Source organism: Amycolatopsis nivea, from assembly GCF_004522235.1.
GTDB lineage: Bacteria > Actinomycetota > Actinomycetes > Mycobacteriales > Pseudonocardiaceae > Amycolatopsis > Amycolatopsis nivea.
In genome coordinates, this window is record NZ_SDLT01000054.1 from 1 (window position 1) to 48991 (window position 48991).

Genomic DNA, 48991 nt, shown 5'->3' on the forward strand with positions numbered 1-48991 from the left:
TGCGTCAGATGCACCCAATGCCACATTGGGGCGCTAGCCCCACACTGCGAGAAACCGCCGCCGGTGCACTCAACTGTCGGTGCACCCACACCAGCCCCGCACCCCGATACGAAGCTCTCCTGCGGTCGGGGGTGGCTTGTCAAGGCATCTTTCCCGCCTTGACAAGCCATCCCAGACCGTCAGCACAATCAAGCTTCGGGGTGCCCCACCGCACTCCCCAAGGCAATGTCGCCGCCAGGCGACGAGCCGCCCAACGACCAGCGAGTCTCCCCCATAATCCGACCACCCCCGGGGTAACCTCCCCCTTTGTGCGGTCAACCCTCGAACGCCCCTCCGAACGCGTCTGCAACGCGTTCGGCAGCGACGCCGACGCCATCACCCTCCTCCCGGACTCCGAAACCTGGCACGCCGGCGACGTGGTCTTCAAACGCGTCACCGACCGCTCCCAAGCCCTCTGGACCGCCCGAGCCCTGGACTTCGCCGAGGACCCCGGCCTCCGCATCGCCAAACCGGTCCGCTCACGAGACGGCCGCTGGATCGTCGGGGACTGGTCAGCCTGGCGCTACCTCCCCGGCACCGCCGAACACCGCTGTGACGAAGCGGTTCTCGCCGCGGTACGCCTCCACCGGACAACCGCAGACCTCCCCAGGCCGGACTTCCTCTCCGCCCGCGACGACATCGACGCGGTTGCCGACCGGATCGCCTGGGAAGAACTAGACCGCCCTCTGTCGGAGGAAAAAGGCGGCCGCTGGTTCGAAATCCTCGCCCCGGCCCGCCGTCCGATCAAGCTTCCGCACCAGGTCGCGCACGGCGAACTCCTGGCGGGCCTGCTCTTCGACGGTGACGAAGCTCCCGGCGTGGTCGATTTCGTCCCGTACTACCGCCCAGGCGAATGGGGTGCCGCGATCGCCGCGGTCGACTCGCTGGTCTGGGGCGGCGCGACCGGAGCTCTCCTGGAGCGCTGGGCCCACCTCCCCGAATGGCCCCAGCTCCTGCTGCGCGCCATCCTCTTCCGCCTCGCCTCGCACGCACTCGACCCCAGGTCCACCAACGCCGCGTTGGACGGCCTGCGCGCGGCGGCCCGCGAGGTCAGCGCGATCCTCTGACTCACTGCGCGCCTCCGCCATGACGGCGGGCAATGTCAACTGCCCGAAACATTCCGGCACGTCGAGGTAACACAGCGTCCTTACCGTCGGGTCATCGCCGACCCGAGGAGCGCCTGTGCCGCACGTCGACACACATTGCCCGTACTGCGCCCTGCAGTGCGGGATGCGCCTGGATGAGACCCGGGTCACCCCAAGGAACTTTCCGGTCAACGCGGGCGGCCTGTGCCAGAAAGGCTGGACCGCCGGCGCTCTGCTGGAATCCGGCGCACGCCTGACCTCGCCGCTGCTCCGCCGAGACGGCGAACTCCAACCGGTTTCCTGGGACGAGGCACTGGATTTCGTCGCGGACCGACTGCTTGCCTCGCGCCGGGAACACGGTGCGGATTCGGTCGCCGTGTTCGGCGGCGGCGGGCTTACGAACGAAAAGGCTTACCTGCTCGGGAAATTCGCCCGGATCGCGCTCGGAACGTCGCAAATCGACTACAACGGCCGATTCTGCATGTCCTCCGCCGCCGCGGCCGGGATGCGCGCGTTCGGTGTGGACCGCGGGCTCCCGTTCCCGGTAACCGATCTCGCGAACGCGGACGTCGTTCTGCTCGCCGGGGCGAACCCGGCCGAGACGATGCCGCCGTTCATGCAGCATCTGGAGAGCGCGGAACTGATCGTCATCGACCCGCGCCGCACGCCGACCGCCGAGCGTGCTGCCCTGCACCTCGCCCCGGCGCCAGGAACGGATCTTGCGCTGGCGTTGGGAATTCTCCACGCGGTCGTCGCCGAAGGACACCTGGACAAGTCCTATGTGGATCTTCGGACGTCCGGGTTCGACGAAATGTGGCGCATCGCCGCGACCTGGTGGCCGGAGCGGGTCGAGCGGGTCACCGGGGTCTCGGCCGCGGACCAGCGGCAGGCCGCGGAAATGCTCGCGCGGGCTGGCAACGCGTATGTGCTTACTGGGCGCGGGACCGAACAGCACGCGTCCGGAACCGCGACGGTCGGCGGGTGGATCAATCTCGCCCTCGCACTGGGCTTGCCCGGGCGTGCTGGATCTGGCTTCGGGTGTCTGACCGGACAAGGCAACGGCCAGGGCGGGCGCGAGCACGGGCAGAAAGCGGATCAACTGCCGGGCTATCGCAAGATCGACGACCCGGCGGCGCGTGCGCATGTTGCCCAGGTTTGGGGCGTACCAGCGGAAAGCTTGCCGGGACCGGGGCGTTCCGCGGTCGAGCTGCTCGACGCGTTGGGCGATTCAATCAAGGCCCTGCTGGTGTTCGGAAGCAATCCGGTGGTGTCGGCTCCGCGCTCGTCCCGGGTGCAGGAACGGTTGGCCGGACTGGATCTTCTCGTGGTGGCGGACTTTGTCCTCTCGGAAACCGCGGAGCTGGCCGACGTGGTGTTCCCGGTCCCGCAGTGGGCCGAAGAGGAGGGCACGTTGACCAACCTCGAAGGCCGAGTCCTCTTGCGACAAAGGTCGATTGAGCCGCCGGACGGAGTACGCAGCGATCTGTCGCTGTTGCGGGATCTCGCAGTCCGAATTGGACAGCCTGCGGAAAGGTTTCCGGACGACGCGGTGGAAGTCTTCGAGGAGCTGCGAGTCGCGTCGAAGGGTGGAGCTGCGGACTACTCCGGGGTGACTTACCAACGGCTGCGTTCCGGGGAAGCATTGCACTGGCCGGTGCTGGACGAGACCCACCCGGGCACGCCGCGAATGTTCCTCGACGGATTCGCGCACCCAGACGGCCGGGCACGGTTCGCCGAGGTTGACCACAGTGGACCCGCGGAACTGCCGGACGAGATTTTTCCGTTGCAGGCAACGACTGGACGAGTGTTGCAGCACTACCAATCCGGTGCGCAGACTCGCCGGATCGCGGAGTTGACGGCGGTCGTGCCGGAGGCGTTGGTCGAGGTGCACCCGGATACCGCAGCGCGGTCCGGGTTGGCCGACGGAGACCACGCGGTGGTGCGGTCGCGGCGCGGGGAGACCGTCGCGCTGGTGCGGTGTGTGCCGTCGATGCGGGCGGACCTCGTCTTCCTGCCGTTCCATTTTCCCGGTGCGGCGCGGGCGAATCTGGTGACCAACCCGGCGCTGGACCCGGTGAGCCGGATGCCGGAGTTCAAGGTGTGCGCGGTGTCGTTGGCGAGGGCGGAAGCATGAGCGCGCGGAACGTCGTCGTCATCGGATACGGGATGGCCGGGGCACGGCTCGCGGACGAGATCCGGCGACGCGATCCGGAAGGCGACCGGGTACGGCTGACCGTGCTCGGTGAGGAGTCACATCCGGCCTACAACCGGGTGCTGCTGTCCACTGTGGTCGCTGGCGGGATGAGCCCGGACACGGTGCGGCTGCACGATTCCGAGTGGGCCGCGCAGACGCGAGTCGATTTGCGGCTCGGAACGCGGGTGACGCGGATCGACCCGATGCGCCGGGTCGTATGCACTGAAGACGAGGATTTCCCTTACGACGCGGTCGTCCTCGCGACCGGAGCCGCGCCGTGGCTGCCGCCGGTGGAAGGGCTCGAACTCGGACCGGAGGTCGTGGCGTTCCGCACGCTGGACGACTGCGCGCGCATCGTGGACGCCGCACGGCCAGGCGCGCCGGTCGCGGTGCTCGGCGGCGGTTTGCTTGGCTTGGAAGCCGCGCGAGGGCTGGCCGGACGCGGAGCGAACGTCACGGTGGTGCATCCGCAGCCGCATGTGCTGGAACGGCAGCTGGATTCCGGCGCCGGCCGGGTGCTGGCGCGGCGGTTGGCGGAGCTGGGCGTCACGTTCCGCTTCGAGGTGACGGCCGCCCGGCACCTGCCCGGAGACGGTCTCAAACTCGATGACGGCAGCTTCGTTCCCGCTGACCTGGTGGTCGTCGCGGCGGGAGTGCGCCCGGAGACGTCGCTCGCCGAAGCCGCCGGGCTCGCGGTGGACCGCGGAATCCTGGTGGACGATCTGCTCCGGACCAGCGACGGCCGGATCCACGCGCTGGGCGACTGCGCTCGACATCCGGGTGCGCCGCCGGGATTGGTGCAGCCCGCGTGGGAACAGGCCGCGGTGCTCGCGGACCTGCTCACCGGCTCGGACGCCACGGCGCGCTATCGCGGCACCCGCACGGTGACCCGGCTCAAAGCCCGCGACATCGATCTCGCCGCGCTCGGCGAAACGCAGGTGACCAGCGAGGACGCCGCCGCCGAGGTCGTGACCTTCGACGATCCGTCCGGCGGCAGGTACGGCAAGCTCGTCGTCCGCGGCGACCGCGTGACCGGTGCGATCCTGCTGGGCCTGCCGGACGCGGCGGCGACCGTGACGCAGTTGCACGACCGGGGCACGCCGGTCCCCGAAGACCGGCTCGCGGTGCTGCTCGGCCGTGCGCTGCCCGCGGGTGCGCCAACGGCGGCGAGCCCGGCGGATCTTCCTTCGTCCACAGTGATCTGCCGCTGCAACGCGGTGACCAAAGGCCGGCTGATCGAAGCCTGGCGGGGTGGCGCCACCGACGCTGCCGCACTCGCCCGCACCACCCGCGCCACCACGGGATGCGGCAGCTGCCGCGACACGGTCGGCGCGGTCGCGGACTGGCTGGCCGCGCAATGACCGCCCCCCGTAACGAGGAGGACGCCATGACCCGCCGTTGGATCGAGCACTGGGATCCCGAGGACGACGAGTTCTGGGAATCGACCGGCAAGCGCGTCGCCCGGCGCAATCTGTGGTTTTCCGTGTTCTCCGAGCACATCGGCTTCTCGATCTGGACACTGTGGTCGGTCGTGGTGCTGTTCATGGGCCCGGCCTACGGGTTCAGCGCGGCGGACAAATTCCTGCTCGTCTCCACCCCGACGGTGGTCGGCGCGATCATGCGGATCCCGTACACCTTCGCGGTCGCGCGCTTCGGCGGTCGCAATTGGACAGTCATCAGCGCGGTGCTGCTGCTCATTCCGACGGTGCTAACCGCCATCGTGCTGCACCCGGGTACCTCGCTGGGCACCTTCGTGCTGATGGCCGCGCTCGGCGGCGTCGGCGGCGGCAACTTCGCTTCGTCGATGACGAACATCAACACCTTCTATCCCGAACGGCACAAGGGCTGGGCACTCGGGTTGAACGCCGGCGGCGGAAACCTCGGCGTCGCGGTGATTCAGCTCGTCGGACTTCTCGTCATCGGCACCGCGGGTGCGACCGCGCCGCGACTGGTGCTCTACATCTACCTTCCCCTGATCGTCATCGCCGCCACCTGCGCCGCGTTGTTCATGGACAACTTGGCCAGCGTTCGCGGTGACACCAAAGCCATGCGCGAGGTAGTCCATTATGGACACACCTGGGTGATGTCGCTGCTGTACGTCGGCACGTTCGGTTCGTTCATCGGCTACAGCTTCGCCTTCGGTTTGGTGCTGCAGAACCAGTTCGGCCGGACACCGTTGCAGGCGGCCGCGGTGACGTTCCTCGGTCCGCTGCTGGGTTCGCTGTCGAGGCCGATCGGCGGATGGCTGTCGGACCGCGTCGGCGGCGGCCGCGTCACCTTCGCGACGTTCGGCGCGATGGCGTTGGCGACGGTGGTGCTGGTGCTGGCTTCCTCAGCGGACTCGCTGGCGACATTTACGGCCGCGTTCATCGTTTTGTTCGTGCTCACCGGAATCGGCAACGGATCGACGTACAAGATGATCCCGGCGATCTTCCAGGTCAAGGCGCGCGCAGCGATTCAGGCTGGTGCGGACGAGGCGACGGAATTGCGCAACGCGCGTCGGCTGTCCGGTGCGTTGATCGGATTGGCCGGTGCGATCGGTGCGCTGGGCGGGTTGTTCATCAACCTCGCGTTCCGGCAGTCGTTCGCCGACGCGCACAGCGGCGTTCCGGCGTTCGTCGGTTTCTTGGTCTTCTACGCGGTGTGCGTGGGTGTGACGTGGTTCGGCTACCTGCGCAAGCCGGCGGTGCGCGCGCAGGTGGCGTTGGCAGGAGCGGAGGTCTGAAATGCCTACAGTGGTGGTTGCCGGGCACGGCATGGTCGCGCACCGGTTCGTGGAGGCACTTCGTGCGGCCGACAAGGCGGGCGAGTGGCGGGTAGTCGTCTTCGGCGAGGAGAACCGTCCCGCTTACGACCGGGTCGCGCTTACCTCCTATGTGGACAGTTGGGATCCGGCGGCGTTGGCGTTGCCGGGCTCGGACTACGCGGACGATGACACGGTCGATCTTTGGCTTGGCGAAGTGGTCGTGTCGGTGGATCGCGAAGCCAAGACGGTGACGACGGCTTCCGGACAGGTCGAGTCGTACGACTCGCTGGTGCTGGCGACCGGTTCGCGTCCGTTCGTGCCGCCGGTGCCGGGGCGGGATCTGCCGGGCGTGTTCGTGTACCGGACGATCGAAGACCTCGACGCGATTCGGGCCGCCGCAGAACGGCAGGGTCGCGGCCGTCGTGCAGCGATGGTGATCGGTGGCGGTCTCCTCGGTCTGGAGGCAGCGAAGGCATTGCGGGACATGGGATTGTCGCCGCACGTGGTGGAGATGGCACCGCGGCTGATGCCGTTGCAGGTCGACGATGGCGGTGGCGGCCTGTTGCGTCGGCTCATCACGAACCTTGACGTGACTGTCCACACCGGAACCTCGACGGATGCGATCGAGGCGGACGGTACGCGGTTGCTGGCTCGGTTGGGCAACGGCACGGAGCTGGACGTCGACCTGGTGGTCTTCTCCGCCGGTGTCCGTCCTCGGGACGACTTGGCCCGAGAGTCCGGTTTGGACGTTGGCGAGCGCGGCGGTGTGCTGGTCGACGCGACATGCCGGACCAGCGATTCGTCGGTGTACGCGATCGGCGAGTGCGCGGCGGTCGAGGGCCGGGTGTACGGCATCGTCGCGCCGGGGTACGCGATGGCGGAGGTGGTCGCGGCGCAGCTCACCGGCACGACGGCGAGCTTCCCCGAACCGGACACCGCGACGAAGCTGAAGCTGATGGGCGTGGACGTCGCCAGCTTCGGCGACGCGCACGCCGTCACCGAAGGAGCGCTGGAAGTCGCGGTGAACGACGCCGTGGCCGGGACGTACAAGAAGCTCGTGGTGACCGACGACGGCCGGACGCTGCTCGGCGGGGTCCTGGTCGGCGACGCGGCGGAGTACAACACGCTGCGGGCGTTGGTCGGCCGTCCGCTGCCCGCCGACCCGGGCGCGTTGCTCGCCCCGGCCGGCGGCGGTGCGGCGGTCGGCGTGGACGCGTTGCCGGACGAGGCGCAGGTCTGTTCGTGCAACGGGGTTTCCAAGGGCGCGCTGACCCGGGCGATCACTGAGGACGGTTGTGATTCGGTCGGGAAGCTGAAGGCGTGCACGCGCGCGGGAACGTCGTGCGGCTCGTGCGTGCCGATGCTGGCGAAGCTGCTGAACGCGTGCGGTGTCGAGCAGTCGAAGGCATTGTGCGAACACTTCACGCAGTCTCGTGCGGAGCTGTTCGAGATCATCCGCGCGACGCAAATGACGACGTTCAGCGAGGTAGTGAGCCGGTACGGCACCGGGACGGGGTGCGCGGTGTGCAAGCCCGCAGTCGCTTCGATCCTGGCGACGCTGGGCAACGGGCACATTCTCGGCGGCGAGCAGGCGGCGCTGCAGGACACGAACGACCGGTTCCTGGCGAACATGCAGCGCAACGGCAGCTATTCGGTGGTGCCGCGGATTCCCGGCGGCGAGATCACGCCGGAGAAACTGATGGTGATCGCTCAGGTCGCGCAGGATTTCGGGCTGTACACGAAGATCACTGGCGGACAGCGGATCGACCTGTTCGGGGCCACTGTGGACCAGCTGCCGGACATCTGGCGGCGACTGGTCGACGCGGGCTTCGAGTCCGGGCACGCGTACGGAAAGTCTTTGCGGACGGTCAAATCCTGTGTCGGATCGACCTGGTGCCGTTACGGGGTGCAGGACAGCGTGGGGCTGGCGATCGATCTGGAGCTGCGGTATCGCGGACTGCGGTCGCCGCACAAGATCAAGGCCGGAGTATCGGGTTGTGCGCGTGAATGCGCCGAAGCGCGCGGCAAGGACTTCGGCGTGATCGCCACCGAACACGGATGGAACCTTTACGTCGGCGGCAATGGCGGAGCGACGCCGCGACACGCGGAACTGCTGGTGTCTGATGTGGACACCGAAACGTTGGTGCGCACGATTGACCGGTTCCTGATGTTCTACGTGCGCACGGCGGATCGGTTGCAGCGCACGGCACCGTGGATCGAAGAGCTCGACGGCGGGCTCGACCACCTGCGTGCGGTGATCGTGGACGACAGCCTCGGCATCTGCGAGGACCTGGACGCGGCGATGGCGAAACACATCGAGGGTTACACCGACGAATGGCGAGGAGTGTTGGAGGATCCGGACAAGCTGGCGCGGTTCAGTTCGTTCGTGAACGCGCCGGGGACGCCGGACCCGTCGATCTCGTTCCGTGCGGAGCGGGAGCAGAAGATCCCGGTGCTGCTGGGAGTTCCGGAGGTGCGGCGATGACCATGACTTCATCCTGGACCGCGGTGTGCGCGGCGGCGGAGATTCCGGAGTTCTCCGGAGCGGCGGCGCTGATCGACGGCCACCAGGTCGCGGTGTTCCATGCCGGCGACGGCTGGTACGCACTGTCCAATTGGGACCCGTGCAGCGGCGCGGCGGTGCTGTCGCGCGGGATCGTCGGCGACGCCGGGGGAGAGCCGGTGGTCGCGTCGCCGGTCTACAAGGAACGGTTCTCGCTTCGCAGCGGCGCGTGTCTCGACGCGGAAGGCGTTTCGGTGCCGGTGTATCCGGTTCGCGTACGGGACGGGGTGATCGAGGTGGGCTCGCCGTGACGGACGTCCGGCCGTTGGCCGGGTTCACGGTGGGAATCACGGCAGCGCGCCGAGCTGAAGAGCTGGGCGCGCTGCTCGTGCGCCAGGGTGCGGCCGTCCGGTACGGACCGGCGATCCGGATCGTGCCGCTGGCCGACGACACCGAACTGCACGCGGCGACGATGCGGTTGCTGGAGTCCTCAGTGGACATCGTGGTGGCGACGACCGGGATCGGCTTCCGCGGCTGGATCGAGGCCGCGGAAGGCTGGGGTCTCGGCGAAAAGGTGCTGGAGCATCTATCGAGCGCCTCGTTGCTCACTCGCGGTCCGAAGGCGGCCGGAGCGGTGCGGACGGCCGGGTTGGCGGAGGACTACTCGCCCGCGTCGGAGAGCAGTGCGGAGCTGTTGCAGTACCTCACGCAGTCCGGAGTGGACGGACGACGGATCGCGCTGCAGTTGCACGGCGAGCCATTGCCGTACTTCGCGGAGACTCTTCGGCAGGCGGGGGCCGAGGTGATCGAGATCCCGGTGTACCGCTGGGTGGCTCCGGCCGATCCGGGACCGTTGGACCGGCTGTTGGACGCGGTCCTGGAAGGCACGATCGACGCGTTGCCGTTCACGAGTGCGCCCGCTGCCGCGTCCACTGTCGCGATGGCGCGGCGGACCGGTCGGCTTGCCGCGTTGATCGAGGTGTTGAGCACCCGCGTGGTCGTGGCGTGCGTGGGCCCGATCGCGGCCGCGCCGCTCGCTTCGCTCGGCATTCCGACCGTCCAACCGAGACGGTCGCGGATCGGAGCGCTGGCGAGAACGGTCGCGGACGCCTTGGTCACCGCCTCGCCGACGCTGTATGCCGCCGGACATGTGTTGCAGATCCGCGGGACTGGCGCGCTGGTGGACGGCGAATGGCGCGAGATCGCTCCGGCCCCGATGGCGCTTCTGCGTGCGCTCGCGCGACAGCCCGGCCGGGTGGTCGCGCGCCGGGAGTTGTCCGCTGAGCTTCCGTCCGGCGGCGAGGCGCACGCGGTGGAGACGGCGATCGGCCGGTTGCGGACGTCTCTCGGCGGTGCCGGTGTGGTGCAGACGGTGGTCAAGCGGGGGTATCGGCTGGCAGTGAATCCCGGCGACACCCCAGCGTCGATCGGCTAGCCTCGGCACGGTGCGGATGGTCCCGATTCCGCCCGGAACGGTGACGCTCACCGACCGGCGGACAGAACGCAGTTGGACAGTCGACGTGCCCGCTTTCGAGCTTGGCGCGTTCCCGGTCACCCGGGCGCAATACGACGGCGGCGATGGTCTCCCCGCTGTCGAGGTGTCCTGGCTGGACGCGGTGCGGTTCTGCAACACACTGTCCGAACGGGACGGACTGGCACCGGCGTATCGCCTTGACGGCGGAGAAGTGGCGTGGGATCGGTCCGCGTCCGGCTACCGGCTGCCTACTGAAGCCGAATGGGAACACGCGTGCCGCGCGGGAACTGAGGGACCGAGGTACGGCGACCTGGACGAGATCGCTTGGTACGAAGGCAACTCCGGCGGTCGGCTGCATCTGCCTGGCGAGAAACGTCCGAACGCGTGGGGTGTTCACGATTTTCTTGGCAACACGTGGGACTGGTGCTGGGATCTCTACGATCCGGCGGTCTACGGCGAGTACCGGGTGCTCAAGGGCGGCGGCTGGGCGGACGAGCACTGGAGCGTCCGGGTGTCGGTGCGTCGGCGGAGCCACCCGACGTTCCGGGTGGACGACGTCGGCTTTCGCGTCGCGCGGTCCAGTTAGGACTGCGCGGAGTCCCACCAGGACAGAATGCGGGTGCCGTACAACGTGAGCCACTTCGAAGGTTCACCGGCCGGGACGTCGACCTCGAACCACATGTCCCCGGGCAATCGGCCGTCCTGCAGCCAAGTTCCGTCTGGTTGCCGGGCGGCGCGAACCCGTTCCACGGCGTCGGCGAGGCGCGGGTCGGGCGGAATGTCGTCCACGACGGCGGCTTCGCGGAAGTATTCGAGGGCGTTGATCGCGCTGTAGTGCCACCGCGTCGGGTACGCGAAGTGGTCGACCCAGGGAGCCACCTGTTCGCCGGTCGAAAGCCGATAGAGCAGACGACGCTTCAGCAGGTACTCCTCACCGGCGCGGCGGGCGGCGTGCGTCTCGTCGGTACCGCCGGTCGCGATGTCGTAGGCGAGCAAGCCTTTCACCGCGTTCAGCGTCGAGTGGAAGGACGAGCGCTTCGAGTCCTCGACCCATTCGCAGTTCCAGCCGCCGTCGGCCATCTGGTGCTCGGTGAACCAGTGGGCGAGCCCGGAGACGTCGACGCCGAGCCAGCCGCCGTTCGCGATCGTCCAGGCGTTGATGCAGACGTCGACCTCGCCGCCCCAGTACGGTAAATCGTCGTATTCCCACCGGGAATTCTCCGCGAGCAATTCTGCGGTGCGATTGGCGCGCAAGACCGCGGGATCCATTCCCCATTCCCGCAGCATGTTGAGCGACCAGGTGGTGGCTGTCCACGGCTGCCCGGTATCGGGACCGGGCGTGAATTGCGCCGGGAAGTAAGCACCGCCCGCCCACTGACCGTCCGGGTCCTGCCGGGCGAGGAGCTGCGCGCCGAAGCCCTCGGTCGCGATCTTGTGCCGGGTGGCCGTCCAGACCTCGGGCGGCGCGTCCGCCAAGTCCCGTTCGACCTGCCAGCGCAGCGTCGGGTCTGAGTCGAGCAGCCATTTCAGCACGTCAGAAACTGTAGCCCGCCGGTCAAGCCCAGGTCACGGAAAAGTCCTGGTAGCCCCGCGCGGTCGCGGCCCGGGCCGCCTCGTCCTCGGCCGCCGCGCGGTCCGGGCGGCGGAGCGGATCGAATTCGGCCAGCGTGAAAGTCAGCCGTTTGCCGGAGGCCTTCATCCGCCAAGTGCCCAGAATCTCGCCGTCGACCAAAAGAGCACCCGGGCTGCCGAGAATTTTCCACACCTCTTTCGCCCGCGCTTTGTCCGGCACGAGGACGGCTTTGTCGCGGCCCTGCGTGTACGGATCGAGCGGCGGCAACAGGCGTACTCCGGCAGGCGACGGCGGGTTCTCCAGCGCGGCCAGCCGGTCATTCGGGATGAAGGCCCGGCGGCTGTCCACTTTGACCTCGGTGACCGCGGCAGGCCACGTTTCGTTGATGCACGTCTTCGCGGTGCCGACGAAACCGGCCGCGTCGCCCGGCGTCGCGGGTCCGTTGAAGCGCAAATACTGCTCAAGCACCCGCGAAACCGCCGCCGGAACCGGGCGCGTGGACATCCGTCCGCGACCCTCCAGCGGCGCGAGCGTCGCCGGACTCTGCCCGGCTTCGAGCCGCGTGCCGCCGTGGAGCGCAGCGACACGCATGAGCTGTTCGTGCACGTGAGTGGCGTTGCAGCCACGACACCACCGGCTGAACGAGGGCGGCAACAGCTTCGTGATTTCCCCGCTCACCGCTCCCTTGGTCATCGGCTTGGTAACCACTTTGCGGATCGCCCGCGCGGTGGTGAACACAATGTCCACTGAGGACTCCGCTGCCGCCTGGATGTCCTTCTTCTGCCACAACATCCGTGCCAGCGCGTCCGGATCGTCGATGGGCACCAAGGCGGCTGCCAGCTCCGGCAGATCCGCGCGCCGGTGGAAATGCGGCGCGCCCCGGTGCGACCACACCAGGGCGAGCCGCTGATCGTCCACAAGAGACTCCGGCGTGACCGGATCAGGCATCCGGGCCGCCAGCGAGAGCAAAGCGGTGTCGCGCATGCTGTCCTGCAGGCCCAGGTCCAGCAGCGGCAGGTCGTACGGATCGGCGACGGAGCGGTGCAGCCCCTGCTCGGCGATCCGGTACGCTAGCGCCTGTTCGCGCGACACCTCCAGCATCCCGGCCTCCTTCAGAGCGTGTAATCGAAGGTGTACGACACCGTCGGCTCGCCCAGGACGCCGTGCACTGTCCCGGAGCCGCCGATGCCGGCCAGCTCGCCGGTCCCGGAGCCCGGCACGACCTCGAATTTCGAGCTGATGCTCTTCGGGTCGAAGCTCCACTCCTGGCGCACGACGAACGTGCCGCGGCGGCCGTCGACAGTGCCCTCGAACCGGTCGTAGCCCGGCGACGTGGTCGCGCCGCCGTCGTAGCCCTCGCCCGGGTAGTACAGCAGGTAATCGCCCGTGGCCGCACCCTGAATCACACCCGAGTAGTCCATCGCGGCGTGCACGTACGCGACGCGCGGGCCGCCCTCCTCGCCGCTCGCCACGTGCTCTTCCCACTTCGTCATGCCAAACGTGTTCATGCCGCTTACTCAATCACCTATACCTGCCATCTTGTGTCAGGTATTTCAGCCATACTTGCCACATGCGTGCCGGCCGTTTGCTCACCGTGCTTCTCCTGCTGCAGAACCGCGGCCGGATGACCGCCGAGGAACTGGCCGCTGAGCTGGAGGTTTCGGTCCGGACCGTATACCGGGACATCGAGGCGCTGTCGGCCTCGGGCGTGCCGGTCTACGCCGACCGCGGCCGCAGCGGCGGCTACCAGCTCGTCGACGGCTATCGGACCCGGCTGACCGGCCTCAACGAGGACGAAGCCCAGTCGCTGGCGCTGGCCGGGCTCCCGGTGGCGGCCGCGGAGCTGGGGCTCGGCACGGTGCTCGCGGCGGCGCAGCTGAAGCTGTACGCCGCGTTGCCGCACGAGCTGCGCAGCCGCGCCGGCCGCGTCGCCGAACGCTTCTACCTCGACGTTCCCGGCTGGCATCGCGGCATCGAAAGCCTGCCGACCCTGTCCGCGGTCGCCGACGCGGTGTGGGCCGGGCGACGGGTCCGCGTCCGGTACGAACGATGGGGCCAGCGCGAGGTCGAGCGGGTGCTGGAGCCGCTCGGGCTGATCCTCAAAGCAGGCAACTGGTACCTCGCCGCCCGGTGCGAGGGGACCGATCGCACCTACCGGATTTCGCGCATCCACGAGCTGACCGACCTCGGCGAGGAGTTCGAGCGACCGGCGGAATTCGACCTCGCTCGTTACTGGCAGGAGTGGTCCGAGCAGTTCGAACGCCGGATGTACCCCCGAAAGGCGACAGTCCGCCTCTCGCCGAGGGCCCAAGCTCTCGTACCGTTCTACGCGGGCAGCGTCGGTGCAAGGGCGCTCCGCGAGGCAACCGCCGCCGGAGCGGAACCGGACAGCGACGGATGGTTGACAATCGACCTGCCGGTCGAACCGGGAGAAGCCGCGATCGGCGAACTGCTGCGGTTCGGGCCGCATCTGGAGGTGCTCGCGCCGGAGGGTCTGCGGACGGAACTGGCGGCGGCGATCCGGGAGATGGGGCAGGCGTATGAGTGAGTGCGGCGGGGCTCGGCTGGCTGCCCGCCTTCGCCGGAGACGGGACGAGCGGATGAGCGAGCTGATCGGGTTTTCGCAAGAGACGGGGCAAGCGAATGGGTGAGCTGGACGGCGTGCGGATCGGTGTCACGGCCGAGCGGCGGGCGGACGACCTGATCGGCGCGTTGCTCCGGCACGGCGCGGAAGTGCGGCACGCGCCGACGATCACGATCGTCCCGTTGGCCGACGATCCGGAACTGCGTCGCGGCACCGAAGCCGTGCTCGCCGCGCCGGTCGACCTCACCGCGGTCACCACCGGGGCCGGGTTCCGCGGCTGGCTCGACGCGGCCGAGGGCTGGGGGCTTCGCGAGGCGCTGCTGGACGCACTGGCCGGGTCGCGCATCTTCGCGCGCGGGCCGAAAGCGGTCGGTGCGGTGCGGGGCGTCGGCCTGCGCGAGGAGTACTCCGCGCCCGGCGAGACCAACGACGAGCTGTTTGGCGCGCTCACCGAAGCCGGTGTCGAGGGCGCGCGCGTCGCGCTGCAACTGCACGGGGCACCGCTGCCGGAGTTCACCGATCCGCTCGCCGCGGCCGGGGCGTCGGTGCTCGCTGTGCAGCCTTACCGCTGGCACACCCCGCCGGATGCGGAGCCGGTGTTCTCGTTGATCCGCGAAGTGCTGTCCGGAGAACTGGCCGCGTTGGTGTTCACCAGCGCCCCGGCCGCGACGAATTTCCTGACCCTCGCCGACGAATCCGGCCACGGCGCCGAGCTGCGCGAGACCCTGCGCAGTGGCACGGTCGTCTGCGCGTGCGTTGGTCCGGTGACTGCAGCGCCGTTGGAGGCAGCCGGGATCAGCACGTTACAGCCGGAGCGTCAGCGGCTCGGCGCGTTGGTGAAGCTGGTGGTCGCGAAGCTCGGTTAGGACGCTTCGGCCTGCTGTCGTCCCGCAGCCTCTTCGCTGAGACCTTGTCGCCAGTAGCCGGTGAAGCAGATGGCGGTCTTGTCGAAGCCGCGCTCGCGGACAAGGTGTCGCCGAACGAGCTTCACGACGCCTGCTTCGCCGGAGACCCACGCGTACGGCGTGCCGTTGGGCAGCTCAGCCGCGCGTACGGCGTCTACGAGCGCTTCGCCGTGCGTACGCGCACCGCGGACTACCCAGTGCACCTCGACGACACCGTTGGTCTCGAAGGTCTGTCGCTCCGCGCGGTCCGGAATCTCGACGTACACCGACGCGCGCGCCGACTGCGGCAACCGCTCGAGGATCCCGCCGATCGCCGGCAGCGCGGTTTCGTCGCCGACCAGCAGCTGCCACGTCGTCCCGTCCGGCACGTCGTACAGCCCGTGCGGCCCGAGGAACGCCACCCGGCCGCCGACCTCCGCCTGCCCGGCCCACGTGGACGCCGGGCCGCCGCTCTCCTCGTGCAGCACGAAGTCGACGTCCACCTCGCCGGTCTCCGGACGCGCCGCGCGCACCGTGTACGTCCGCATCGGCGGCCGGACGTCGTCGGGCATCGCGAGGTACCGGCGATACCAGGAGAGGACGTCGTCCTCGCCCACCTCGGCGGGCGGCAGGTGCGGCTCCTCGTCGCCGGGGAGGGGGAAGAACACCTTCACGTACGCGTCCGGCGCCGCCGGGCCCGCCGCCGCGAGCCCCGGGCAGTCGAAGGTGACCCGCGCCATATGCGGAGTGACCCGCCGGACCGCGGTGACCCTGCCGGCGTGGTAAGTCAGGACGCTCATGAGGTGAGGCTAACCTAAAACGGGTGGAGCGGGCTATGGCCGAGGAGGATGGCGGACGCCACGGTTTGCCGGGTTCGGTGGCGTCGGTCGGGGTGCGGTCGTGGTCGGCGGGGCCAGGGTGCGGTGAGGCCAGACCGCTTTCCGGATTGGGAGGCGGCGTCGCTCAAGGGCACCGGGGCCGGGGTGCGAACCGTGGCGCGACGGCCCCGGTCAAGTTCGGCCCGGACCACACGGCGGGTTTCGGCAGAGGTCCGTGAAGGGCTCCTTGGGGGAATCAGAGTCCCTCGGGGAGTCCTTCACGGTCGTCAGTATCGCGGATGCCGCAGCGTCACCAGAAAGCTAAAGCCGTCTCTAGAACAAGCCGACCGGCTCGTCATCCCCGGGCTCGTCACCGTCCGGGCGCCAGCGGTACTTCCGCAGGTCCACCTTGTCGCCGTCCGCGAGGACGCCCTCGGCGCGCAGTCGCTCCAGCTGTTCGTGCAGCAGATGCGGCGCGGGGGTCCCGTTCGCGCGGAGGATGCGGTGCCAGGGCAGGTCGTGGCCGTCCTCGGCGAGGGCGCGGCCGACCATGCGCGGAGAGGGAGCGCCGGAGAGCGCTGCGACGTCGCCGTACGTCGCGACTGTCCCCGCGGGTACGTCGGCGATGACTGCGCGTATCCGCTCGTGCAGTTCGTCGTTCATGACCCGGGGAATGATAGTCCCGCCGAGGGGTGTGCCGGTGCGCCACCCGGGTGAGCGGGCATGGTTCCATCGCTGATGTGCACGTGCGGAGAGCAGGGACTGGGCAGGCGCGGCTGGTGCGCCCGCCGGTCCCCGCCGCACCCACGTTCACCTGGGACGAGGACGCTCGACGGCTGCTGTCGGCGCCCGCGGGATTCCGCCGCGTGCTCGGCGGGCCGGGCACCGGGAAGACGGCGCTGCTCGCCACCGCTGCCGCGCGCCGGATCGCTGAGGGGGCGGATCCGGAGAGCGTGCTGCTGCTCACGACGTCCCGCCGGGCCGCCGACGCGCTGCGCGCCGACCTCACACGGCGGCTCACGTCGGACCCGGATCAGGAGTCTCCGCTGCCGCGCACGGTGAGCGAACCGCTTGTGCGCACAGTGCATTCGTACGCGTTTTCCTTGCTGCGCCTGGAAGCTCGCGCCGAGGAACTGCCGCCGCCGCGGTTGCTGGCCGGGGCGGAGCAGGACGTCGTCGTGCGCGAACTGCTGGAGGGCGACCTGGAGGAGGGCGCGACCGACTGGCCGGAGCAACTGCGTCCGGCGCTGACCGTTCCCGGGTTCGCCGAGGAACTGCGCGACCTGCTGATGCGGGCGGCCGAACGCGGGCTCGGGCCGGAGGATCTGACTGAACTCGGGCATCGCCAGGACCGCGAGGAGTGGGTCGCGGCGGGGCAGTTCTGGGCGCAGTACGAGGAGGTCACCCAGCTGCAGGGGGCGGGCGGCAACGCGCTCGGCCTGCCTGCCGCGCCCGCGCTGGACGCCGCGGAGCTGGTGACGTCGGCGTTGCTCGCGCTGGAGGACGACGAGGAATTGCGCGAACGCGAGCGCGGCCGCGTCCGGCATTTGTTCGTGGACGACGCGCATCACCTGGATCCGTTGCAGGTTCAGCTGATCCGCACGATCGGGCACACCGCGGAGGAGTTCGTGGTGGCCGGCGATCCGGATCAGTCGGTGTTCTCCTTCCGCGGCGCGGACCCGAAACTGTTCGCCGATTCCGACAATGACGGCGACCGGACGGTCATGCTGACCACCTCGCACCGGCTCGCTCCGACGGTCCGGGCGGCGGTCGCGAAGCTCGGTGCGACGTTGCCCGGTGCCTCGCCGCATCGGAAGTTGGTTACCCCGCAAGGGAAACGCGGCGGCAAGGTGCGGGTGCGGCTGATGCCGACTCCGGCGGCGGAGGCCAGCTGGATCGCCGACCAGCTTCGGCGGGCGCATCTCGTTGACGGAGTTCCGTGGTCGGAGATGGCGGTGCTGGTCCGGTCTCCGGCGCGAACTTTCCTTGTGCTGCAACGTGCCTTGCGTGCGGCTGGGGTGCCGATCGGTTCGGCCACTGAGGAATTGCCGTTGGCGAAGCACTCCGCGGTACGGCCGTTGCTGGCGGTGTTGCGGATCGCGGCGGAGCCGGAATTGCTGGACGTCGACATCGCGGAAATGTTGCTGTCCTCGTCGCTCGGCGGGGCGGATCCGTTGGCGTTGCGACGGTTGCGGCGCGGTCTTCGTCGGCTGGAGTTGGCTGGCGGCGGGCAGCGGTCGAGTGATGAATTGCTCGTGGAAGCGTTGCGGGGCGGGGACATTCTCGTCGGCCTCGCTGACAACGAGGCGTTGCCGGTTCGCCGGGTCGGCAAGCTGCTGAGCGTCACGCACCAGGCGGTGAGCCGCGGCGAAAGCGTCGAGCAGGTGCTGTGGGAGCTGTGGCAGGCGAGCGGGCTGCAGGAACGGTTGCTGCGTCTGGTGGATCGCGGCGGCTCGCTCGGTGCGCAGGCTGATCGCGACTTGGACGCCGTGGTGGCGTTGTTCGATGCGGCGGGTCGGTATGCCGATCGGTTGCCCAAGGCGAGCGTCGCGGCGTTCGCGGATTACCTGTCGTCGCAGAACATCGCGGGGGACACGCTCGCACCGGCGGCGATTCCGGGCGAAGGGGTTTCCCTGCTGACAGCGCACGCTTCGGCGGGTCGCGAGTGGACAGTGGTCGCGGTCGCCGGGGTGCAGGAGGGCGCGTGGCCGGATATGCGGCTGCGTGGCTCGTTGCTGGGCGTCGAGCGGCTGGTCGACCTGCTGTCCGGAGTGGACGAACACGACAAGGTGTCCGCTATCGCGCCGATCCTTGCCGAGGAGCGGCGGCTGTTCTACCTCGCGGCGAGCCGCGCGCGCCGGACGCTGCTGGTGACCGCGGTCGCCGGGGAAGACGAGCAGCCGTCCCGGTTCCTCGACGACCTTGAGGAGAACGGCGCCGACGACGGCATGCTCGACTCCCGGATGAAACCGCCGGGCCGGTCGCTCGTGCTGGCCGAATTGGTGGGCGAGCTGCGCGAGGTCGTGTGTGACGACAAGACGGATCCAGAACGCCGGAAGCGGGCGGCGAAACAACTCGCCCGGCTGGCTGCGGCCGGGGTTCCGGGGGCGCATCCGGACACTTGGTACGGCTTGATGGAAGCGTCCACTGAGGACCCGGTGCACGGGCCCGGCGACCTGATGCGGATCTCACCGTCCACTGTGGAGATCCTGGTGAAGTGTCCGCTTCGCTGGCTGATCGAGCGGCACGGCGGCAGCGATCCGGCGCAACTGGCGGCGGTGACCGGAACTCTGGTGCACGGTTTGGCGCAGGCGATCGCGGGCGGCAGCACGGAGGAGCAGATCCAGGCCGCGCTGGACGAAGCGTGGGTGCGCGTCGACGCCGGCGCGCCGTGGTTCTCCCGTCGTGAACGGTCGCGGGTGGAGCAAATGCTGCGCAACTTCGTGTCGTGGCTGGAAAAGTCGCGGCAGGAGCTGATCGAGGCCGGGGTCGAGCAGGACATCGAGGTCGAGTTGCCGATGGGCGACGAAGAAGTGCGCGTGCTGCTGCGCGGACGCGTCGACCGGGTCGAGATGGACAAGGACGGCCGTCCGGTGATCGTGGACATCAAGACCGGCAAGGTCCCGGTGTCCGGCGCGGACGCGGAGAAGCACCCGCAGCTCGCGGCGTACCAGCTGGCGGTGCTGCTGGGCGCGGTCGAGGGCAAGACGACGCCCGGCGGCGCGAAGCTCGTGTATGTCGCGAAGGGGAACAACAAAACCGGGGCCACCCAACGGGATCAGCCGCCGATGGACGAGGACAACGGGCGCGAGTGGCTGGAGCTGGTGCGCTCGGCCGCGGCCGCCGCGGTCGGTCCGGACTACCAGGCGCACGAGAACGCCGACTGCGACCGGTGCCCGGCGCGCGGTTGCTGCCCGTTGCGTCCGGAAGGCCGTCAGGTGACCGGACCGTGAGCCCGGTGGTGATCGCCAATCCCGTCGGGCCCGCGGAAATCGCCGACGCACTGGGGTTGCACCGGCCGACGCCCGAGCAGGCGACCGTGATCGCGTCGCCGGTCGAGCCGTCGCTGGTCGTCGCGGGCGCGGGTGCGGGGAAGACCGAAACCATGGCCGCGCGCGTGGTGTGGTTGGTGGCTAACGGAATCGTGAGCCCGGAACGCGTGCTCGGGCTGACCTTCACTCGGAAAGCCGCGCGTCAGCTCGGGGAGCGAGTGCGGGCGCGGTTGCGGCGGCTCGCCGGTTCGGGGCTGCTGGAGCGGATCGATCCGTCGGGCGCGTTGCGGGCCACTGTGGTCGCCGGTGAGCCGACGGTGCTGACCTATCACGCGTATGCCGGGCGTTTGCTTTCGGAGCACGGGTTGCGGCTTCCGGTGCAGCCTGGTGTCCGGTTGCTGTCGGAGACTTCGTCGTGGCAGCTGGCGCATCGAGTGGTGTCCACTTGGGACAATGACCTGGACACCGACCGCGTGCCGCCGACGGTCACCGCGCAGCTGCTCGCTTTGGCCGGGGAACTTGGCGAGCATCTGATCTCGACGGAAAAGCTCGGGCAATACACCGAGTGGCTGTGCGAGGTCATCGAGAATGCGCCACGCGCGAAAGGCCAGCGCGCGTCGCTGCCGGTGAAGCTGCAGGAAGTGCTGGCAGCGCAACGGTTCCGGCTGGCACTGCTGCCGTTGGTCGAGGATTATCATCGCCGCAAACGGGCGGAAGGCGCGCTCGACTTCGCGGATCAGATGTCTCTCGCGGCGCAGCTCGCCGACGGATATCCGGCGGTGGTGGCGGGGGAGCGCGAGCGGTACGGGGCGGTGCTGCTGGACGAATACCAGGACACCGGGCACGCGCAACGAGTGTTGCTGCGGTCGTTGTTCGGCGGCGTTGAGCATTCGCCGATGCCGGTGACCGCGGTCGGCGACCCGGCACAGGCGATTTACGGCTGGCGCGGCGCGAGCGCGGCGAACCTGCCCCGGTTCACCACGGACTTCCCGCGCCGTGGCGAGGAACGGCTCGAAACCGCGCACGAATTCGGGCTGCTCACCAGTTTCCGCAATCCGCCGGAAATCCTGGAACTGGCCAACGCGATCTCGGAACCGTTGCGGCAGCGCGGACTTGGCGTGGAACGGCTGCGCGCGCGGGACGGTGCCGGTCCGGCGGACATCGCGGTCGCGCTGTTGCCGGATGTGCGCGCGGAACGCGAGTGGGTCGCTGACGCGATGGCCCAGCGTTGGCATGCGGAGAAAGAAGAATCCGGGAAGCCGCCGACCGCCGCGGTGCTGGTGCGCCGCCGCGCGGACATGGCACCGATCGCGGCGGAAATGCGGATGCGCGGGCTGCCGGTGGAGGTCGTGGGCCTCGGCGGGTTGCTGGACGAACCTGAGGTCGCCGACCTCGTGTCAACCCTGCGGGTGCTCGCCGATCCGCTGGCCGGCAGCGCGGCCGCTCGATTGCTGACCGGTGCGCGCTGGCGGATCGCGGCGGCGGACGTCGCGGCGTTGTGGCGGCGGGCCAACGAACTCACCTCACCCGAGCCTCGGGCGAAGGAGGGTGAAGAACCGGAACTGGTCGCCGAACGCGCGGAACAGGCCGGGCTGATCGACGCCGTCGACGAACCCGGCGCGCCCGAGCGTTATTCCGCAGAGGGGTACCGGCGAATTCGCCGTCTGGGCGCGGAATTGACGGCATTGCGCCGTCGGTTGGACCAGTCGCTGCCGGAATTGGTGGCGGACGTCGAACGCACGATGCTGCTCGACGTTGAATCGCTCGCCCGACCTGGGTCAGCGGGTCGCGCGCATTTGGACGCGTTTGCCGAAGTCGTTACTGACTACGCCGAGACCGCGCCAACGGCGACTCTCTTGTCCTTTGTGGACTATCTGAACACCGCGGCGCACGCGGAAGACGGGCTCACGCCTGGCGAGGTGCAGGTGGTTCCGGATCGCGTGCAGGTGCTCACCGTGCACTCCGCCAAGGGGCTGGAGTGGGAAGTGGTGGCGGTCCCGCATCTGGTCGCTGAGGTGTTCCCGGGCAAGCGTCGTTCGTCGTCGTGGTTGCGTACTTCTACCGCGCTGCCCGCGCATTTGCGCGGTGACGCGGCGGATCTGCCGAAGCTGCAGATCGCGGAAGGATTTGACCGCAAAGAAGTGCAGGAAGCGCTGGAACTGCACGAGGAAGGATTCGTCGCCCGCGAGGCCGACGAGGAACGACGGTTGTGCTACGTCGCGCTGACCCGTTCCGAGCGGGCGCTGCTCGTTTCCGGGCATTGGTGGAACGAAAGCAGTACGCGAGCCAAAGGGCCGTCGATCTTCCTCTCCGAAATCGCCGAGGTGATGAACGAGGCCGATCCGCCGCTGGGCGTGGTGGACGTCTGGGCCGAGGAGCCGGAGGAGGGCGAGGAGAACCCGCTGGTCGCGGACTCTCGGACGGCGCAGTGGCCGGTGGACCCGCTGGGCGAGCGGCGGTCCGGAGTCGCCACCGGGGTGGATCTGCTGCTGGCGGAAATGGCGGCCCTGGAAGAGGAACCGGAGCCCGAACCGGAAGCCGAGCCGCTTCCGGCCGCTGACGACGACGAAATCCCGCTGCCGCCGGAACCCGAGGACGAAGAAGAATTCCTGCCGGACGACGAGTACTTCGAAGACGACGAGGACGTCATCGATCCGGAAGACCCGGACGGCTGGGCTGCCGACACCGACGTCCTCCTCGCCGAACGCGCGCGCTCGCAGTCCACTGTGGATCGCGTTGCGCTGCCCGCGCAGCTGAGCGTGAGCCAGTTGGTGGACCTGGCGTCCGATGCGGACGCTCTGGCGCAACGCCTGCGCCGCCCGCTTCCGTTGCCGCCCAATACTTTCGCTCGTCGCGGCACCGCGTTCCACAGCTGGCTGGAGCAACGGTTCTCCGGCGACCGGCTGCTGGAGATCGACGACCTCCCGGGCGCGGCCGATGTCGGCGAAGCACCGGATACCGATTTCGAAGCCCTGCAGGAAGCTTTCGAGAACAGCGAATGGGCCGACCGGGTCCCGGTCGCCGTGGAGGTGCCGTTCTCCGCGGACGTCGAAGGCATTACCTTGCGCGGCCGGATGGACGCGGTGTACGCGGACCCGGACGGCGGCTGGACTGTCGTGGACTGGAAGACCGGTTCCGTCCCGTCCGAAGAACGGCTGCCGGCCTTGGCTATTCAGCTCGGTGCGTACCGATTGGCGTGGGCCGCGCTGAAGAAAGTGCCGGTGGAACGGGTGCGTGCGGCCTTCCACTATGTCCGGCATGGACACACGCTGCGCCCGGCCGACTTGCTGGACGCGGAAGGCCTGCGCGCCTTGCTGCGCAACGTTCCGCAGGAATAGAAGCTAGGCCCGATCCCGGACGGTCAACGCCCAGTTCACCAACGGCCATTGCAGCGGCAACCGAAGCCACGCCACCGCGCGGTCCCGGGCCGGGCGGCCGCGCCGCTGATAATCCAACGCCATTTTCACATTCCCCGGAAACACCCCGACGAACAGGAGCGCCGCCGCCAATCCGCCGAGCCGGCGCGTGCGCGGCATCGCGATCCCGGCGGCGACGGTCAGCTCGGCGACGCCCGACGCGTACGTCCAGGTGCGCCGGTCACCGGGCAATTCCTTCGGGACCAGCGCGTCGAACTGCTTCGGCCGGGCGAAGTGCAGGACGCCCGCCCCGGCGAGGACGGCGGCGAGAAGAAGCGCTGGACGTTGCGACGCGCGAGGCTCGGACATGCGGCAAGCCTGCCACAGCATGATCGCCGCGACGGGTGTGCGGGTGCTCCGATTGGGTTATCCTCCCGGCTGTGAGTGACGCCGAACGCGCGCGGGGAGCCGGTGCATGAAGGCCTTGAAACGGCTGCCCCTCAACGTCCGGTTGAACGACCGGCCCGACCACGAGCTCGTCGGCGTGATCCGGATGCCGGAGCTGACCGTCAGCCCGATGCGGTCGATCGTCAAGCGGATCATCGGGGCCATGCTGGCGCTGCTGGCGACGGTGCTGATCGTCTATCTCGACCGGGACGGCTACCGCGACGCGAACGGCGACGGCCTTTCCCTTCTCGACTCGCTTTATTACGCGACAGTTTCCCTCTCGACCACCGGCTACGGCGACATCGCTCCGGCCACCGCGTCTGCGCGGCTGGTGAACGTCATCGTGATCACGCCGCTGCGGGTGCTCTTCCTCATCGTCCTCGTCGGGACCACCCTGGAAGTGCTCACCGAGCGCTCCCGGCAGGCGTTCAAAATCCAGAAGTGGAGGACGAAGGTGCGTGACCACACCGTCGTCGTCGGTTTCGGCACGAAGGGCCGCTCGGCGGTCAACGCGCTGCTCGGCGACGAGGAGGTGCAGGCCAACCGCGTCGTGGTCGTCGACACCGACCAGCAGGCGCTGGACGCGGCGAGCGCGCTCGGCCTCGTCACCGTGCACGGCTCGGCGACCAGGGCGGACGTCCTGCGCGTCGCGGGCGTGCAGCACGCACGGGCCGTAGTGGTCGCGCCGAACCGCGACGACACCGCCGTGCTGGTCACCCTCACCGCGCGCGAGCTGGCCCCGAAGGCGCACATCGTGGCGTCGGTGCGCGAGGCGGAGAACGTGCACCTGCTGAAGCAGTCCGGGGCCAACCAGGTCGTGGTGTCGAGCGAGACCGCCGGGCGGCTGCTCGGGATGGCGACATCCACTCCGCTTGTAGTGGACATGGTCGAGGACCTGCTGACCCCGGAATCCGGACTGGCGATCGCCGAGCGCGGCATCGAACCGAGCGAGGAAGGCGGCTCGCCCCGGCACCTGGCGGACACGGTGCTCGGCGTGGTGCGCGACGGGGTGCTCTACCGGGTGGACGCTCCGCAGGCGGACGCGCTGGAGCCGGGGGACCGGCTGCTGTACGTCAAGAAGGTCACGCAGGTGGATCAGATCGAGCGGTGAGGTGCGGCGGGCGCGCTGGGGTTTCGCAGCGACAATGCGCATGGGCCGCCACTCGCCCGTGGCGACGGACCCGGCTCGCGATGCCGACCTTGAATTGGGAGCGAAGCCCAGGCCAGTCTCGCCAGCGGCTGCTTCGCATCGCCTGGCGGGCACCGCGAACCCGCTGCACAACGCGCTGCTGGGGAAACAGCCGCTGGGTGCACCGATCGCCGGGTTCGTCCGACGCAACCAATGCCGCGTTGGGTGGGAGGGATGCACCGGGTGCCGCGTTGGGTGCGTGCGATGCACCGAACGCCACTTTGGGTGCGTGAGATGCACCCAAAGTGGCATCGGGGCACTCGCCGAGCCAGTTCGGTGCGGGCAGAGGCGAGCGTCGGCAGGCAGCGGGCGGGCGCGACCTCGCCCGGGGTCCCCCGTGCGCGGGCACCTCACTGGGTTTTGCCCCCGGCATCTGGAAGCATGGCGTCGTGCAGGTTTCCGACCCCCCGCATAAGAGCGCGGTCAAGCGGTGGCTTCAGGTGGGCATCCCGGTCGCGGTCGGGGTGCTCGTCGTGGTCCTGGTGTGGCTCGCCGGTCCGGGGATGCTCGGCATCCGCGCGAAGTCTCCCGGTGCGCCGGTGGACGCCCAGGTCACCAAGGCCGTCGACTGTTCCGTTCCCGGGGCGGCCGAATCGGTCTCGTTCCAGCTCGGCGGCAAACCGCGGCAGGGCACCCTCGACAGTTGCGGGCACGGGAAGGACGAGCATCTCCAGGTGCTGGTCCCGGACGACGCCCCGGCGGACGGGATCGTCTCCGTCACCATGCCGGACACCTCGGCGGGCGCGCGGGACCTCCGCGCGCCGATCGCGCTGGCGCTGCTGGTGTTCGCCTGTTTCTGCGGCGGGATGTACGCGTACCTGGTGATCCGCGGTCCGGGCAAGCTCGCGCTGCTCAGCTGACGCGGCCCGGAGCACGGTCGTTGCGGCAAACCACTACATCCGTAGTGACTGGACGCGAACCACTACGGGCGCAGTGGCTGCCAGGTTAGCTGACGTCCGACGAGGAAGCGGCGAAGGTGTTGCAGTCCGCGATCCGGTTGTCCTTCGCCCCGGCGCGCCACCACTGCGCGTAGTGCGCGTTGGTGCCGTGGTCGTGGCTGCGGGAAGTGTTGTCCCCGCGGGTTTCCTGGTCGTTCCAAGCCTTGTTGTACATGTCGCGGGTGATCGTGCCGCCGCGGTCGACGTGCGCGCCCAGGAACATTCCCGAGAAGCACTGCGCTTGGAGTTCTTTGCGGCGCGACATCTCGAGGCCCTCGGGGCTGTTCTGCCCGGCCGCGTAGATCTTCTGCCACGCGGCGTCCATGATGCCCGCGACTTCCTGCACGTGGTGGCCGTACTCGTGCGCGAACAGCGCCAGGTAGACGCCGGGATTGTTGCCGTACTGGTCGGTCTGCAGGCCCTTGAACGGAACGTACAGATTGTTCTCGCAGTAGTACGCCGCGGTGGCGATGCCGACCTGGATGGTGCCGCATTCGGTGTCGAAGCTCGGGCCGGTCGGGAAGTGCAGCGCGGGCGGCGTGAACGGGAGGTTGTAGGACTCGAGGAACGGGCCCCACGCCGCGTCGAGGCATTTGCTCGCGGCGGTGAAGAAGGCTTCGGCGCCGTCCTGCGTGCTCGTCCACGGCGGGAGGTTGCAGACGCGGTTCTGCAGGCCGGCGTTGGGATCCTGCAGGATCGGGTGGTCGGCCAGCTTGAGGATCTTGTGCGGGCCGGCGCTGGTCGAGGTGCTCGGGCTTTCCGATGGACTGCTCGGCGAGCTCGAAGGGGCGGACGAGCCGCTGGTCGGCGGCAGTTCGTAGGCGGACGACGGCGACGGCGGCGCGGCCTGGTAGCCGGCGTTGCTCGGCCCCGACCCGCGGTTCAGCGAAACGATCGCCACGACGCCCAGCGCCAGCACCGCGACCGCGCCGAGGCACAGCCCGACGATCAGCCCGGTCGGCTTGCGCGGCGGCACCGGATAGGACGGCGGCGGCTGCTGCCACGGCGGCCCCTGCGGCGGCGGGCCCTGAAACGGCGGTTGCTGCCCCTGGTACGGACCCTGTCCAGGCTGGGCCTGGTAGCCGCCTTGCGCCTGGCCCGGGTACTGGCCCGGCGGCACCGGTCCTTGACCCGGCACCGGCGGGGGTTGAACGGTCCCGCGTGGCGGCACCTGGCCGTAGGGCGGTTGCGTCATCAGGGCAGTCCCGGTGGGTCTCGGCGCGGGCCGGGCGTCCCCCGGCTTGCCGTTCAGCATATCGGGGGACGCCCGGCCCGCCGCAGCACTTCGCCGGACTGGCTTCCCGTCCGGACGTCCCCCCAGGTCTGGCCGGGTGCGGACGGCTCTGGAAGAGTGACGGCAGCAACCGCAAGGGCCGTGCAGACGAGGGGCTCCGATGACAAATTCACCCGGTTCGCCCGGGCCGGGGGACGACACGCCTACGCCGAGCCGGGGCTTCGCCGCTCCCGATCCGGACGCGTCCGCCGCCACCCCGCCGGAGACCGGCGAAACGGACACCTCGTCCGCGCCGTCCGGCACGAGCGCCGGAATTTCGTCGTCCGCCAGCCAAAACGCCGCTTCGACCGGGACGAATCCGGCTGCCGGGACGAACCAGACCGGCGCGGATTCTTCGGCTGGCAGCGAAAATCCCGCTGGTGCGACGCCACCGTCGAGCGGCTCGAGCGGCGGGGCTTCGCCTTCGGCCGGTGAGAATCCGGCGTCGTCGCAGCCGGGCTGGGTGAGCCCGGGTGGTGCGACGCCGCAGTCGAGCGGCTCGAGCGGTTCGGTCGGTGGGAGTTCGCCTTCAGCCGGTGAGAATCCGGCACCGTCGCAGCCGGGCTGGGTGAGCCCGGGCGGCGCGACATCTCAGCCGAGCGGCGAAAGCGTGACTTCGCAGCCGGGCAGCGAAAGCCCCGCTGGCACGACGTCGCAGTCGAGCAGCGAAAGCTCCGGCGCGACCCCGGAGCCGGGCAGCGAGACCTCGGCCGGATCGGCTTCGTCCCCCGGCGCGACCCCGTCGCAGCCCGGTGCGTTCCCGCCGCCCGGCGGGACTCCGCCTCCGGCAGGCGGCGGGCAGTGGCAATCCCCGGGCCAGCAACCGCTTCCGCAGTACCCGGGCGGCGGCTACGGCCGTCCCGGCGCGGGCTGGGGCCCGAACGGGCTGGGCAAACCGGGCGTGATCGCGTTGCGTCCGTTGAACGTCGGCGACATCCTCGACGGCGCGATCACCGCGATCCGCCGGTATCCGCTGCTGATCCTCGGGGTGTCCGCGGTCGTCGCGGTGATCTCGGCGGGGCTGAACCTCGTCGCGTCGCTGTGGCTGGTTCCCGATTTCAACCGGGTCGCCCAGCTCGGCCCGGCCGCGACTCAGCAACAGCAGCTCGACGCGGCCTACAGCCTGCTCGGCTCGGCGCTCACCTCGCTGCTGCCCGTCCTCGTGATCTCCATGCTGACGCAGACTTTCCTCACCGGCTTCCTCACCGTGGTGATGGGCAAGGCGGTGCTCGGCCGTCCGGTCGACTTCGGCTCGGCGATGCGCGAAGCCGCGCCGCGTCTGCTGCCGCTGCTGGCGGTCACCGTCCTGTACACGTTGGCCACGATGGTCGCGGCGGTGTTCTGCCTGATCCCGGCCGTGCTGCCGTACGTGTTCTGGTCGCTCGCCGGTCCGGCGCTGGTGCTGGAACGCGGCACCATCGGGCAGGCGTTCACGCGGTCGCGGCAGCTCGTGGCCGGGATGTTCTGGCGGGTGTTCGGGGTGCTGCTGCTGGCGGCCGTGATCAGCTGGCTGATCTCGGCGATCATCGGCATTCCGTTCAGCCTCGGCTCGGGCGCGTTCAGCGGCATCTTCGACCCGCAGGCGACCCTGCCGACGGTGACGACCGGCGGCCTGGTGCTGCAGTCGGTGGGCAAGGTGATCGCGGAGACGATCGTCATGCCGTTCACCGCGCTGGTCACCGTGGTGCTCTACATCGACCAGCGGATGCGCCGCGAGGGCATGGACATCGAACTGGCCAGGGCAGCGGGCATCCAGCCGCCGCAACCGCCGCGGCAGGCGTGGTGATCGGCTTCCTCGCCGACGTCCCGGTCGACATCGACCGGGACCCCGCCCGGCTGCGGGCGATCCAGGAACTCACCGATCCCGGTTACGCGGCCGCGCGGCCGGGGGTGCTCGAACGGTTCTGGCAATGGCTCGGACAGCGGATTTCCGAGCTGTTCGACGCGTTGTCCGGAGTGCCCGGCGGCCCGCTCGGCCTGCTGCTGGTGGTGGCGCTGCTGATCGTGCTGATCGTGGTCGTGCGGCTGCGGGTCGGCAAGGTCGGCCGGGCGGCGAAAACGTCCGGCGAGGTGTTCAGCGGACGGCGGCGAACGGCGGACGAGTACCGGAAAGCCGCCGAGGAAGCCGCCGCTCGCGGCGATTTCGCCGACGCGGTGCGGGATCGGTTCCGCGCGCTGGTGCGGGGAATGGAAGAACGCGCGCTGCTGGACGTCCGCTCCGGCCGGACCGCCGACGAGGCCGTCGCCGAAGCCGGGAGGTTCCTGCCGGACCTGGCTGTTGACCTCATCGCCGCCGCGCGGCAGTTCGACGACGTGCACTACGGCGGACGGCCGGGCACCGAATCCGGCTACCGCACATTGTCCGAATTGGACGATCGCGTCCGGCGTGCCCGACCGGTACTGGCGGACGCATGAGCACGGCCGTTTCGCCGGATCTGCGCCGAATTTGGCGCGGTGCCCGGGTTCCGCTCGCGCTGCTCCTGCTGATCGTGATCATCGCACTGGCCATTGTGCTCAGTCGTGGCAAACAGACCAGCGGCGAGTTCGACCCCGGTTCCTACGAACCGCGCGGAAGTCACGCGCTCGCGCATTTGCTGGAGCAGCAAGGCGTTCAGATCCGCGCCGCGCATTCGCTTGCCGAAGCGCGCGAGGCCGCCGACGGCGGAACACTGCTGATCACCAACCCGCAGTTGGTGCCCGCGAACGGGTTGGCCGATCTGCGCCGCCGGGTCGCGCACCTCGTGCTCGTCGCGCCCGGCTCGACCGCGCTGGACATGGCTGCGCCGACTGTTTCCTCGGCGGGGGCGGGAGACATCCGTACGCTGCAACCGGATTGCACGGTCGGCGCGGCGGTGAGCGCGGGTTCGGTCACGCTCGGCGGACGCCATTACCGCACGGACGACAAGACTGCGCGCGCCTGCTATCGCGACGGCGGTGAACCGACTTTCGTGCAACTGGCCGACCGGACTGGCACCGTGACCGTGCTCGGCTCGGCGGAAGCGTTCACCAACGACCAGATCGCCAAGGAAGGCAACGCGGCGTTCGGCATGCGGCTGCTGGGCGATCACCGGCAGCTGATCTGGTACGTCCCGTCCACAGAGGACCCCGCACTGGACAGCGAGAAGAAGCCCTTCGTCGACCTGATCCCGCCGGGCTGGCGATACGGCGCGCTGACCGTAGGGATCGCGATCGTCCTGTTCGCACTGTGGCGCGCGCGACGGCTCGGGCCGGTGGTGCGGGAACCGCTGCCGGTGGTCGTGCGGTCGGCGGAAACGGCGGAGGGCCGGGCCCGGCTGTACCGGCGGGGCGGCGCGACCGGGCACGCGGCGGAAACCTTGCGCGAGGCGGCCCGGACGCGGCTGCGAAAGAGACTGGGATTACCGCGTGACGCCGGTCCGCCCGCGGTGGTGGAGACGGTGAGCGCGCGGACCGGCCGGGCGCCGAACGAGGTCGGGGCGGTGCTGTACGGCCCGTCGCCGTCCGACGAGGCGGCGCTGGTGCGGCTGGCGGACGAATTGGACGCGGTGGAACGAGAGGTGGAGCGTTCTTGAGTACCGAACAGATGCAGGACGCGCGGGCGGCCCTGATCGCGTTGCGCACCGAGGTCGGGAAGGCCGTGGTCGGCAACGACGCGGCCGTCACCGGGCTCATCCTCGCGTTGCTCTGCCGGGGGCATGTGCTGCTGGAAGGCGTTCCCGGCGTCGCGAAAACGTTGCTGGTGCGGGCGTTGGCGGCGTCGCTGGACCTGAAGACGACACGCGTGCAGTTCACGCCGGACCTGATGCCGGGCGACGTCACCGGGTCCATTGTGTACGACGCGCACAGCGGCGAGTTCTCGTTCCGTGAGGGCCCGGTCTTCACGAATCTGCTGCTGGCCGACGAAATCAACCGGACGCCGCCGAAGACGCAGTCGTCGCTGCTGGAGGCGATGGAGGAGCGGCAGGTGTCGATCGACGGCACCTCGCGTCCGCTGCCGGATCCGTTCGTCGTGGTCGCGACGCAGAACCCGGTGGAGTACGAGGGCACCTACCCGTTGCCCGAGGCACAGCTGGACCGGTTCCTGCTGAAGCTGACCATGCCGGCTCCGTCGCGCGAGGACGAGATCGGCATTCTTTGGCGGCACGCACAGGGTTTCGACCCGCGCGACCTCGCCGCCGCGGGCGTCCGTCCGGTCGCCGGCGCGGCGGATCTCGCTGCCGCGCGGGAAGCGGTCGCGAAGGTGACCGTCGGCCCGGAAGTGATCGGCTACGTCGTCGACCTCTGCCGTGCGACGCGGGAACTTCCGGCCGTGCGCATCGGCGTTTCTCCGCGTGGCGCAACGGCTTTGCTCGCCGTGACGCGTGCGTGGGCGTGGCTGTCCGGTCGGGATTACGCGACGCCGGACGACGTCAAGGCACTCGCCCGTCCCGCGCTCCGGCACCGGCTCGACGTGCGGCCCGAAGCCGAACTCGAAGGCGTGACCGCGGACGGCGTCCTCGACCGGGTGCTGGCGTCCGTGCCGGTGCCGCGCTAAATGGCCGTCACCGGGCGGCTCGGGCTGCTGGCGCTCCTGGGAGCGCTGGTGGTCGGGCTGCTGTTCCCGTCCGGCACCGGCGTCGCGGTCGTGGTCGCGGTGCTGCTGGTGCTGGTCGTCGTGGACCTCGTCCTGGCCGGGAATGTGCGAGCGCTGCGGTTTTCGCGCAGCGGCACCACTTCCGTCCGGCTGGGGGAGCCCGCCGAGGTCACGCTGACCGTCACGAATCCCGGCGGACGCACCGTTCGCGGTTCGCTGCGTGATGCCTGGCCGCCGAGCGCCGGTGCCGACGATCGGCACGCGCTCGCGGTTCCTTCCGGTGAACGGCGTGCTCTCGTCACCCGGCTGCTGCCGACTCGCCGCGGCGACCGTATTGCGGCCCGGGTGACCGTACGCGCGGTGGGCCCGCTGGGGCTGGCCGCGCGGCAGGGTTCGCACGAGGTGCCGTGGACGGTTCGCGTTCTGCCGCCGTTCCACAGCCGTAAGCATCTGCCTTCGCGGCTGGCTCGGCTGCAGCAGCTGGACGGCCGCAACGCGGTGCTGATTCGGGGCCAGGGAACGGAATTCGATTCCTTGCGCGAGTACGTCATCGGCGATGATGTCCGGTCGATCGACTGGCGCGCCACGGCCCGCGCGTCGGACGTGATGGTGCGGACGTGGCGTCCGGAACGCGACCGGCAGGTCGTTTTGGTGCTGGACACCGGCCGCGTTTCGGCGGGCCGGGTCGGCGACGCGCCCCGCTTGGACGCGGCGATGGACGCGGCGCTTTTGCTGGCCGCGCTGGCTTCCCGCGCGGGGGACCGGGTCGATCTGGTGGCTTACGACCGGCGGGTGCAGGCTTCGGTGCCGAACGCTTCGACGCCGTCTTTGGTGAACGCGTTGGCGACGATCGAACCGTCACTGGTGGAGACGGACGCACGGGGCATGGTGGCGGAAGTGCTGCGCCGGACCCGTCGGCGGGCTTTGGTGGTGCTGCTGACCGGGTTGGAACCGGCACCGTTGCAGGAGGGGCTGTTCCCGGTACTGGGGTCGTTGACCGCACGGCACGAGGTGCTGGTGGCTTCGGTGGCGGACCCGCGGGTGGCGGAGATGGCGGCTTCGCGGGGTTCTGCGGAGGCGGTTTACGACGCGGCCGCGGCTGAGCGGGCGTTGGCGGACCGGGAGTCCTCGGTGGCGTGGCTGACCCGGCACGGGGTTGGGGTGGTGGACGCGGTGCCGGAGGAGTTGCCGCCCGCTCTTGCCGACCGCTACCTGGCCCTGAAAGCCGCAGGCCGGTTGTAGGTCCGTGAAGGGCTCCTCGAGGGAATCTAGGTCCCTCAAGGAGTCCTTCACGGACTTCTACCCAGCTTCGGGAAGCGCGTCTCCGGCAGCCCTCCGGTCCACGTCCCCGGTTTCGCCGCCCAGCGCGGCTCGACGTCCCAGCGTGAACACGTACGTCAAGAACAGCAGCTCCACCACCGCCCCGATGCCGATGCGCAGCCACGTCGGCCACCCCGACGGCGTCACGAACGCCTCGATCACCCCCGACACCAGCAGCACGCACGCCAGTCCCAGCGCCATCACCACCACCGAACGGCCCTGTTCGGCCAGCGCCGCGCTGCGCGACCGGCGGCCCGGATCCACCACCGTCCAGCCGAGTTTCAGTCCGGTCCCGGCCGCGATGAACACCGCCGTCAGTTCCAGCAGGCCGTGCGGCAGGAGCAGGCCCAGCAGGACATCGCCGCGGCCCGCTGAGGACATCAGGCCGATCGCGACCCCGGCGTTGAGCGAGTTCATCCACAGCGCGGCGATCACCGGCAGGCCGAGCGCGACGCCCAGGAACAGGCACGTCGCCGCCACCCACGCGTTGTTCGTCCACACTTTCGCCGCGAACGACGCCGCTGGGCCGTTCGAGTAGTACGTCTCGTATTGGCCGCCGGGCGCGGTCATCGCCTTCACCTCGTCCGGCGAGACCAGCGACGCGCGCACCTGCGGGTCGCCCGCGATCCACACGCCCAGCACCGCCATCACCGCGACCGACAGCAGCGCCGCCGGGATCCACCAGCGGCGGCTCAGGTACACCGCGGCCGGGAAGCGGTGGGTGAAGAAGAGCCCGACCTCGCGCCACGCCGGGCTGTGCGAACCGGCGACCGCCGAACGGCCGCGCGCGACCAGCGCCGACAGCCTCGCCAGCAGGGCCGGGTCGGGTGCGGTCGAGCGGATCATCGACAGATGCGTCGCCGCCCGCTGATAGAGCATGACCAGCTCGTCTGCCTCCTGACCAGTCAGCCTGCGCCGTCCGGCCAGTTCGCCGAGCCTGCTCCACTCCGCGCTGTGCGCCGCGACGAACACGTCGACGTCCACCGGCCACCTCCTCTCCCGCCAGGATAGAGGCAGGCGCTCTACGCTGGCCTCGTGCAGGAAGAGTCCGATCTCGTCACCGGTGAGGCCGTCGTCCTCGACCTGCGGGTGGCGAAGCTCGCCAGCCGCGCGGTCGCGATGCTGCTCGACGTCCTCGTCCAGGCCGCGTTGCTGCTGCTCGTGCTCGTCGCGCTGATGCTGACCGCGGGGTCGTTCGACTCGGCGCTCACCGTCGCGCTGATGCTGACCGTGTTCGTGCTGGTGGTGATCGGCTATCCGGTGCTGTTCGAAACGCTCAGCCGCGGCCGTTCGCTCGGCAAACTCGCGCTCGGCCTGCGCGTGGTGCGCCTCGACGGCGGCCCGATCAGCTTCCGGCACGCGCTGACCCGCGCGCTCGCCGGTTTCTTCGTCGACTTCTGGGCGCTCGGCTTTCTCGGCGCGGTGGCCGTCATCGTGTCGCTGACGTCGTCGAACGGCCGGCGCGTCGGCGACTACCTCGCGGGCACCCTGGTGATCCGCGAACGCGTGCCGCAATCCGCGCAGGCGATTCTCGCGGTGCCGCCCGGTCTGGAGGCGTGGGCCGCGCACTTCGATCTCAGCGGACTCACCGACGACCTCGCCATGGCCGCCCGTCAGTACCTCGGCCGCTACCACGAACTGCGCCCGGAAGCGGCCGCGTCGCTCGGTTTCGGCCTGGCGCAGCAGGTTTCCGCGGCGATCGGGGTGCTGATGCCGTACGGGATGCCGCCGTGGGTGTTCCTCACCGCGGTGCTGGCCGAACGCCGCAACCGCGACCACGCCCGGCTCGCGCCGATGCACTACGGCCCGCCCGCTTCCGCTCCGCCGCCGGTTCCGCCTCCGGCGCCGCCGAAGTCCGACAACCCCTTCACCCCGCCGAGCTGAGGACATGCTCGCCGACGACGTCACCGTCACCACCGCGCAGGACGGTCAGCTCACGGTCATCGAGCGCATCGTCACCGACGCCCCAGCCGTCCACCGCATCGCCGAACGCGTCCCGGTCACCGACGACGAGGACCGGCTTTACTCGATCACCGATCTGCAGGTCTCCGGTGCCGCTGCCGCCGATGGAACGACGGTCACGGTCACCGGGCCGGCGACCGTGAAGTACACAGTGGACGGTGCGGTCGCGGCTGGGCAGGTCCGGTTTCAGCTCACCGGAGGCTGGGATCGGACGGTTGATCGGGTCACTGCCGCCTTCAGCGGGCCGGAAGTGTCCACTGCGGATTGTTACGCCGGTCAGCCGGGATCGTCTCGGCAATGCACGTTCTCGGAACTCCGAAGCGGGGGAGCGCATGCCGAACAGAACGGTCTGCGCCAAGGGGAACGGATCGACCTGGCGGTCCAAACCGGACCGTTGCCGGACAACGCCCGCTTTGTCCCGACTGGACCGCTGGCTGTTTTCGCGCCAGGACTTCCGACCGTTCTCAGTGGTCTCGCGTTAGTGCTCTACCTGCTCGTCGGTGCCAGTGTGCTGCGTCGCCGCACCCGGCCGCGCGGCGAACTCGACCTCACCGGCACGGTCCTCGACCTCGTCGCTCGCGGGCATCTGCACATCGCCGACGGACAGGTCAGCCATGGCGAAGCCGATCCGCTCACGCCGTTCGAGCAGGCAGTCAAGACCGCCTTCCCGCCGGGTCCGCTCGCTGCCGCGCGGCCGGATCAGGATGAGCTGCGCGCCCTTCTCGACGCCGAAGCGCATCGCCAAGGCTGGCTTTCCGCGAGGCAACCGCTCGTCCGCTGGGCCGGGCTCATCCTTGCCGCTGCGGGCATCATGACGACCGTCGTCCTCGTCCTCGTCCTCGTCCTCGTCCTCGTCCTCGCCCTCGCCCTCGCCCTCGCCCTCGCCGTCGGCGAGGCGCTGATCGGCGTCGCGCTCCTGATCGCTGGAATCGCCACCTTCGCCGCCGCTCCGCTGGTTCAACCCCGCCGTGGCCGCGCGTTGGGGACTCCTGCCGGACGAGGCGAATCACCGTTGGCGGCAGAGATCGGTGCGATCCAAGCCATGGCCGAACGACGCTCGGCGGTGTCCGCGCAATGAAACTCGCCGCGCTGCTGTTGATCCCGTTCCTCTCCGCGACACCCGCTGCGGCGCAAGATCAGCCGTCGCTGCCCGGCTTGCCGCAGAGCGTCGAAGTGGCCCTGAAAGTCCAGCGCGACGGCAGCCTCTCCGTCACCGAGGCGGTCTCGGTACCGCGCGACACCTCGATGACCCGTACCATTCCGTTGCGCGCCAACGACCGCGTGCTCGGCATCCACGACATCAGCATCGAAGGCGCGGGCAACGCCGAATCCGGCAACGACCAGGTGACCTTCTATCTGCGTGGCGGAACGTCCGTGCTTCGGTACACAGTGGACGGTGCGGTCGGCACGAGCCTCGGCGTCGAGCACGTGACCTGGGACGTCGCCGGCGGCTGGGACACCCGCCTCGAACTGGTCCGCGCGACCTTCGCCGCGCCCGCCATCCCGGACGCGCTCAGCTGCCTCGCCGGTCCGCCCGGTTCGACGACCCGCTGCGGTGCCGCGCAGATCGACCACTCCGGCCTGACCCGCGTCTCGGTGCCGAAACTCGAGCCCGGCTCCCGCGTACAGCTGACCGCCGAACTCCCCGGCGGCACCGTCGCCGCAACCGAGAAGCTCATCCCCAGCGGCCCCTTCGCCGCGACCGCGCCAGTGTGGTGGGCCTGGCTGGCCTTCGCCGTCCTGTCGATCGCCGGTGCCGTCGCGGTGTACGTACGCCGCCGACGCGACCAACAGCCCGGCCACGCCACCCCCGTACAGCTTCTCGACAACGGCCGCTTCTCTTCGCCGGACGGCGTGCTCCCTGGGCACGTAGGGCTGCTTCTCACCGGACGCGTCAGCTCCGTCGACCTAGCCGCGACAGTGCTGGACCTATGCGTCCGTAACTACCTATGGGTCAGCGAAGAAGGCCCGCGCAACTGGGTCCTCGTACGCCGCAACCCACCCGACGAACACCTCACGGCCTTCGAGCGCGCGGTGTACACAGCCGCCGTGCCCGGCGAAGCCGCGACGCTCGCCGAAGTCCGCGAAGCGGGCGTACGCGAACTAGCCGCCGACACTGTCCGTCGCGGCTGGCGCTCCCCGAAGCGACTGTCGAAGATCGGCCCGCGGCTATGTGGGTACGGCGTTTTCCTCACCGTCCTGCTGGCCTTCACCGTCGGTTACGCACAACTCGGGTTGGTGCTTCTCGCCACCGGCATCGTGGTGACGGCAGCCGCGCGTCTCCTGCCGGAGCGGACGAAGGCCGGACTGGACCTCCGAGACCGCCTTCTCGGCCTTAACGCACAGCTGCGCACGATGGAAGCGCCGGACGACGAACTGCTCGGCTCTCGCGCGCTCCCGTACGCGTACGCGCTGGGGGAAGCAGACGCTTGGCTAGTTAACGCTTGTTCGCTGTCGGCGTACTGGTACGGCAGCTCCGGCGAGGACGCCGTGCCGTTGGCGCGGACCAGCGGATTCGTGACCGCACTGACCGTCGCGTTCGAGGGCGTGAGGGACCTCCGACCGGACGAGCCGAAGACGCCCGCGCCTGCGTAGGGTGGAGGCATGGCCGATCCCGAGCTCTTCCGTTTCACGATCGACAACGGTCTGCGCGTGGTGCTCGCTCCTGACCCGACCGCGCCGGTGGTCGGGGTCAGCGTGCACTACGACGTGGGCTTCCGCTCCGAGCCGGAGGGGTTGACCGGTTTCGCGCACCTCTTCGAGCACCTGATGTTCCAGGGCAGCGAAAGCCTGGAGAAACTGGCGCACTTCCGGCACGTGCAGTCCAGCGGCGGCACCTTCAACGGTTCCACGCACCCGGACTACACCGACTACTACGAGGTGCTGCCCGCCGCGGCGCTGGAACGCGCGCTGTTCCTCGAGGCCGACCGGATGCGCGCGCCGAAGCTGACCGCGGAGAACCTGGCGAACCAGATCGAGGTCGTCAAGGAGGAAATCCGGCTGAACGTGCGCAACCGGCCGTACGGCGGATTCCCGTGGATCCTGCTGCCGCCGGTGCTGTACTCCACTTTCGCCAACGCGCACGACGGCTACGGCGCCTTCGAAGACCTCGAGGGCGCGACGCTGGACGACTGCGCCGCCTTCTTCGACACCTTCTACTCGCCGGCCAACGCGGTGCTGACCGTCGCGGGCGACTTCGAGGTGGAAGAGGCGAAGGCGCTGGTCCAGAAGCACTTCGGCGACGTCCCGCACCGGCCGGCCCCGGTCCGTCCGTCGTTCTCCGAGCCGCTGCCCACCACGCAGCTGAACGGCGAGCACACCGACCCGCACGCGCCGCTGCCCGCGCTGGCCGTCGGCTACCGGATGCCGGACCCGATCAACGACCTCGACGGCTACCTCGCGTACCTGGTGCTGGCGGGCGTGCTCACCGACGGTGACGGTTCGCGGCTGCAGCAGCGGCTGGTGCACGTCGAACCGCTGGTGGTCGACGTCGGCGCGGGCGCCGGGCTCTTCGGCCCGTTCGAGGCGCGCGATCCGGACACGTTCACCATCACCGCGATCCACCCGCCGGACGTGCCGCGCGAGCGCGTGCTGGCCGCGCTGGACGAGGAGCTGGAGAAGCTCGCGTCCACGCCGCCGGACGACCAGGAGCTGAAGAAGGTCACCGCGCGCTGGGCGGCGAGCCTGCACGCGGAGCACGACCGGCTCGTGTCGCGCACCCTGGCGCTCGGCGCGTTCGAACTGCTCTACGGCGACGCGTCGCTGGTCTACCAGCTCGCCGACCGCCTGTCCGCGGTCTCCGGCGAGGCTGTGTCGGCGGCGGCGAAGGCGCTGCGCCCGGACGCGCGCGCCGTGCTCGTCGTGAAGCCCGCAAGCACCGAAGGGACGGAACAGTGACCTCGGCTGAACAGGTCAAAGCCGCACACCGCAGCGCCGAGGAGATCGGCCGCACCGCCGCCGGACCGCGTCCGCTGCCCGCGCTGGGGCACCAGCGCGCCGCCGCCGATCTGTCCCATGTGGACACCACGCTGTCCAACGGGCTGCGCGTGCTCGCGGTGCGCAAGGCGAGCGTCCCGATGGTCGAACTGCGGCTGTGGATCCCGTTCGCGGGCGAGGACCGGATGCACGCGGCCACCGCCGAGGTGCTCGCGGAAACCGTGCTCACCGGCACCGCGCGGCGCGACCGGGTGGAAATCGACGCCGAGGTCGCGCTGATCGGCGGCGACCTCAACGCGGGCGTGGACCCGGAGCGGCTGTACTTCGGTGGCACCGCGCTGTCCGACGGTTTGCCGACGCTGCTGGACGTGCTCGGCGACGTGCTCACCGGAGCCACGTACGGCGACGCGGAGGTCGCGCGCGAGCGAGAGCGGCTGATCGAGCGCATCGCGGTGTCGCGGACGCAGCCGCGCACCATCGCGCGCGAAGCACTGCAGAAGCACCGGTACGGCGACCACCCGGCCACTCGTGAGGTCCCGCAGGCCGAGGACGTCGCCGAGGTGACTCCCGAGCAGGTGCGCGCGCTGCACAACGCTTCGGTGCTGCCGCGCGGCGCGGTGCTCGTGCTGGTCGGAGACCTTGACCCGCAAGAGGTTCCGGCCGAACTGGAGCGCGCGCTCGGCGGCTGGAAGTCGGACCGTTCGGCCGTGGTGCTGCCGCCGCTGCCCGCGCTGACCGGCGGCAACGTCCTGCTGGTTCCGCGTGCCGGCGCGGTGCAGTCGCAGATCCGGCTGTCCGCGCAGACGGTGCCGCGCGTCGACCCGCGGTACCCGGCGCTGCAGCTGGCGAACCTGGCGTTCGGCGGATACTTCTCCTCGCGGCTGGTGGAAAACATCCGCGAGGACAAGGGATACACCTACGGCGCGCACTCGGGCTTCGAGTTCACCGGCGACACCGCAGTGGTCAATGTGGACGCGGACACCGCCAACGAGGTCACCGCGGCTGCGTACCTGGAAACCCGCTACGAGCTGTTCCGGCTCGGCACCGTGCCGCCGACGGCCGAAGAGGTCGAATCGGTGCGGCAGTACGCGATGGGCTCGCTCGTCACCGGCACGTCGTCGCAGGGCGGGCTCGCCGGGCAGCTGATGGCGCTGGCCTCGAACGGCCTCGGCATCGAATGGCTGCAGAGCCACCCGGAGCGGCTCGCGGCGGTCACCGCGGAGCAGGTCGCCGAAGCCGCGGCGGAGTTCTTCGCGCCGGGCCGCTTCACCGGAGTCGTGGTCGGCGACGCGGACCTGCTCGCGCCGAAGCTGGCCGCGCTCGGAGTTTCCACCAGCGAGAAGGACTGATGAGCGTTCCGTTCGAACTAGGGGCACTGCCGACCCTGTCGCGTTCCACAGTGGACCGGCAGGAAACCTTGCGCACCAACCCGGAGCGGCTCGCCGCGAAATGGTCGGAAGCCCGCGTGGTGCTGCTCGACGACACCGGCCGCACGCCGGTCCTCGAGGGCGGCTCATCGCTGGCCACCCGCAAGGCGATGGACTTCGGCACCGAACCGCCCGCCGACGCGGTGTTCCTCGGCGAGTGGGAGGACGTCGACTACTGGTCGCTGCCCGGCTCCATCGAGGGCGACGTCGACAGCGTCCGGCTGGCGGGCAGCTGGGGCGTGATCGAAGAGGTCCCGCGCGCCAACGGCGAGCTGTGGGTCGAGCTGCGCGGCTACGGCGAGCAGCTGGACGACACGTCGGCCGGGCTGTTCACCACCGCGCAGGCGCTGCGGCACTGGCGGCGGCAGTCGCGCTTCTGCACCCGCGACGGCTCGCCGACGCAGCTGATCCAGTTCGGCTGGGCCAGCCGCTGCGAAGCCAAGGGACACGAGGAATACCCGCGCACCGACCCGGCGGTGATCTGCCTGGTGCACGACCTCGACGGCGTCAACGGTTCGCACGTGCTGCTCGCGCGCCAGCCGATCTGGCCGCCGGACCGGTATTCGGTGCTCGCCGGATTCGTGGAGGCGGGGGAGTCCCTGGAGGGCTGCGTCGTCCGCGAAATCCGCGAGGAGGCCGGGATCGAGGTCGGGGACGTGCGGTATCTCGGCAGCCAGCCGTGGCCGTTCCCGCGCTCGATCATGCTGGGCTTCACCGCGCGCGCGGACCGCAACGCGCCGCTGGTCCCGGCCGAGGGCGAGATCGAGGAAGCGCTGTGGGTGTCCCGTGAGGACGTCCGGGCCGCGTTCCGCAACGCCGGAACCGGGGTGCCGACGCCGATCGCCGGTGGCGCGTCGAATCTGCTGCTGCCGGGGAACTCGTCGATCGCCCGCGTGATGCTGAAAGCGTGGGCGGAAGCCGAGGAGTAACGGACGGGCGCGGGCCCAGGCTATGGGCTCGCGCTGGTCCCGGTTTTGTCCGTGAAGGGCTCCTTGAGGGAATCTGATTCCCTCAAGGAGCCCTTCACGGCTTTCGGGGTCGGCAAGGTCTGTGAGGGCCACNTTTCGGGGTCGGCAAGGTCTGTGAGGGCCACCCTGAGGGAATCAGATTCCGTGAGGGTTCCCCTCACGTACCGCGAACCCGGGTGCAGCGTGGTCCACGAGTTCCCGGACCACCTCGGCTGCTGGTCCGCCGCCGTGCACGATCCGCGCTCGGTGCGTCACCCTGCGCCTAGCGCGGACATCCCGCGGTATCAAGCCGTTACCGCGCTGTTTCCCGAGCCCATTGACGCCGTGTGGCCGCGCTCACTACAGTCCCGGAAAACCGTCTGTAAAGTTTCCTAATAAAGGAGCAGCCAGGTGCGAGCCGGCAGTCCGCGAACGTTGCGCGAGATGAACGACCGCGCGGCGATCGAGGCGTTGCTGCGGAACGGGCCGCTCACGCGGGCCGAGCTGGAGGCCGCCATCGGGTTGTCCAAGCCCGCCACCGCGCAGCTGCTCACCCGCCTTGAGCAGGACAATCTCGTCGGCAAAGCCGGGGAGCGCGCCGGCGGCGGACGCGGGCCGCGCGCCCAGCTGTGGGCGGTCAACGGCGCTCTCGCGCACGTCGCGGCCGTCGACCTCACCCCGCGGGTCGCGGACTTCGTGGTCGCCGACGTCGCCGGGGCGGTGCTCGCCGAGTACCGCGTGCAGCTTCCGGTGGCCGAGGACGCCGATGTCGTCGGCTCGTTCGGGCAGGCGCTGCGCCGGGTCACCAAGGCCGCGGGCATGCAGCTCGACGATCTGGCCAATGTGGTCATCGGCGCGCAGGGCGCGTTCGACCCGCGCACCGGATTGCTGTCCTCGGCCCCGCACATCCCGGGCTGGCTCGGATTCAACGTGCCGAAGCGGCTGAGCGACGAACTCGGCGTGACGGTCAAGATCGAAAACGACGTAAACCTTGTCGCCGTTGAGGAAATGACCGTCGGCAACGCGCAGGACGTCGACGACTTCGTGCTGGTGTGGCTGTCCGAGGGCGTCGGCGGCGCGGTCGTCATCGGACGGCGGCTGCTGCGCGGCGCGACTGGTGGCGGCGGCGAGATCGACTGGATGCGCGTTCCCGATCCGGCCACTGTGGACACTGGCGACAGCTGGCCGTCGGCCGGAGCCCGATACGGCAACCTGGTCGACTCGTCCGCGATCGTCCGGCTCGCCAAGGCGCACGGCATCTCCGCGGACAGCGGATGGGACGCCGTCACCCAGGCGCGACGCGTTGCTCACCAAGGGTTCCTGGACGATCTCGCGCGGCGCGTCGCCAGCGGGGTCGCCAGCCTCGTCGCGGTCGCCGACCCGCAGCTCATCCTGCTGTGCGGCGAGACCAGCCGCGCCGGCGGCGACGAGTTCGCCGGGATCGTCGCGGAAAAACTGCACGAACTTGTCCTGCCGCGCACGCCGGTCGGCGTCGCTTCGGTGCAGGGCAACGCGGTGCGCGCCGGTGCGCTGCAATCCGCGCTCGCCACCGCCCGTGAGGACGTCTTCGGCGTCGTCACCCCCACGCTCCTCGGGCCGCGTCGGTCCGCCGGAGAGCAAGCCCCGTCCCCGACCGAGTAGACCCACTCGATGGACAGGAGGGTTCATGTCCGCTCCCACCCGCATCCGGGGTCTCGCGCGCAAGCGCGGATCCCTGGTGCTCAGCGCTCTCGCGGCGAGCACGCTGCTGGCGACCGCCGCGTGCGGCGCCGCCGCGCCCGCAGGCGGCGGTGACGCCGCGGCCCCGCCGAACAAGGACGACAAGCTCACCATCACCGTCTACAGCAAGTTCACCGACCGCGAGTACGGCGTGGTCACGAAGGCGCTGGACAAGCTCAAGGCGAAGTTCCCCAACATCACCATCAAGCACGAGGGGAACCAGGACGACGACAAGCTCACCCAGTCGATCCGCGGCGGCAACCCGCCGGACGTGGCGATCTCGTTCTACACCGACAACCTCGGCGCGTGGTGCTCGACCGGCAGCTTCCAGGACCTGAAGCCCTACCTCGAGCGCGACAAGATCGACCTCGAGCAGATCCCGCAGGCGGTCCGCGACTACACGTCGTACCAGGGCAAGCGGTGCGCGATGCCGATGCTCGCCGACGTGTACGGATTCTTCTACAACAAGACGCAGTTCGCGGCCAAGGGCATCGCCGGCCCGCCGAAGAACACCACCGAACTGTTCGAGGACGTCAAGAAGCTCACCGAGTTCAACCCGGACGGTTCGATCAAGACCGCGGGCTTCCTGCCGTCGATGCCGTTCTACGCCAACCAGGCGCAGTACTGGGCGCCGAACTTCGGGGCCAAGTTCATGGGCCCGGACGGGAAATCGTCGCTCGCTTCCAGCCCCGGCTGGAAGGAGATGTTCCAGTTCCAGAAGAAGCTCATCGACTTCTACGGCGGGCACGAGAAGGTCGAGAAGTTCAAGGCCGGCCTCGGTGACGAATACTCGAAGGACAACGGTTTCCAGACCGGCAAGCTTTCGATGATCTACGACGGCGAATTCCGCACCGCGTTCATCAAGGACCAGGTGCCCTCGCTCGACTACGGCACCGCGCCCGCGCCGGTGCTCGACAGCCTGGCCGGCCAGTACGGCGGCGGGTTCGGCACCGGCACGATCATCGCGATCCCGAAGGGCGCGAAGAACCCCGGCGCGGCGTGGGAGCTGATCAAGCAGGCCTCGCTCGACACCGACACCCTCGTCGAGATGGCCAACGGCCTGAACAACGTGCCCAGCACGAAGGATTCGCTGAACTCGCCGAACCTGAAGATGCCGCCGCAGTTCAAGACCTTCACCGACATCTACAACAGCGGCAAGCTGGTCGCCAACCCGACGACGCCGATAGGCGACGCGTTCCTCAAGGCGGTCAACGACTTCGCCGAGAAGTGGCAGGCCGGGTCGGTGCCTGATCTGGACGCGGGCCTCAAGAAGGTCGACGCGCAGATCAACGACGAACTGGCGCAGAAGGGCGCCGGCGGATGACCACGCTGACCGCAGCGGAAACCGGAACCCCCTCCGCGCCGAACCAGGCGCGGCGGGGGTCTCCCCGGGCCAAGCGCAGGCGCACGGTGTTCTGGTTCATGGCGCCGGCGACCATCGGGTTCCTCATCTTCTTCGCCTACCCGCTCGGCGCGACGCTGTTCTACTCGTTCACCCGCTACGACCTGATCAACCCTCCGCAGTGGATCGGGTTCGACAACTACGTGCGCATGTTCACCAGCGAGCCGCTGGTGAAAACCGCCGCGTACAACACGTTGTGGCTGGTGATCATCCTGACCGTCTGCCGGGTGCTGTTCTCGCTCGGCGTCGCGTCGGTGATTTCGCGGCTGAAGTCGGGCGTCGGCATCGTCCGCACGCTCTGCTACCTGCCCGCGCTCGCCCCGCCGGCGGCCGCGACGCTCGCGTTCGTCTTCGTGTTCAACCCGGAATTCGGTCCGGTGAACCGGTTCCTGCGGTTCGTGGGCATCGACGGCGGATTGTGGTTCAACAGCCCGGAAATGTCGAAGCCCGCGCTGACTCTGCTCGCGCTGTGGGGTTCGGGCGAGCTGATGATCATCATCCTGGCCGCGTTGCTGGACGTCCCGCAGGAGCAGTACGAGGCCGCGGAACTCGACGGGGCCGGCCCGGTGCGCCGGTTCTGGCACGTGACGCTGCCGTCGATCTCTCCGGTGCTGCTGTTCGGCGTGGTCAACTCGATGATCTACGCACTGCAGTTCTTCACCCAAGCGATCGTCGCCGCGTCCGCTTCCGCGGGCACCGCGGACGTCGCGGGGAACTCGAAACTGATCGGTGCGCCGGAAAACTCGACGCTGACGTATCCGATCTGGCTGTACGTACAGGGTTTCCGGTACTTCAACATGGGTTACGCGGCGGCGATGGCCGTGCTGCTGTTCCTGGTTTCCGCGGGCTTCACCTGGATTCTCGTGCGGCAGATGCGTAAGACGCAACATCAGGAGGACGGAGCATGACGACGCTTTCGGCACCGCCGCGTCCGGCTCCTCCGGTGCATCCGCGGGAGAAGTTCAAGCGGCGCTGGGACAAGAAACTGTCCTTTGTGGCCACGCACGCGGTCGGCATCGCACTCGGCGTGATCTTCATGCTGCCGTTGCTGTTCGTCTTCCTCACCTCGGTGATGAAGAGCGACCAGGCGATGACGTCGAGCCTGTGGCCCACCGAATGGCATTTCGAGAACTTCGTCGAGGTGTTCCGGAAGGCCCCGTTGCTGGAGTACTTCGGCAACAGTTTCCTGTATTCGGCGCTGGCGACGATCGGGGCGCTGGTCTCGGCGATCCCGGCGGCGTACGGGCTGGCGAAACTGCGGTGGCGCGGGCAGAACCTGTGCTTCATGCTCGTCGTGGTCGCGATGATGCTGCCGCCGCAGGTCACCGTCGTCCCGCTGTACGACCTGTGGGTGCGGCTCGGGTTCACCGGCACGCTGGTGCCGCTCATCGTGCCGTACTTCTTCTTCGACGCCTTCTCGATCTTCCTGCTGCGGCAGTTCTTCCTCACCATTCCGAAGGACTACCTCGAAGCGGCGAAGATCGACGGCTGCAACGAGTTCCGGGTGCTCACGCGGGTGCTGATCCCGATGGCGAAGCCGGGGATCGCGGCCACCGCGATGTTCTGCTTCCTGTTCACCTGGAACGACTATTTCGGCCCGCTGCTCTACACGGGCGAGAACAAAGACAACTGGCCGCTTTCACTGGCGATCGCGTCCTTCCGAGGCATGCACCACGTCGAATGGAACCTCACGATGGCCGCCACCGCGCTGATCATGCTGCCGGTGATCGTGCTGTTCGTGTTCGCGCAGAAGTCGTTCGTCAAGGGCATCACGTTCACGGGAGTCAAGGGATGAAACTGGCAGTGGTCGGCGGTGGGTCCACCTACACGCCGGAGCTGATCGACGGCATCGCCGGACGGCGGGCCTCGCTCGACGTCGACGAGATCGTGCTGATCGACCCGGACGCCTACCGGGTCGAGGCGGTCGGCGATTTCAGCCAGCGGCTGCTGAACCACGCGGGGCATTCGGCCCGCGTGCGCACGACGGCGAACCTCGAGGACGGCGTCGACGGCGCGTCGGCGGTCCTGATTCAGTTGCGTGTCGGCGGTCAGAAGGCACGCGCGTCGGACGAGACGTTCCCGCACATGTGCGGTTGTGTCGGCCAGGAGACGACCGGTGCGGGCGGTCTGGCGAAGGCGCTGCGCACGGTGCCGGTGGTGCTCGACATCGCCGAACGCGTGCGCAAGGTCGCCGGTGACGACACCTGGATCGTCAACTTCACCAACCCGGTCGGCATCGTCACCCGTGCGCTGTTGCAGGAGGGGCACCGCGCGGTCGGCCTCTGCAACGTCGCGATCAACCTGCAGCGCAAGTTCGCGAAGCTGCTCGGTGCTTCGACCGGCGACGTCAAGCTGGTCCACACTGGACTGAATCACCTGAGCTGGGAGCGCGGCGTCCTGGTCGACGGCGTCGACCGGCTGCCGGAACTCCTTGCCCAGCACGCGGAATACCTCGGCGAGGAGGTCAGCGTTCCGGTCGAGTGGATGCAGCGGATGCAGGCAGTGCCGTCGTACTACCTCAAGTACTACTACTCGCACGACGCGCAGGTCGCGAAGCAGCAGACCGAGCGTCCGCGCGCCGAGGTGGTCAGCGACGTCGAGGAAGAACTGCTGAAGATCTACCTCGACCCGGAGCAGGTCACGAAGCCGGAATCGCTGGAGAAGCGCGGCGGTGCCTACTACTCGGAGGCGGCGGTGCAGCTCGTGCACGCGCTCACTTCGGGCGGTGCCGCCGAGGAGCACGTGGTGAACGTCCGCAACAACGGCACGTTCGATTTCCTCCCGGACGACGCGGTGATCGAGGTTTCGTCCACTGTGGATTCCGCGGGCGCGACCCCGATTCCGCAGTCTCCGGTGGACCCGCGGTTCGCCGGGCTGATCGCCGGGGTCACCGCGTACGAGTACCTGGCTCTGGACGCCGCGATCAAGGGCGGCCGGGACCGGGTCGCGGACGCGCTGCTCGCGCACCCGCTGGTCGGCCAGTACACCAAGGCGGACCAGCTCGCGGACGAACTCGTCGCACGCAACCGGGATTTCCTGCCCTGGGCGCGGGCATGAGCGACACCGTCGTCGCGATCGACGGGGGGAACAGCAAGACCGAGGTGCTGGTGGTTTCGCGGGACGGCGTCGTGCTCGGCGCTTCCCGCGGCCCCGGCGTTTCTCCCCAGCGGGTCGGAGTCGACGGATGCGTTGCCGCACTTGAGGAGTTTGTCCAGGAAGCCCTCCGCTCCGGCGGCTTGCCCGCTGAACCGCCGTTCGCCGTGCACACCTCGGCGTACCTGGCGGGCCTCGACTTCCCCCGGGAAGAAGCGGCACTGCACAAGGCTTTGTCGGCACGCGGGTGGAGTTCCACTTTGGACGTCGGCAACGACGTGCTCGCGCTGCTGAGGGCGGGAAGTTCCGACGGCACCGGGGTAGCGGTGGTGTGCGGCGCTGGGATCAACGGCGCTGGCTTCGCCCCGGACGGCCGGTCCTACCGTTTTCCCGCCCTGGGCAAGGTTTCCGGCGACTGGGGCGGCGGCTACCGGCTAGGTGAGGAGGCCCTGTGGTGGGCCGTCCGCGCCGAGGACGGCCGGGGTCCGCGGACAGCGCTGGAATCGGCGGTCGCGGAGTATTACGGTGCCTCGACGCTGCTGGATGTGGTACAGGGCCTGCACTTCGAGGAGATCGACGCCGCCTCGATCCACGGCCTCTGCCCGCTGCTGTTCGAGGTGGCCGCGGCTGGCGACGAGGTCGCGCAGGACGTGGTGACGCGGTTCGCCGAGGAAGTGAGCCTGCTGGTGGCCGCGATCATGCGCCGCCTGGACCTCACGACGTCGGCCCCCGAGGTCATCCTCGGCGGCGGCGTGCTGACCGGCGTCGGCGCGTCCGTGATCGCGGACATCGAACGCCGCTGCTTGAAGGTGGCGCCGCGGGCGCAGGTGCGCGTGGTGGAGGTGAACCCAGTGGTCGGAGCCGCACTGTTCGGCTTGGACAAGCTCGGGGCTTCCGACGACGCGAAGGCTGCGTTGAAGGCCGCGACGCAACGCGCGTGAGTTTTGGGGTGGCTGCTCGAAAGCAGCCACCCCACCCTCGCCTCAGGCGGTGAGGTTCTTCCCCGTCTCGAGCACGGACTTCAGGTCGGACAACACCCACGCCCAGCCGCCGCCTGCGTTCTCGCCCGGACCGGCGTTGATGTCTTCGTGCTGGCCGGACACGAGCGCCGCGTGGTTCGGTGCGCCGGTGACGTCGTGGGTGACGGTGAGCCGGGTGCCCGCGGTCTGGGTTTCCTCGATGTCGTAGGTGAGCGTGGTGTACGGCTCGGCCACGAGGCTCGGGTCCATCTGCAGTTTCCAGGTGATCACCAGCTTGCGCGGCGGATCGACCTCGAGCACTTCGCCGTCGAGGAGATCATTGGTGACGCCCAAATCGATGAACTCTTGCGTCGGCCTGGCGCGGTGCTTGCCGCCGCGCTTGAGGTCGAACTCGGCCAGGCCGGTGTAGCCGTACTTCGCGGTCCATTCCGGCTTGGTGACGGCGTCCCACACCGCCTGCGGGGAGGCCTTGATGTAGACGCGGTTGACCAGCACAGTCGTGGTGTCGCTCATGGTCCGGGCCCTACCTTTCTGTTTGGGTCTGAATCGGCGTTCGTA

General features: G+C 69.4%; 40 protein-coding genes. 31 read left to right on the top strand and 9 right to left on the bottom strand.

The window, feature by feature from the left end:
- Nucleotides 1-308 precede the first annotated feature (308 nt).
- The 8 genes from EIZ44_RS39990 (at nucleotide 309) to EIZ44_RS40025 (ending at nucleotide 10627) form a co-directional block, all read left to right on the top strand.
- Complete coding sequence (locus tag EIZ44_RS39990; RefSeq protein WP_134734123.1) at nucleotides 309-1106, top strand: TIGR02569 family protein; 798 nt, start codon at nucleotides 309-311, stop codon at nucleotides 1104-1106.
- Nucleotides 1107-1221: 115 nt separating this feature from the next.
- Nucleotides 1222-3258 carry a molybdopterin oxidoreductase family protein gene (locus EIZ44_RS39995; RefSeq protein ID WP_134734124.1) on the top strand — a complete coding sequence of 679 codons (2037 nt, stop codon included), beginning with the start codon at nucleotides 1222-1224 and terminating at the stop codon, nucleotides 3256-3258.
- Nucleotides 3255-4679 carry an FAD-dependent oxidoreductase gene (locus EIZ44_RS40000; RefSeq protein ID WP_134734126.1) on the top strand — a complete coding sequence of 475 codons (1425 nt, stop codon included), beginning with the start codon at nucleotides 3255-3257 and terminating at the stop codon, nucleotides 4677-4679. The genes EIZ44_RS39995 and EIZ44_RS40000 overlap by 4 nt, the downstream gene beginning before the upstream one ends.
- 26 nt (nucleotides 4680-4705) lie before the next feature.
- Nucleotides 4706-6043 (top strand): nitrate/nitrite transporter, encoded by a 1338-nt coding sequence (locus EIZ44_RS40005; RefSeq protein ID WP_240691544.1) that lies wholly within the window; start codon nucleotides 4706-4708, stop codon nucleotides 6041-6043.
- A gap of 1 nt (nucleotide 6044) precedes the next feature.
- Nucleotides 6045-8549, top strand: coding sequence for a nitrite reductase large subunit NirB (nirB, locus tag EIZ44_RS40010; RefSeq protein WP_134734130.1), 2505 nt, complete (start codon nucleotides 6045-6047; stop codon nucleotides 8547-8549).
- Nucleotides 8546-8878 carry a nitrite reductase small subunit NirD gene (gene nirD / locus EIZ44_RS40015; RefSeq protein WP_370318216.1) on the top strand — a complete coding sequence of 111 codons (333 nt, stop codon included), beginning with the start codon at nucleotides 8546-8548 and terminating at the stop codon, nucleotides 8876-8878. The genes nirB and nirD overlap by 4 nt, the downstream gene beginning before the upstream one ends.
- Nucleotides 8875-10002, top strand: coding sequence for a uroporphyrinogen-III synthase (locus tag EIZ44_RS40020; protein ID WP_134668926.1), 1128 nt, complete (start codon nucleotides 8875-8877; stop codon nucleotides 10000-10002). The genes nirD and EIZ44_RS40020 overlap by 4 nt, the downstream gene beginning before the upstream one ends.
- Nucleotides 10003-10012: 10 nt before the next feature.
- The gene (locus EIZ44_RS40025; RefSeq protein WP_205670272.1) at nucleotides 10013-10627 is read left to right on the top strand and encodes a formylglycine-generating enzyme family protein; all 615 of its coding nucleotides are present in this window, start codon (nucleotides 10013-10015) and stop codon (nucleotides 10625-10627) included.
- Here the strand turns inward: EIZ44_RS40025 and EIZ44_RS40030 are convergent.
- From EIZ44_RS40030 to EIZ44_RS40040, 3 genes are read right to left on the bottom strand one after another with little or no spacing between them, the layout of a single operon-like run.
- The gene (locus tag EIZ44_RS40030) at nucleotides 10624-11574 is read right to left on the bottom strand and encodes a prenyltransferase/squalene oxidase repeat-containing protein (protein ID WP_134734131.1); all 951 of its coding nucleotides are present in this window, start codon (nucleotides 11572-11574) and stop codon (nucleotides 10624-10626) included. The two genes, EIZ44_RS40025 and EIZ44_RS40030, sit on opposite strands and share 4 nt — an antisense overlap.
- A gap of 22 nt (nucleotides 11575-11596) precedes the next feature.
- Nucleotides 11597-12715 (bottom strand): winged helix DNA-binding domain-containing protein, encoded by a 1119-nt coding sequence (locus EIZ44_RS40035; RefSeq protein ID WP_134734132.1) that lies wholly within the window; start codon nucleotides 12713-12715, stop codon nucleotides 11597-11599.
- A gap of 11 nt (nucleotides 12716-12726) precedes the next feature.
- The gene (locus EIZ44_RS40040; protein ID WP_037815834.1) at nucleotides 12727-13122 is read right to left on the bottom strand and encodes a DUF3224 domain-containing protein; all 396 of its coding nucleotides are present in this window, start codon (nucleotides 13120-13122) and stop codon (nucleotides 12727-12729) included.
- A 62-nt stretch (nucleotides 13123-13184) separates the two neighbouring features.
- On the opposite strand from EIZ44_RS40040, the gene EIZ44_RS40045 reads away from it, so the two are divergent.
- Nucleotides 13185-14162: a helix-turn-helix transcriptional regulator gene (locus tag EIZ44_RS40045; protein ID WP_037815832.1), complete on the top strand. Its 978-nt coding sequence runs from the start codon at nucleotides 13185-13187 to the stop codon at nucleotides 14160-14162.
- A gap of 95 nt (nucleotides 14163-14257) precedes the next feature.
- A complete protein-coding gene (locus EIZ44_RS40050; RefSeq protein WP_134734134.1) occupies nucleotides 14258-15064 on the top strand; it encodes a uroporphyrinogen-III synthase in 807 nt (268 codons plus the stop codon).
- Here the strand turns inward: EIZ44_RS40050 and EIZ44_RS40055 are convergent.
- Together EIZ44_RS40055 and EIZ44_RS40060 are read right to left on the bottom strand one after the other, a co-directional pair.
- Entirely contained in the window at nucleotides 15061-15882 is an 822-nt protein-coding gene (locus EIZ44_RS40055) for a siderophore-interacting protein (RefSeq protein ID WP_134734137.1), read from the bottom strand. The two genes, EIZ44_RS40050 and EIZ44_RS40055, sit on opposite strands and share 4 nt — an antisense overlap.
- Before the next feature lie 351 nt (nucleotides 15883-16233).
- Nucleotides 16234-16563 (bottom strand): MGMT family protein, encoded by a 330-nt coding sequence (locus EIZ44_RS40060; RefSeq protein WP_134734139.1) that lies wholly within the window; start codon nucleotides 16561-16563, stop codon nucleotides 16234-16236.
- A gap of 116 nt (nucleotides 16564-16679) precedes the next feature.
- Here EIZ44_RS40060 and EIZ44_RS40065 point away from each other — a divergent pair, with 116 nt between their 5' ends.
- Together EIZ44_RS40065 and EIZ44_RS40070 are read left to right on the top strand one after the other, a co-directional pair.
- Nucleotides 16680-19853, top strand: coding sequence for an ATP-dependent helicase (locus EIZ44_RS40065; RefSeq protein ID WP_134734141.1), 3174 nt, complete (start codon nucleotides 16680-16682; stop codon nucleotides 19851-19853).
- Entirely contained in the window at nucleotides 19850-23230 is a 3381-nt protein-coding gene (locus EIZ44_RS40070) for an ATP-dependent helicase (protein WP_134734143.1), read from the top strand. Before EIZ44_RS40065 ends, EIZ44_RS40070 begins: the two co-directional genes overlap by 4 nt.
- A 3-nt stretch (nucleotides 23231-23233) precedes the next feature.
- On the opposite strand, the gene EIZ44_RS40075 is transcribed toward EIZ44_RS40070, so the two are convergent.
- Nucleotides 23234-23617: a DoxX family protein gene (locus EIZ44_RS40075; RefSeq protein WP_134668906.1), complete on the bottom strand. Its 384-nt coding sequence runs from the start codon at nucleotides 23615-23617 to the stop codon at nucleotides 23234-23236.
- A gap of 106 nt (nucleotides 23618-23723) precedes the next feature.
- Between EIZ44_RS40075 and EIZ44_RS40080 the strand changes: the two genes are divergently transcribed.
- Together EIZ44_RS40080 and EIZ44_RS40085 are read left to right on the top strand one after the other, a co-directional pair.
- The gene (locus tag EIZ44_RS40080; protein ID WP_134734145.1) at nucleotides 23724-24806 is read left to right on the top strand and encodes a potassium channel family protein; all 1083 of its coding nucleotides are present in this window, start codon (nucleotides 23724-23726) and stop codon (nucleotides 24804-24806) included.
- 518 nt (nucleotides 24807-25324) lie between these two features.
- Nucleotides 25325-25744: a hypothetical protein gene (locus EIZ44_RS40085; protein ID WP_134734147.1), complete on the top strand. Its 420-nt coding sequence runs from the start codon at nucleotides 25325-25327 to the stop codon at nucleotides 25742-25744.
- An 85-nt stretch (nucleotides 25745-25829) separates the two neighbouring features.
- Here the strand turns inward: EIZ44_RS40085 and EIZ44_RS40090 are convergent, their stop codons facing one another.
- Nucleotides 25830-27017, bottom strand: coding sequence for a neutral zinc metallopeptidase (locus EIZ44_RS40090; RefSeq protein ID WP_240691545.1), 1188 nt, complete (start codon nucleotides 27015-27017; stop codon nucleotides 25830-25832).
- 199 nt (nucleotides 27018-27216) lie between these two features.
- Here EIZ44_RS40090 and EIZ44_RS40095 point away from each other — a divergent pair, with 199 nt between their 5' ends.
- Genes EIZ44_RS40095 through EIZ44_RS40115 form a run of 5 tightly spaced genes read left to right on the top strand, consistent with a single transcriptional unit; the run spans nucleotide 27217 to nucleotide 32889 of the window.
- Entirely contained in the window at nucleotides 27217-28881 is a 1665-nt protein-coding gene (locus tag EIZ44_RS40095; protein WP_240690909.1) for a hypothetical protein, read from the top strand.
- A complete protein-coding gene (locus EIZ44_RS40100; protein ID WP_037815816.1) occupies nucleotides 28875-29510 on the top strand; it encodes a DUF4129 domain-containing protein in 636 nt (211 codons plus the stop codon). Before EIZ44_RS40095 ends, EIZ44_RS40100 begins: the two co-directional genes overlap by 7 nt.
- Nucleotides 29507-30646 carry a DUF4350 domain-containing protein gene (locus tag EIZ44_RS40105; protein WP_134734149.1) on the top strand — a complete coding sequence of 380 codons (1140 nt, stop codon included), beginning with the start codon at nucleotides 29507-29509 and terminating at the stop codon, nucleotides 30644-30646. Before EIZ44_RS40100 ends, EIZ44_RS40105 begins: the two co-directional genes overlap by 4 nt.
- 11 nt (nucleotides 30647-30657) lie before the next feature.
- Nucleotides 30658-31608 (top strand): AAA family ATPase, encoded by a 951-nt coding sequence (locus EIZ44_RS40110; RefSeq protein WP_106961395.1) that lies wholly within the window; start codon nucleotides 30658-30660, stop codon nucleotides 31606-31608.
- On the top strand, nucleotides 31609-32889 hold the full coding sequence (locus tag EIZ44_RS40115) for a DUF58 domain-containing protein (protein ID WP_134734151.1): 1281 nt from the start codon (nucleotides 31609-31611) through the stop codon (nucleotides 32887-32889).
- 57 nt (nucleotides 32890-32946) lie between these two features.
- On the opposite strand, the gene EIZ44_RS40120 is transcribed toward EIZ44_RS40115, so the two are convergent.
- Nucleotides 32947-33951, bottom strand: a complete 1005-nt coding sequence (locus EIZ44_RS40120; RefSeq protein WP_134734152.1) for a stage II sporulation protein M — start codon at nucleotides 33949-33951, stop codon at nucleotides 32947-32949.
- A 51-nt stretch (nucleotides 33952-34002) separates the two neighbouring features.
- Between EIZ44_RS40120 and EIZ44_RS40125 the strand changes: the two genes are divergently transcribed.
- The 12 genes from EIZ44_RS40125 (at nucleotide 34003) to EIZ44_RS40185 (ending at nucleotide 48394) form a co-directional block, all read left to right on the top strand.
- Nucleotides 34003-34851, top strand: coding sequence for an RDD family protein (locus EIZ44_RS40125; RefSeq protein WP_134734153.1), 849 nt, complete (start codon nucleotides 34003-34005; stop codon nucleotides 34849-34851).
- A 4-nt stretch (nucleotides 34852-34855) separates the two neighbouring features.
- Nucleotides 34856-36007, top strand: a complete 1152-nt coding sequence (locus EIZ44_RS45000; RefSeq protein WP_167754428.1) for a DUF2207 domain-containing protein — start codon at nucleotides 34856-34858, stop codon at nucleotides 36005-36007.
- Nucleotides 36004-37524, top strand: a complete 1521-nt coding sequence (locus tag EIZ44_RS40140; protein WP_134734156.1) for a DUF2207 family protein — start codon at nucleotides 36004-36006, stop codon at nucleotides 37522-37524. Before EIZ44_RS45000 ends, EIZ44_RS40140 begins: the two co-directional genes overlap by 4 nt.
- A gap of 9 nt (nucleotides 37525-37533) precedes the next feature.
- Nucleotides 37534-38826, top strand: a complete 1293-nt coding sequence (locus EIZ44_RS40145) for a M16 family metallopeptidase (protein WP_037815800.1) — start codon at nucleotides 37534-37536, stop codon at nucleotides 38824-38826.
- On the top strand, nucleotides 38823-40214 hold the full coding sequence (locus EIZ44_RS40150; RefSeq protein WP_043834951.1) for a M16 family metallopeptidase: 1392 nt from the start codon (nucleotides 38823-38825) through the stop codon (nucleotides 40212-40214). The genes EIZ44_RS40145 and EIZ44_RS40150 overlap by 4 nt, the downstream gene beginning before the upstream one ends.
- Nucleotides 40214-41221, top strand: coding sequence for an NAD(+) diphosphatase (gene nudC / locus EIZ44_RS40155; RefSeq protein WP_134734157.1), 1008 nt, complete (start codon nucleotides 40214-40216; stop codon nucleotides 41219-41221). The genes EIZ44_RS40150 and nudC overlap by 1 nt, the downstream gene beginning before the upstream one ends.
- 462 nt (nucleotides 41222-41683) lie before the next feature.
- Complete coding sequence (locus EIZ44_RS40160) at nucleotides 41684-42880, top strand: ROK family transcriptional regulator (protein ID WP_037816374.1); 1197 nt, start codon at nucleotides 41684-41686, stop codon at nucleotides 42878-42880.
- Nucleotides 42881-42905: 25 nt separating this feature from the next.
- A complete protein-coding gene (locus EIZ44_RS40165; protein ID WP_037815792.1) occupies nucleotides 42906-44282 on the top strand; it encodes an extracellular solute-binding protein in 1377 nt (458 codons plus the stop codon).
- Nucleotides 44279-45268 (top strand): carbohydrate ABC transporter permease, encoded by a 990-nt coding sequence (locus EIZ44_RS40170; RefSeq protein WP_037815791.1) that lies wholly within the window; start codon nucleotides 44279-44281, stop codon nucleotides 45266-45268. The genes EIZ44_RS40165 and EIZ44_RS40170 overlap by 4 nt, the downstream gene beginning before the upstream one ends.
- Entirely contained in the window at nucleotides 45265-46155 is an 891-nt protein-coding gene (locus EIZ44_RS40175) for a carbohydrate ABC transporter permease (protein ID WP_037815788.1), read from the top strand. The genes EIZ44_RS40170 and EIZ44_RS40175 overlap by 4 nt, the downstream gene beginning before the upstream one ends.
- Nucleotides 46152-47417 (top strand): 6-phospho-beta-glucosidase, encoded by a 1266-nt coding sequence (locus EIZ44_RS40180; RefSeq protein WP_134668889.1) that lies wholly within the window; start codon nucleotides 46152-46154, stop codon nucleotides 47415-47417. Before EIZ44_RS40175 ends, EIZ44_RS40180 begins: the two co-directional genes overlap by 4 nt.
- Complete coding sequence (locus EIZ44_RS40185) at nucleotides 47414-48394, top strand: N-acetylglucosamine kinase (protein WP_134734158.1); 981 nt, start codon at nucleotides 47414-47416, stop codon at nucleotides 48392-48394. The genes EIZ44_RS40180 and EIZ44_RS40185 overlap by 4 nt, the downstream gene beginning before the upstream one ends.
- A gap of 42 nt (nucleotides 48395-48436) precedes the next feature.
- Here EIZ44_RS40185 and EIZ44_RS40190 read toward each other — a convergent pair whose 3' ends face one another.
- The gene (locus tag EIZ44_RS40190; protein ID WP_134734159.1) at nucleotides 48437-48946 is read right to left on the bottom strand and encodes an SRPBCC domain-containing protein; all 510 of its coding nucleotides are present in this window, start codon (nucleotides 48944-48946) and stop codon (nucleotides 48437-48439) included.
- Nucleotides 48947-48991 lie beyond the last annotated feature (45 nt).

What these genes read in the sequence shown, in the direction of transcription:
- EIZ44_RS40000 (WP_134734126.1), top strand. Translation starts at nt 3,255, where the DNA reads ATGAGCGCGCGGAACGTCGTCGTCATCGGATACGGGATGGCCGGGGCA.
- EIZ44_RS40005 (WP_240691544.1), top strand. Translation starts at nt 4,706, where the DNA reads ATGACCCGCCGTTGGATCGAGCACTGGGATCCCGAGGACGACGAGTTC.
- nirB (WP_134734130.1), top strand. Translation starts at nt 6,045, where the DNA reads ATGCCTACAGTGGTGGTTGCCGGGCACGGCATGGTCGCGCACCGGTTC.
- nirD (WP_370318216.1), top strand. Translation starts at nt 8,546, where the DNA reads ATGACCATGACTTCATCCTGGACCGCGGTGTGCGCGGCGGCGGAGATT.
- EIZ44_RS40035 (WP_134734132.1), bottom strand. Translation starts at nt 12,715, where the DNA reads ATGCTGGAGGTGTCGCGCGAACAGGCGCTAGCGTACCGGATCGCCGAG.
- EIZ44_RS40040 (WP_037815834.1), bottom strand. Translation starts at nt 13,122, where the DNA reads ATGAACACGTTTGGCATGACGAAGTGGGAAGAGCACGTGGCGAGCGGC.
- EIZ44_RS40045 (WP_037815832.1), top strand. Translation starts at nt 13,185, where the DNA reads ATGCGTGCCGGCCGTTTGCTCACCGTGCTTCTCCTGCTGCAGAACCGC.
- EIZ44_RS40050 (WP_134734134.1), top strand. Translation starts at nt 14,258, where the DNA reads ATGGGTGAGCTGGACGGCGTGCGGATCGGTGTCACGGCCGAGCGGCGG.
- EIZ44_RS40055 (WP_134734137.1), bottom strand. Translation starts at nt 15,882, where the DNA reads ATGAGCGTCCTGACTTACCACGCCGGCAGGGTCACCGCGGTCCGGCGG.
- EIZ44_RS40060 (WP_134734139.1), bottom strand. Translation starts at nt 16,563, where the DNA reads ATGAACGACGAACTGCACGAGCGGATACGCGCAGTCATCGCCGACGTA.
- EIZ44_RS40075 (WP_134668906.1), bottom strand. Translation starts at nt 23,617, where the DNA reads ATGTCCGAGCCTCGCGCGTCGCAACGTCCAGCGCTTCTTCTCGCCGCC.
- EIZ44_RS40080 (WP_134734145.1), top strand. Translation starts at nt 23,724, where the DNA reads ATGAAGGCCTTGAAACGGCTGCCCCTCAACGTCCGGTTGAACGACCGG.
- EIZ44_RS40090 (WP_240691545.1), bottom strand. Translation starts at nt 27,017, where the DNA reads ATGACGCAACCGCCCTACGGCCAGGTGCCGCCACGCGGGACCGTTCAA.
- EIZ44_RS40095 (WP_240690909.1), top strand. Translation starts at nt 27,217, where the DNA reads ATGACAAATTCACCCGGTTCGCCCGGGCCGGGGGACGACACGCCTACG.
- EIZ44_RS40105 (WP_134734149.1), top strand. Translation starts at nt 29,507, where the DNA reads ATGAGCACGGCCGTTTCGCCGGATCTGCGCCGAATTTGGCGCGGTGCC.
- EIZ44_RS40110 (WP_106961395.1), top strand. Translation starts at nt 30,658, where the DNA reads ATGCAGGACGCGCGGGCGGCCCTGATCGCGTTGCGCACCGAGGTCGGG.
- EIZ44_RS40115 (WP_134734151.1), top strand. Translation starts at nt 31,609, where the DNA reads ATGGCCGTCACCGGGCGGCTCGGGCTGCTGGCGCTCCTGGGAGCGCTG.
- EIZ44_RS45000 (WP_167754428.1), top strand. Translation starts at nt 34,856, where the DNA reads ATGCTCGCCGACGACGTCACCGTCACCACCGCGCAGGACGGTCAGCTC.
- EIZ44_RS40140 (WP_134734156.1), top strand. Translation starts at nt 36,004, where the DNA reads ATGAAACTCGCCGCGCTGCTGTTGATCCCGTTCCTCTCCGCGACACCC.
- EIZ44_RS40145 (WP_037815800.1), top strand. Translation starts at nt 37,534, where the DNA reads ATGGCCGATCCCGAGCTCTTCCGTTTCACGATCGACAACGGTCTGCGC.
- nudC (WP_134734157.1), top strand. Translation starts at nt 40,214, where the DNA reads ATGAGCGTTCCGTTCGAACTAGGGGCACTGCCGACCCTGTCGCGTTCC.
- EIZ44_RS40160 (WP_037816374.1), top strand. Translation starts at nt 41,684, where the DNA reads ATGAACGACCGCGCGGCGATCGAGGCGTTGCTGCGGAACGGGCCGCTC.
- EIZ44_RS40165 (WP_037815792.1), top strand. Translation starts at nt 42,906, where the DNA reads ATGTCCGCTCCCACCCGCATCCGGGGTCTCGCGCGCAAGCGCGGATCC.
- EIZ44_RS40170 (WP_037815791.1), top strand. Translation starts at nt 44,279, where the DNA reads ATGACCACGCTGACCGCAGCGGAAACCGGAACCCCCTCCGCGCCGAAC.
- EIZ44_RS40175 (WP_037815788.1), top strand. Translation starts at nt 45,265, where the DNA reads ATGACGACGCTTTCGGCACCGCCGCGTCCGGCTCCTCCGGTGCATCCG.
- EIZ44_RS40180 (WP_134668889.1), top strand. Translation starts at nt 46,152, where the DNA reads ATGAAACTGGCAGTGGTCGGCGGTGGGTCCACCTACACGCCGGAGCTG.
- EIZ44_RS40185 (WP_134734158.1), top strand. Translation starts at nt 47,414, where the DNA reads ATGAGCGACACCGTCGTCGCGATCGACGGGGGGAACAGCAAGACCGAG.
- EIZ44_RS40190 (WP_134734159.1), bottom strand. Translation starts at nt 48,946, where the DNA reads ATGAGCGACACCACGACTGTGCTGGTCAACCGCGTCTACATCAAGGCC.